We start from the raw sequence: 57619 nt of genomic DNA, 5'->3' as shown, positions 1-57619 counted from the left end.
ACCGACTACCCCGTCCAGCCGGGCGATACTATTTACGTCCTCCAACGCCTGTTCTGACGTCATCGGACATCCGCCGGCTCGACATTGGGTCCGTCGAGACTTTCGGCGCGGGGATCAACGATGCGGCGGCCGTTTACCGCGATGTAGAGCCCGGTTCTCGAAGGTCCACTGCACGCCGACGAAGACCAGCGCCGTCGACCAACCGAACATCAGGAGACCGTTGGCGGCTTCGAACGACGACAGCAGCCGCCATTCGTCGTCGAGCACGATGTCTCCGAAGCCAAGCGTGGTGAAGGTCACGGTCGAAAAGTAGACGGCCGTTTCGAGAGACTCCAATGCGCCGAGGACGACGTAGACCACTGCCCAGACCCAAACCTCGATGATCGTGGCGAGAAACAACCACAGAACGAAGGCTGCCAGCCGGAGCGTTGACCAGATGAGCGCGGGCTGGTTGTGCCGGTCGGCATAGTCTCGCATGTACTCCACGCCCACCATGGTGAAGACACCCTGGATCAGCGTCGTCACGACAATCATGGCGCTGCCGATAATGATCTCGAAGTGCATGTCTTACGTCTGCTGCGGCGTGGGATCTTGCTGTGGCGCAGGCCTCGGCGGCTTGGCCGCTGTATCGGTCTTTTTGCGCTTCACGGATTCGCGCAAGCGCTGGAACTCCACATAAAGGAACGGTATGAAGCTGACGCCGATCACCGTTGCGAACAGCATGCCGCCGAAAACCGTGACACCTACCGAGACACGCGACGCTGCGCCCGCGCCCGTCGCCAAGACCAGCGGCAAGACACCCAGGACGAAGGACAGCGCCGTCATGAGCACCGCACGGAAGCGCAGGGACGCAGCCTCCTCGGCCGCCTGGATGATGGGCTCGCCCGCCTCGCGCTTTTCCTTGGCGAACTCGACGATGAGAATGGCATTCTTCGCCGCAAGGCCCACAAGCAGGATGAGCCCCACCTGACCGTAGGTGTTGAGCGCGATGCCGGTGAGACGCAAGGCCAGAAGCGCGCCCAGAACGGCAAACACGACCGTGAGCATGACCGACATGGGGATCGTCCAGCTCTCGTACTGCGCGACCAGGAACAGATAGGCGAAGACGATCGAAAGCAGGAACACCGCGTTGCCCGCGGCACCCGCCTTGACCTCTTCGTAGGACATGCCCGTCCACTCATACGTGTAGCCCTCGGGCAGGCTCTCCGCCGCAAGCGAATCCATCGCGGCAAGCGCCTGACCCGAACTGAAGCCGGGAGCGGCATTGCCGTTGATGGTGGCGGAGTTGAACATGTTGTAACGCTGGATGGTGTCGGGACCGAGCGACGGCTCCAGAGTCACGAGAGTCCTTACCGGCACCATCGCGTCCGTGTTGGAGCGCGCATAGAGGTCGCCCACGTCCGACGGCTTCTCCCGCTTGTCCGCCTCGGCCTGGAGATAGACCTTGTAGACCCGGCCGAACTTGTTGAAGTCGTTGACGTAATACGTACCGATATTGGCGTTCAGCACGGTGAAGAGGTCGTCGACGCTCACGCCCTTCGTTTCGGTCAGGTTGCGGTTGAGATTGACGAAGTACTGGGGCGAATTGGCCGTGAACGTGCTGAAGACGCCGGTGAGAGTCGGATCGCCGTTGGCCGTGTAGATAAATCCGTTCAGCGCCGAAGCAAGTTCCCCGATCGGCCGGTTCTGCGTGTCCTGGAGGACGAACTCGAATCCGCCGGTGTTTCCAAGCCCGGGAATGGCCGGCGGCACGAACGGGATGATGGTGGCTTGCGGGATTGCGGCGAATTTCGGGGCGATGGATTCCATGATGCCACGCAGGCTGAGTTCCTTTGTCGTCCGTTCGTCCCACGGTTTCAGAACCGCGATGAGAAATGCCGAATTCGGCATCACGGTGCTTTGGAGAATCGAATAGCCGCCGACGGAGATGATGTTCTCCACGCCGGGGTTGTCTTCGAGAATCTTCTCGACCTGCTTCATGACCTCGGCCGTGCGCGGCAAGGCAGCGCCGTCCGGAAGGCTCACATTGACGTAAACCGTACCCTGATCTTCCTGTGGAATGAAACCGGTCGCCGTCGTCATGCCGAAAAAGGCGGTGGCGCCGATCATCGCGGCGATGAGCACGATCCCGACAACCGTTCGCCGTATCAGATGGCGCACGACGGAATTGTAGCCGTTGCGCGTCTTTTCGAGCCCCGTCTCGAACCACGCGAGCGGTCCCCACTTCGCCTTCTTCGGCTCCCTTAGGACCAAAGCGCAAAGCGCGGGACTGAGCGTGAGGGCGTTGATCGACGACAGCAGCACGGAGATCGAAATCGTCGCGGCGAACTGCACGAACAGCCGGCCCGTGATTCCTGGCGTAAAGGCCGACGGCACGAACACCGCCAGCAGGACGAGCGTGGTCGCGATGACGGGGGCCGTCACCTCCTTCATCGCGACTTTCGTGGCTTCCCGCGGCTCGAGGCCATCGGCGATGTGCCGCTGCACGTTCTCGACCACAACGATGGCGTCGTCGACCACAAGACCGATGGCGAGCACCAGGCCGAACAGGCTGATCGTGTTGATGGTGAATCCCATCGCCAGCAGCGCGGCGAGGGTCCCAATCAGCGAAACGGGAATGGCGATGGCGGGAATGAGCGTGGAGCGCCAATCCTGCAGGAAGATGAAGACCACAAAGATCACCCAAGCGAGGGCCTGGAACAGGGTGACAACGACTTCCTTGATCGAGGTCTTCACGAAGAGCGTGGTATCGTAGGTGACCTGATAGGCGACGTCGTCGGGGAAGCGCTGCGCCAGGACTTCCATCTGGGCGCGGATCTGGTCCGCGACGTCGAGCGCGTTGGCGTCGGAAAGCTGATAGACGGCCAGGAGCGCGGCGGGCTTTCCGTTCAACTCCCCGAACCAGCCATAGTTCGCGGCGCCGAGCTCCACCCGTGACACATCCTTGAGGGTCACCACCGTGCCGTCAGGCTTGGCCACAAGGATGATGTCCTCGAACTCCGACACCGTGTCGAGGCGGCCCTGGGCCGTGAGCGTGTACTGGAACTGCTGCGTCGGCGAGGTTGGCGCCGCGCCGATCGACCCGGGCGCCGCCTGAATGTTCTGCTTGCGAATGGCGGAGATGACGTCGGTCGCCGTCAATCCGAGGCTCGTCATCCGGTCCGGCTGCAGCCAAACCCGCATACTGTAATCGCGCGCCCCGAGATTGGTGACCTGCGCGACGCCGGGCGTCCGCGCCAGCGTATCGAGCACGTTGATGCTCGCATAGTTCGACAGGAAGATGCTGTCGTAGGTGCCTTTCGGAGAGTAGAGGGACACCACCATCAGCATCGTGGTGGACGTCTTCTGCGTCGTCACGCCCTGGCGCTGAACCTCCTCCGGGAGCTGCGGCATGGCTTGGGCGACGCGGTTCTGAACGTTGACCTGATTGATGTCACCGTCCGTGTCGATCCCGAACGTGACCGTGAGGGTGTAACTGCCGTCGTTCGTGCTTTGGGATGACATGTAGCTCATCCCCTCGACGCCGTTGACTTGCTCTTCGATGACCGCCGCCACGGATTCGGCGACCACGCCCGCATTGGCGCCGGGATAGTTGGCGGTCACCTGCACCTGGGGCGGCGAGATCTCGGGAAACTGCGCGACAGGCAGCACCATGAGAGCCAACAGACCCACAAGCGTCGTCACGATCGCGATGACGAACGCGAATTTCGGGCGGTCTATGAAGAAGGCGCTGAGCACGGTCTACTGCTTCGCCTCCGCGGCGTCGTTGGTCTTGCCATCTTTGCCGGCATCGGGCTTCGGTTCGGACTTGGCATCGGACTCGTCCGGCGGCGCGGCGTCCTTGTCGGCTGTAGTCGTGTCCCCGGCCGTGTCTTGATCCTTCGCGTCACCCTTGGTGTCACCGTCACCCTTGGCGTCGGGCTCGGCCTTCTTGGAGGGCGTCGAAGAGGCGCTCGCCGGCGTGCCGTCGACGTTCTGGGCCGTCCCGGATGGATCCTGATAGGTCACCTTGACCTTGGCGCCGGGCCGCACCTTCTGAATGCCCTCGACGACGATCGTCTGGCCGGGCACGAGACCTTCGGTAACCACAATCCCGGTGCCGACGCGCTGGCCCGTCTTGATCGCACGGGACTGCACTTGGTCGTTCGCGTCGACAACAAGCACGAACGGCCCGGACTGATTCTGCTGAACGGCGGCCTGTGGAACGACGACCTGCTTCTCAGGCTCGTCGCCGGTTAACAGCACCGTGACATACTGCCCAGGCAAGAGGAGCCGGTCCGGATTGGGAAACTTCAACCGCAGTGCGATCGTGCCCGTGGCTGGATCGACCTCGTTGTTGACGACGTAGAACTCCCCCTTGTGCGGATAGAGTTTGCCGTCGGCGAGTCGAATCTGCGGCGTGAAGGCCTTGGCGGTTCCCGCCTGCTTGGCTTCCATATAGTCGAGATACACGCGCTCGCCGACGGAGAAGTCCACTTCGATCGGATCCAGCGCAACCACCGTCACGAGCACGCCGCTCTCCGGCCCGATGATATTGCCGACATCGACCGCGGAAATCCCCGCGCGGCCTGTGAGGGGCGAGGTGATGGTCGCATAGCCGAGATTGAGTTTGGCGTTCGCGACGTCGGCCTTGCCGGAACTGACCTCGGCGTCGGCCTGCTTGGCCTGAGACAACGCAATATCGTATTGGGCCTCGCTGACGCCAGGGCTGTTCTTGTCGACCAAGGCTTGATAGCGCGCGAGCGTCAGGTTCTTCTCATCGGAGCTGGCTTGCGCCTTGGCGAGGGTCGCTTGGGCAGCAAGGAGATCGGCGTCGAACTGCGACGGATCGATCTTGTAGAGAACCGCGCCTTCCTTGACCTGATGTCCTTCCTGGAAGGGCCGCTCCAGGAGCGTGCCCTTGACCCGCGCTTGGATATCGACGCTCTGAGAGGAGCGGGTCTGGCCCACGAAGGTCGTCTCGTCGCTGACGGCCTTTTCGGTCACCACCTCGGCCACGATCCCGGGGAGCGGTTTGTCGGCGTCCGATCCCGCCTCTTTGCCGTCCGAACAGGCATTGAGGAAGAGCGGGAGCGCAAGCGCCAGACCGAACCTGCAAACGATCGCAATACTGCCCGACTGACCCATTCCACCCCTCTTGCGCCGCGTTCCCGAAATTTGTGACGCGATGCTACCTCACCGGGATCGGGAGGCAAATCATGACCTACCCCAATCCGCGCGCTGCCGCGAGCCTATGGTGGCGGGGAAACTTGCACATGACGCTCATACGGCGGACATTCGCTGCATCGCGGGCGGCAGACGGCCCCAAAAGACGCACCAGCCAAGCCAGTTGATCTTAGGCTCGAACGAGGGAGATACGCCTCATGATGTCCACCAGTTGGACCCGTTCCCGCATCACGCGCCGAAGCCGCACGCGCGCCGCCGTTCTTGTGGGCGCCGCCGTTCTTGCGGGCGCGGGCGCGTCCATCCTGCTGGGTGCGTCGGCGGCCCTCGCCCGGGACGGGGTCACGGGCTGCTTCATCGCCGAAGCGGAAACGGAGGCGGGTAAGGTCTGGCGTCACAAGGTCGACGTGCAAGTGCCGGAAGGCGGCTATTGCCGCATCTATATTGGCGAGGACAAGGACCGGAAGAGCTGGCGCTATTGCGCGCTCAAGCGTTCATCCGAGAACCCCGTCTCCATCGTCTGCGACGACCCGCGCGACGACAAGGACTTCGATGGCTGGAAGGCGAAGGCCGTGTGCGGCGGCAAGAACTTCACAGCCTATTGCCGCCGGGAGAAGCCCCTCCAGCCCGGTCAAACCTCCGGAGACTGAGGCGCCGCATCGCGGCCCGCCCGCTTCGCGCTGCCGGCACCGGTCCTCAACCGCGCCGGCCGCAAGACGATGGCTTGCCCCCGCACGCCTTGGCCTGTCCGCCCTTGCGCGGCTGGCCGGCCTGGCCGTGTTTGCGCAGTGGGGCCCGTGCCTGGACGTTCCGGCTGCCGCCCCGCCCGGCGCCCGGTTGCCGCTGCGGGGAGCGCGCGCGAACATTTTTCGGCGGACCGCTCGGCCGCGCGTGGGCCGCTCTGACCGGCGGCCGCTTGGCCTGGGGCTTGCGATTGAACTGGGGCGTACGATTGTAGGCCGCGCGCCCTTGCGGCTGCGGGCCATGAAGCCGGTTCGGCTGGGGCCCGCGCCACTGCGCCTGCCTGGCTTGCGGTTTTGGCCCTTGCGGCTTCTTGGCTTGAGGGTTCTTGGCTTGCGGGTTCTGGCTTGAGGGTTCCTGGCCCGTGGCGGCCTCGCTTGGGGGGGGCCTGGCTTGGGGGGGCGCTCGCCCGGGGCCCCGCGGCCTGACGTTGCCCGGCTTGCGGGGGCGGGGGCACGCCGCGCATTCGCAGGCGGCGTCCTCATCTGCGGCGTCCGTGCCTGCGGCTGCCTCGCTTGCGGCGGCCGGGCCTGGGGGCTTCCGTGCTTGTGGCGGCCGTCAGTTTGGGGATTGCGCGCCTGCGAGTTCCGCCCCTGTGGCGGACCGGCATAGGCCTGCCGCGGCGGCGTTTTTCGCCTGGGCCTTACGGGCCTGCGGGTTGCGCGCTTGAGGCTTGCGCACCTGGGGCGGCCGTGCTTGAGGGCCGCGCGGCTGGGGACGTGCGGCTTGAGGCGGCCTGTTGGGCAGGCCGCGTGCCTGGGCCCGCGGTGTCGGCCCGGGCACGGCGCGGGGCGCGCCGCGCGGTCCCGGATTGAGGCTGGCCGCCCGGGGACGGCCGCAGGCCGGCTCGCGGGGCGCACAGGGGAGGACACCGTGTCCCACGGCACCAGGCCGGACAGGACCGCGATTGACCTGCTGACGCGGCCCGGGCCGCACCGGCAGGGATGCAGCTCTGTTTGAATTGGCCCTTCCGCCCGTCCGCGGCCCGTTCGCCTGGACGGGACGCGTGGGTGCCGCCAGCCTGTTGGGCCGGGGCGCGGGACGCACCGCCGCACCGGCTTTCCCCGGGGTGTTCCGTGCAGCGGCAAGGCCCTGAGGGGTCCGCGCGAGAGAAGCCCGATTGAGGGCGGCACGATTGACGGCCGCACGATTGACGGCCGCACGATTGGCGGCGGCACGATTGGCGGCGGCACGATTGGCGGCGGCACGATTGGCGGCGGCACGCATTGCAGCCTGCGGCCGGCGCGGCGCCTGCGCAACCGCCCTCGGTGCACGGCGGGGCGCGACGCCCTTCCTCACGTGCGGCGCATAGACGTTGAGATCCCGCCCCACGCCGCGGCCACGGACTCTGGGCCCTCCAAGGTTGGGGCGCGGGTGGTGCGCCACCCGGCGGATATGATCGCGCCGTTGAGACGCCGTTTGGTCACGCGGGACCAGTGCGCACGCGGCATGCCGGCGTTGTACACGTACCCGTTCCGATAGCGCGGCCGGTAAACATTCTTCGTGGAATTGAACACGACCGCGATGCTCGTGCGCGGCACCGCATAGGAGCGGACCCTGGGCGCCACCAGATGGCGGGGCCGGACGAATGTCCACGCATCGTAGGCTCGCGCATAAGGCACGCGCGCATAGCGCCGCGGCGCATCGTAGCCGTAACGGCCAAAGGAAAACCCGAAGCCGACAGAAGACGATCCATAGCCGTCATAGCCATAGCCGTCGTAACCGTAGCCGTCATAGGCCCAGTCGTTCCCGTAATAGCCCCCATAGGGCGCGCCGTACCCGCCATAACCGATAGGCGTCACGGGAGCCTCGGGCGCCCAACCGACATAGTCGTCGCTGTAGCGCCACTGCACCCAGGCCGGCGACCACGTGTCGCCCGGAACCCAATACCAGCCGTAGTCGCGATCGTAGCCCCAGCGCCCGTAGTGATAGACGGCCCACGCGAACGGCTCGGGCGAATCCCAATACCAGCCATAGTCGTCCGTATAGACCCAATTGCCGACCGTGAACGGGCGCCAATCCGGATCCACGGCGTGCGGATACCAGACATAGCCGTAGCGCGGCTGCGCGACCCAGTCCCCATAAGGGGCGAGCGCGTCGTAGAACTGATCGATTTCGAAATCGGCCGCGGCATACGGGGCGACAGGCCCGCCCGCGATTGCCTTTCCGGGACCCAGCACGCCGGCCGCGATCGAAGCCATCGCCACCAAGCCAGCCAAGAACAAGCGCTTCATTGGAACCTCCAAGGGCCCGCCGCTCGGCACGGCCGACCCGCATGCCGCACAAGGTGGCGGTTGCGACCTGAACCCAATCTGAATGCTGTGCGAAGACCGGCCAGGCGGGCGCAGGCGCGATGCTGCGTCGTCTTGATGCGTCCCCTTGCCGTGGGGTCGCGACTGGCTAGGGAAAACGCGGCCCAGACGCTCGACGGCAAGAGCAGGGAACTGAAGCACGAGAAAAAAAGGAATTTCCATGTCGGGCGTCCCCTTTGTCGATTTGAAGACGCAATATGCGCGGCTCAAGCCGCAGATCGCGGAGGCGATCCAGGAGGTCCTCGACGATGGCCGCTATATCCTGGGTCCCGCCGTCACCAGACTTGAATCAGAATTGGCGGACTATTGCGGCGTCCGCCACGCGATCTCCTGCTCGAGCGGCACCGACGCGATCATCATGCCGCTGATCGCCTATGGCATCGGGCCGGGCGATGCGGTCTTCGTGCCGTCCTTCACTTTCACCGCGAGCGCCGAAGCGATCATCCTGGTGGGCGCCTCGCCCGTGTTCGTCGATGTCGAGCCGGACAGCTTCAATCTCGATCTCGCCGACCTGGACGCGAAGATCGCCACCACGCGTGCCGACGGGAAGCTGACGCCGAAAGCCATCCTCGCGGTGGATCTCTTCGGTCTGCCGGCCGACTGGGACGAGCTCAACGTCCTCGCCGAGCGGGAGGGCATGAACCTGATCGACGATGCGGCCCAGTCCTTCGGCGGGATCTACGACGGCAAGCGCGTCGGCGCCTTGGCGCCCGTGAGCTGCACCAGCTTCTTTCCCGCAAAGCCGCTCGGTTGCTACGGGGACGGCGGCGCAATCTTCACCGACGACGACGATCTCGCCGAACTTCTGAAGTCGATCCGTGTGCACGGCCAGGGCGCCGACCGCTACGAGATCGCACGCATCGGCATCAACGGGCGTCTCGACAGCATTCAGGCGGCGATCCTGTCCGTGAAACTTCCCATCCTCGACGAGGAACTGGCGGCCCGGGATCACTTGGCAAGCGTCTACGACGAAGAGCTGAAGGACGCGGTAACGGTTCCGAAGCGCATCCCCGGACGGCAATCGGCCTGGGCGCAGTACACCATCAAGACCGATCGTCGCGCCGAGATCCAAGCCGCACTGAACGACGCGGGCATCCCCTCGGCAATCTACTATCCCAAGCCGATGCACCTCCAGGCGCCGTACCTGCCCTATGGCGGCGGCGAGGGTTCGTTGCCGGTCAGCGAGACCATCTGCCATGAGGTCATGAGTCTGCCCATGCATCCTTATCTGCCTGACGACGACGCACGGCGCGTGGCCGCCGTCATTCGCGGCGCTGTCGCATAGTCGCGTGGCGGCCTGCCCTGCGAGAGGAGGGCTCAAAGGCCGCGTTCACGTGATATTCAGGCTCAAGCGTGTTAGGTGAGATTCGGTGCCCAAGGAGCAACACGACGGACAGCTTTGACCAGATCTTTCCGCCTCAGCGCCTTTCTCACACTCTGCCTGTTGGCCGTGCCCTTCGGTTCGGCCGAAGCCGCACAAAGAAACCGGTGCCTCGTTAAGCCGACATCGCCGCTCGTCGTGAACGTGAAGGACAGAGGCGCGAAAGGGAACGGGCGCACGGACGACACCAAAGCCATCCAGCGCGCCATCAACGAGGTCGCTGGCACCGGCGGCACCGTCTATGTCCCCAACGGCACCTATATGGTCCGGGCGGAATATCAGAGACATTTGGTCCTCAAGAGCAAGATGACATTCAAGATGGCTCCCAAGGCCGTCTTGAAGATGTTTCCCACAAGCACGCCGCGTTACGTCGTGCTGTTCATCCCGGACGCGACGGATGTGGTCGTCTCGGGCGGCACGCTCGTGGGCGATCGCAAGAGCCACAAGGGCCGCGGCGGCGAGAAGGGCATGGGGATCCGGATCGAGCGCGGCTCGAAACGCATCACCGTCGTCGGCGTCGAATCCAGGTATATGTGGGGCGACGGGTTCAACCTCCGGCAGGGGGACGACATCGCGCTTTGCTCCGTCCGCGCCGAATGGAACCGCCGCCAGGGTCTGTCCATCATCGAGGGCAACCGGATCTTGGTGACGCAATCGGTGTTTCGCAATACGCGCGGGACCCAACCCAGCGCCGGCATCGACATCGAGCCGTTCAAGCGGGGCCAACAGGTCTCGAATGTCCGTATCGAGCGCTCGAAATTCATCAACAATGACGGCGGCGGCATCATGCTTGCGGGGAAGTTCGGCCGGATATCGCGCGTGCAGATTCAGAACAACCAGTTCGAAGGCGTGCGTCCGCTCCTGATCGAGTACGCACCGAAGGTCGGTCTGAGCGGAATCTGCCAAAACCGGCACGCGCCCTTCAGGGGGCTCGAGGGCGGTTTCGACAGTTTCGCCCATGTCGACATCATGATTGCCATGCAGAAGAAGTGCAGCCGCCAGGCGAAAAGGCTGCTCTGGTAGGGGTGGCCCAACCGGGACCCGAACGCCGTAGGCCGATGCAAACCGCAAAGGGCCAGCACCGCTTGGACAGGGTCGAAACCGTCGTCATTGGCGCGGGCGTGATCGGACTGTCGATCGCCCGTGCCCTTGCGCTGCGCGGACGCGAGGTCCTCGTCCTGGAGGGCGAGAGCGCCATCGGCCAAGGGACCTCGTCACGCAACAGTGAAGTCATCCACGCCGGTCTCTACTACGCCCCTGGCAGCCTGCGCGCCCGGTTCTGCGTAGAGGGCCGCCGGGCGCTCTACCGCTATTGCACCGAGCGGGGCATTCCGCACCGGCGCTGCGGCAAGCTTGTGGTCGCAACCGCGCGCGAGGAGGAGCCCGCGCTGCAGGCCCTGTTCGAACGCGCCGAGGCCAATGGCGTGGAAGATATCGAAATGGTCGGCGCCGCACAGCTCGCGCAGTTGGAGCCGGACCTGAACGCAACGTCTGCCCTGCACTCCGGGACCACCGGCATCGTCGACGGACATGCTATGCTGAGCCTTCAGGGCGATGCGGAGAATGCGGGCGCGCTCGTGCAATGCCGCGCGCCGGTCCTCGGCGGCACGCTGACTGGCACCGGCGCCCGCCTGCGCATCGGCGGCGAAGCGCCCACGGAGATCGAGACGGCATTGCTCGTCAACGCGGCCGGGCTTGGCGCTTGGGACGTTTCGAACAGTCTCAACCGCCTGGACTCCTCGACCATCCCGCCACGCCACCTGGCGAAGGGCTGCTATTTCTCTCTGAGTGGCCGCGCGCCGTTTCGCCACCTGATCTACCCCGTGCCCCCCGCCGGCGGCCTCGGCACGCACCTGACGTTCGACCTTGGCGGGCAGGCGCGGTTCGGCCCCGATGTCGAATGGGTGGACCGGATCGACTATCGTGTGGAGTCGGCCCGGGCCGAAGCTTTCGAGAGGTCGATCCGCCGCTACTGGCCGGGCCTGCCGGAGAACGCCCTCGCGCCGGCCTATGCCGGAATCCGGCCGCGCACATGGGGGCCGGATGACGGACCGGGCGATTTCGTCATCCAGGGACCCGCCGAGACCGGGCACCCGGCCTATGTTGCGCTCTACGGCATCGACTCGCCGGGGCTGACGTCGTCCTTGGCCGTCGGCGCGCATGTGGCGGGCCTCATGCGATAGGCCCGTCAGCACAAATTTGGTTCGTTCTGAAAATATTGCCCTGGCGGATCGCAGTTACTCTCGGTTGCCCGCAATGGGCGTACCGAGAGGAGCCTAGTGAACGATCTTGCGAAGACGCTTTACCCTCTCAGTGGACGGGGTAGGCCGCATCGACTCTTGGGCCACGCCACATCGGGCCGGGCCTAGTCTGTTCCCTCTATTCCACGAAGTTCTCGGGGCCGACCAAATCGCGATTGTTGACCACTGGAACATCGGCAATCTCGCTGGCGGCGTACTTTATTTTGGTAAAGTCCCTGAACACGCGTGGCGTATGGCGCACAGAATAAAAGCTCTGGATTGGTCTTATGCCAGTGGCGTTGTTGGAAGTCTTTCGGACTGCACAGTAGGTCAGCGCCCTGGGAAACGTGGCACCCAGACGATCCTGATCCGAATGCATGGAAATGCCCTTGTAATCGAAGGCCAACTTGTCAAAGCGGCCCCAGTTCGAAGCCCTGACGTAGAGGAAGAGAATCTCGTAACCAAGATCGTAAAACAGATCAAAGTACAGCGTGGGACTGATTTGCCAGAATCCGTGGTCCAAATAACCGTTGGTTGGCGACATGAAAATAGCCACCCCGCCGACTTTCAAAAGAGACAGGGTATTCTCGATCGCCTTGAGTGGGTCCGCGCAGTGCTCGATGGTCCCGTTGTCCAAAACCAGGTCGGCGCAGCCCGCGTAAGCGGGGTCGAGCGGCGCGCTGAGATCCTGGATGATGTCGGCGCCCTCGAAGTCTGAAACGTCCAAAAACGATATTCGGTCAAAGCCTACACGGCGAAGCACCTCTTTGAACTCTGTCCGGTCCTCGGTGAACTGTGTGAATCCACACCCCTTCAAGATGCCTAAGTGCACGTAAGCATCGTCAACGGCGCCGAGCGTCACAATGCGACCCCGTAACTTTTCAAGCGCGATTGCTTTGAAGATTGGCCAGTATGCAGCTATGCCTAACGCCACGGTTGCGGCCCCCAGAAATAAAACGCCTTCAAGTGAGGCTGCAGAGTCTTTCCGCTGGTCGGACGACGATACTTGCTGTCCGCCAATGTCAGAGTGCTGCAAAGATTCAGACGAAATATCGTGGTCGCGACACCCAACGGTTATCCAATTAACAGCGACTCAACGAAAGCTCAACAGAGTCGTTGTGCTCTGTGATCGCAACGGCGAGTTGCGCTGTTTACCGGCACCGTTGCCGCTTCAACGCGGTCGGACTGGCGTGCACATCGACGTCCGGCATCAAGACGAAGACGACGCCGTGACCGGCAGCGGGGTCGGCGCCTACGGCTCCAATCGCGGTGCCATGGTTCAATCTTCCGCGGCCCGGTCGGCTGTTAGTGTCGTGCTTCAGCCAGCTCAAATTGGGTTTGGACGGGGTTCGGCCTTCGGCAATGCCACCGCACGCTGAATTGGCCTGAGACGGCGGCTGGAGAGATCTGGGAGTCGACGGACCACCAGAAGCACCGCGCCACGTCGCTCACCATGTCTGAATGTCCGTCGTGTGTGCAGCGGCCGGGTCGGCCAACCCACACCAACGCCATGGTCGCTGCTAAGCGCGCCTTTCCAGCGTAATGGCGGTATTTGCCTCACCAGCCTCGCTGGTTGAAACAATACGAAATCCCGAATTTTCCGCGAGTTTACAAATGAACTTCGAGCAATGGGGCGTCAGCAGATAACGTGAGTTTAGGCTCTGCTCGAACCTCTCAAAATGCCTGGAAAAATCAAATTGATTCGGATCAAGTCTATTGCTGTCAAGAAATGTGAATAAAAATCTACCGCCTTCGGGGATAAGGTCCGCAATTCTTTTCAGATAGTAGTATATATCATAGATGTTAAAGTGAATAAAGACTGCCGTACTATATGCACTACGGATATTGTATTTACTAATTTCTGAAAAATCTCCGTACTGCATAACAAAATATTTGGCGTTATCGACACCTCTTAATGCAGTTCGAAGTGCGAAAGCTTTCTGATTGGCACTAATGTCAACACAGACAACGCTCTCGCACAATTGAGCCATACGGGCTGCCACTAAGCCGGCGCCTGCCCCAATGTCGAGCACAGTATCGCTGGGCTGTACATCCAGCTCCTGCGCTATCCAATTGGCCGTCTTTGCTTTTTCATCAAGTATGTCATCAAGTCGATCAATGGGCCTTTCCCCGAAGCGTGCCCCTACAATCTTCCGCAAGAGTGCGTTGTCATCATCGGTGCCGACCCAAATTGTCTCTTCTTCGGCCGGCTTCGATAGATTTGGATTGGTATCGTTTGACATATTCTATGTATATATTGAACTCAGATTGTCATGCTAAACTGATTGCAGTTTCCGTGTTTTTCTCCCGCACTATCGGCGAGCTGTCAATCGTTCGTACAACTCCGATATCCAAGCCCCTCAGCCAAGTCGACCCGCTGGCCCGAGCGGGGCGCACAAGGCCTCCGAGCTAGGATTAGTTCGTGGCGTAGGGATGCTGCCGATGCGCAGCAATGTACCGTTGGCCTAAGAAGCGGCCGCCTTGCGCGTTGAGTGGTGCTGGATTTCCCAAAAGGTCTGAGGAGCTGGCCGCAATGGATATGCTGTGCGGTCCAAAGCGCCGTGTGGCGCTGTGGTCCTTCACTTCAGCAGGCCCTTGACGACAGTACCAGACGGACCGAAAGCACCTCCAACTCTTGTCGTGCAATGAGCCTGCAGTTGCTCTGAGGAGAGCTTGGTCTTGACGCCCGTCCCACATTCAGGACCTGAATGGCAACTGCCATGTGGGTCATGGCGGCCACCTGATCGGCCGTAAAATTCTCTCCGACGCGCGATTTCAGGAATGAGGACGCGACGTCCAGGTTGATCTCGCGGCCGCAGGCGAAACCCTCCGCATATCCTGTATACAATTGTCCAAGCGCTTTGCGCTGGTCCTCATTGAGCCAACTCAGCGGTGGCGGCCCATCTGCGACCAGGATCGTCTCGGAACGCGCCGGCGCAGTGGCCAGGAGCATCGGACAGAGCATGACCACCAGCGCACAGAGCAGACGCGCGAGCGCCGGTAAACGTTGTTCGCGTTTCAATTTCTCACCCCCTCCTGGCCGAATTGGCAAATCTGATCTTTCGTCCAACGCCGCGCCGCACCATACAGCCGTCAGAACAACTTCTCGCCAAATGGCCGGCGGTAAGACCGAATACTCGACCCTAGAGTCGAGCTGACAGACAGGCCGTCACGCACTGTCGTAATAGGCGAATGTTGTGGCAATGGCGAGTCATCCAACCATATGGCCAAGGCCGCGCCCGTGTACTGTTCTTCGAATTCGTGCGAGGCGTAGCCAACTTTCCCGACGATCGAGTCGGCCAGGTAATACGTCCCATCCTTCGTCATCCGCAAGACGCTGAAGTGTTGGAACTGCCCCTTGTTGAGATGCACGATGATAGGGCCGTCGAGCTTCTCGAGTTCATCCACCGAGATCTCGACACTTTGCGCATTGAACCCCAGTGCGGCCGCTGCAAACTCAAGGTCGTCGAGCGAGAAGCCCGTCTTGAGCTTCATGGCCCAAGCCTTCTTGTCTGGGTAGCGGGCCTCGAGAATCTTAAGCACGTAGACTTCGCTAACGTTCCGGCCCCAGTAATACGTGGAGAGCGTCGCCAACGACGCGGCGCCGCAGCTGAAGTCTGCATTCTGGGAGACCACGCCGTCATACTTGCGCTGAGAATAGGTCTGAAAATACTTCATTTGGAGCGGATCACTCACGCCGCAAGCGCTCATCGGAAACACTGCTATCAGCACCAGCAGCGCAGCAGGGGCGATACGCACCGCAATATCCTCGTGGGTTGCCCTAAAATCTCTTTCGCACCGTCGTGGAAAAGGTCGAGTTTGCCGACTGGGCATTCAAACCAAAACTCACAGCGGGCTCTAGATAGACCCCCGGCCACAGGCCTTGAATGATTGAGACGCGGGCGCTGTGTTGCTCGGCAGCGGGCGCAGATGGCGCTAACCCGTTGACCCATAGCCCCTCGGCATATCCGCCAAAGACCTGAAAACCAAATGATGTGTGCTCACTCAGGCCCATACTGATTCCGGCATTGTAGTTGAACGTAAGGCCTGGCCTAATCTCGACGCCTGAAAACTCTTGGGCAAAAGTATACTGAAGCCCCAAGCCCAGATAAATGATCACCGGATCATAGGTCTTGAAAAATTGGAGGTTGCCGAACGTCGCCCAATGCTGTTGCGCCTGATAGGGATAAATGATGTTTCTCGGATCCGTCCCTGGCCTAAGGGCCTTCACGTCGTCGAGATAGGGTGAATACGTTGATGTGGGGAGGATGGCACCAAGGGTCAAAGCAGCGCCCGGTCGCCAAGCATTCTGCTCCCAAAGGTCGCCGGAGCCCTGGAGCGTGATATCGCCGATATCGGCAACGTCATACGACTGCCACTCATTCAATCCCACTTGGGTTTCTCGGATACCCCAATATGCGGGAATAATGGCGCCGAGTTCCAAGCCGTTCATAATACCGTATCGAACGGCAGTCGTGGACATGAACACCCGATCGCTTTGCAGGTTGCCTTGGTTCCTCGTATAGGCGAGCTCTTCGGAAATCTCGAGCTGACGGCGCGTCAGCGTCGGAACCGTGTCACGGAAAAGCAGGGCGGCAGCGGCAACGTCACCGTCCTCACGCGCCACGGCTTGGGCCGATGGGTCTTCGCGGGGGATCCCGCTTTCATCGGCCGCTCTCGCGGCTTGCTCCGGCGTCACAATCACATAGCCGCCGGACGTCGTGGGGACCTGTGGCTGCGGCGGGACGGCCGCTGATCCATAACCGCCGCCCGCAGGACCCGGTTGGTCATAGGCCGGTATGAGGTCCTCGTAGGCTTCAGCCCCGTCTGAAGACGGACCCTGCGCGGCCTCCTGGTCTTTGAGTTGGCCCTCGAGTTCCAGTATCCGCTTTTCCAGCGCCTCGAGCCGGGTAAGAAGCACAGCCGTCGCCTGCGAGTCGGCAGATTTCGCTACAGATTGACCAGCAGCGCCATCGCCTGGCTCAGCGCGAACCGGCACGATAGGAGCTATCAAGGCGAGAAACGAAGCCGCAGCAAGCGTTTTCAACAGGCTAGTTATTCTGCTCGACCGCATGGAGGTACCCGACCCCGGTCCAAACGAAAAACTGGGGCGAAAAGTCCGAAAGCCTTCCCGCCCCAGAAAACCGCTCAAAGGGTGTCTAGTAGCAACTAGCTGTAATAGCGGTAGTAGTAGGCGCTGTAGAAGTTCGATGCAGCCGTGTTTGCATAGCTTCTCGCGCTAAGCCAATATTGCCCCGCACTGTAATCATAGTTCTTAACGTTCAGGTAATTGGCATAGGCGGCATAGTTCTGTGCCTTTGCCAGATAGTACATGCCGTAATAAGCGTAGTACGCTGACCTCAGACCTTTACCCGTAACCTGTGCCGCTTGTGCGTGCGAAAGTGTCTTGGCAGTTGCATTACCCAAAATTGGGCTGCCTGCGCTAGCCGAAGTAGCCATAGCAAAGAGTGCCACCGCGACGGCCGCTATCGATAGACCAAGTTTACCCATGATTCCCTCCATCAGTACGCGAGCATTGGATACCCAAGTACCCGCTCGCCTGGTCAGCATCGCACGAATCCTGAGGTTGTCAAACGCGGGATCACACGCCGGTTGACCAGCGACGAGTCGAGCCGTATTGCGACGGCAACTGTCACTTTAGGCTTTCGAATTTCGTCCGTCTTTTTCTGTGGTTGGCACGCCCCATGGCCACTGTTGCAGTTGGGTCACGGCCTCCGGACAAAATGGGATCTTGAAGGGAACTCGATTGAATCGCGTTCCGTGACCTGACAACCGCAGACCACGATTTAAGCTACCATGCAGCCTAGAGACGTAGACTGACCGTTCAAAGTCTAAATATCTTCAGGGATGACGCTTCAGAGCTAGTCGGGATTTTGAGCGGCCGGACTCACCATTGAGCGCGGACGGAGCGGCAACGTTAGCGTCACCGTTGGCGGCGTGCCTATGATTGGTAGATGCGAATGTATCGCACGCCGCGTCGGGACGCTGTTGCCACTTCGGCCGCGTCTTCTGCGCCGTCCGACCGCCGCATCCGTGCCGAGCTGCACTATAGGAAGCCAGTCGAGCGAAACTCGGGCACGCGCCACGTCATTTTGTTGCGACAATTATGTTCGCAGCCTCGAGGATTGATCTTCCTTCGGGTCGTTTGGAGCTGATGCCAATGTCCAGAACCACTGCTCTCGCAATAGCGTTTTGCTTGTATTCTTCGACAGGCTGGGATGTGGCCGCTCAAGCCCCTCTCGGGGGCCCTGGGGCGCCCCCCGGTATCGACGGGCCCCACTTGCCGCCGGAGGAGCCTTTTGGACCTCCTGGGGTGCCGCCTCGCGCGATCGGGCCTCTCGCGTTGCCCATGAGACCCTAAGAGCGGCCGTACCCCGAAACATTCATCGGCGGCGGTACGGGGCACAAATGCTTACAGGCCGCTCCCTCAGCGCCAGAGGGAGATTGTGCTGGTCCTGGACCGATCGGTCGTACATGAACGGACCGTGGGATTGTTGCTGGTGAGTGAGCATGCCCCACACTCGATCTGAATCCGACTTCTAGCGTCGCGTGTCACTGGACCGAACCTAACCCTGCTGGAAGAGCGCCTCGGACGTCACCGCGCCACAGAGCCGGCAAGACCGTCTTGGCGTGCGGACGGGGCTACTCCAACCCTTCACCCGGAGCGTTGCCCCCGAGCGATGACGCTCATTCTGACCATCTTTGCGCACGCGACCCGCCATCGAACGTGTGAGACAAGCCGAAGGGGCGGAGCGGAAGCTTCATTTCCCCTCATCCAGGCAATGTAGGCTCGGTCGGATTGGCCTGGAGCGCGGCACATTGCCATCGGCGTCCCGTCGTTGCCGGTGCGTAGCTTTGCCTTAGACCGTCAGTTTGAAAAAACCGCTGACCGTTAGACTTCCACATATCGCTAACGTAGCATGCGTTGCAATCCGGCAGCACGGAACTCAATAATGGTAAAACCCATTCGCGAAATATTTAAGGCTCAGACCCTCATGGGGCGTGCGTTGCGAGCTCCTAGAGACATTGTTCTGCGAGGCCCGCTTACGGGAATACGTCAAGGGCAGCAGCGTTTCCGCAAGGAGATGCTTGACGAGCAGAAGCGCCTCCGCGAGGAGATGAGTGGGATATACGAAGAGCTTTCCCGCCTGCGTGACGAAGTCGGAAATTTGAGCCAAGCTGGAACCGGCCTAAGGATCCCGGAGAAGTTCAAGAAGCACGCCGCTCATATTGATGCACTGGGAACTCCGGCCGAAACTGGCGCAATGCTCATCGAGTACATGTGCCAACGTCTCGGCATTGCCGATCTTGGAAAGACCGACGTTCTTGATTTCGGCTGCGGCTGTCGATTTGCCGATGCCATCGTCAACAAGGAACTGCCGATCGGCCGGTATACGGGCATCGACATCGACAAAGAGATGATCGAATTCCTCTCCCGGAACGTTTCCGACACGCGGCTCGCGTTCTACTACTGGGACGTGCAGAACCCCCTGTACAATCCCAACGGTGAAGCTTTGACGTCGAACAGTTCGCTGCCGGTAGGCGAACGGGACTTTGACTTGATTTGCATGTTTTCGGTGATCACCCACCAGTTGCCCGACGACGCTGAAAATCTATTGCGGATTCTGCGGCGGTACGTAAGGCCAGAGGGTCGGCTTTTCTTTTCCGCGAACATTCAAGACATGGATGGCGATTACCGCGAGATGGCACATCGCCCAACCCTCCACAGCGCCTATTCAGCGGCGTTTCTTCAAGGCCTCTTAGCTCGGACCGGCTGGAAATGTTTGTCGCTGGAGGGCAAGACCCCACAAGGCGTCCCGATCCAGGATTCGTTTCTCTGCGCCCCGGTCTAGTGGATCGAGTCTCAGGCTCGACGTTCGACAACGTGCGCCCCACAAACTCCTCCCGATGAAGTGAGGGTCCGTCGATAGCAGGAGACGGGCACGGCGAGCGCCGATGTTTGCCGCAAGCAGTGGATCAGGAGCGACGTTTTACGAGCGGAAGGCCAAAAAATGCGGGGCGGAGACTTTAGGCGCTAGCAAGCTCCGGGCGCTGGAAGACGAAAGCGCCAACCTGAAGAAGCTGGTGGACGAAGCAACATTCGGCGACGCTGTCCTAAAGGACGTCGCTGCAGAAAATTGCAGCGCCCGACGTGCAGCGGGAGCCTGTGGCGCACGCCTACAAGGGAGCACTGCGATAGCCCACGCCGGAGTGCATCTTGTTTTTCATCTGGTCACCGTCGATTACGTTGTAGGAACCGATCTATGCTGGATCGCTTGCGCTCGCAGTAACTCAAGCGTTTCCCTCGGAGACTGTCCGGGCGCGCTGAATATGACCAACTAACGCTAGCGGGCGCAAGGCATGCGCAAGCCCCGTTTGTCGCCGGCATCGCCTATAGGATGTCAGCACTGGCGCTTAGGTGGCGGCGCAGTCACACCTGTATGGGAGCGATTGCGAGACTGGCGGCCAAGCCTGGAGCATTGCTGCCATTTGGCTTCGTGCGCTACCGAGCCAACGACGGCGAAGCATTTTGAGCGTCAAAGATCGTCGACGAGTTCAGCCAGGAATGCCTCGCGATCAAGCGGGTTCTAGCGCTCAAGGCGACCAAGCTAATCAATGGCTCGATTGACCTGCATGTCTGGCGCGAGCCCGAAGGAGGAACGGCTCGCGATCGAGCGGTGGAGGAGACGTGGATACGAAGTGAGTACACGCTACTCTGGGCCACGCTCCCCCGACTCCAGAAGCCTTCCCCGCAATCGACCACAGGCCGGTCATATACCACCGATCAAACTCGACAATTCGGCAAGATTGCTCTTCTGTGCCTTGAACTCTCAAACAGAACTGTCGAAGATGCCGCAGACGCCCCGCCGGACGAGTTCGGCCAGGCTCCACCCCGTATCCAGGTCAGTCTTTTCAAGATGGCCTTCCCCACTATAGTATAATAGACATGTCGAAACGCAAAAAATCCGAACGTATACTTTACTTACATGCTGGCGCCGTCAAAACTGGAACAACGGCAATACAAAATGTGCTCGAAAATTGCCGCGAGCAACTGAAATCGCAACACTTGATCTATCCTTTGTCGTATGGGGCTACGTCCAGCCAATCTGGTCTGATTAGCGGGAACGGAACCACTCTCTTCAACGACGAAGAAACAACAATAGAAGTACTCCAATCTGCAGTAAAGCCTACGGGCCGTAGAGACTCTATATTATTTTCAAATGAAAATATGCTATATAGAGCTGTCAAGAATAACTGCTTTGCATCCGCGGCACACTTTGCACAAAAATTCGGATTTGATAGTGTAAAGGTTTTGTTTATTCTCAGAGATCCAATAGTTCACGCAGCCTCGGTTTGGAACCAAAACGTTGCTAATGGCATTCAAACTAAATCAATAGATGATTGGATTCAGAGTGCTGATTATATACGGATTTTTAGTCGTGGACTTTGTCTTATGCGTTCGCTGTCCAACGTGCAGTTGGAAGTTAGAAACTACTCACATATCAGAGATGACCTGTTTAGCACATTTTTCTCGTGGCTAGGTATCGAGCCATGTGAGCCTAGCTCACATTATACTTTCCCCGGCAATAGGTCGTTGACGCGATCTGAACTGCTGCTTCAACAACAATTGAATAACATCGATCCGTCCTACGCGATAGTTGCGCGTGAGCTCTGCGAAACACTGCCGGATGTCCGTCCAGAAAGAGTTGGCCCCTCAGTAGAGGCGCAGAAGATTTTTTTGGAGAAGAACGAGGAATATCTTGATCTCCTGAATTCATTCCTTCCTGAAGGGGAGAGCCTCGATCTCTCACTTCAGCAGTTTATTACCTTGGATGATGACGCAGGCGCCCAATTGGACCAGCAGCAGTTACGCTCGGTTGCAAACAGCTTGAGGTCAAGGGAGGTCAATGTTCAACGAAGCTCACAAATTTGGCTTAGAAAGTCTGTCAATGAGAAAACTGAACATGTTGCGCAGCTTGAAAAGCAAATTGGGTTGTTAGAGGCCGAGGTCGTGAAACTTAGAGCCGCAGAAAATAAGCTCAAAACGGATGTTGATAATATTAGAGCAAATGCTGATAAAGTCAGAATAGATGCTGATAAAATCAGAACTGATGCGGATAAATTTAGAACTGAATCTTCCAACACAATACAAACGCTCACGTCAGATTTGAACGTTGCAAGGAAAGAGCTGAAAACGATTAAGGAGGACAGTGTTTACTTTTCGGGCATGGTTGGAAGATCTACGATCTTTCGCAAGCCACTTTCGTTTGTCGGATTGTACGTCGTATATATCGGATTTATTGCGGTATCAAAAATTGCAATTCCGGTATTTGGGCTCAAGAGCAAGTTGCAGCGCATTGCGCAGAAGGTAAAGGAAAGAATACTTTGCGCGGTAGAGATTTGACATATTGACAGCGGGCGACCTCTAACTTGGGCACGTGGTACTAACGACGCATAGGCCTAGGCGTCGTTCTAAGCTTGAGCAATGTGAGTTTGAGAGTGGCCGTTGTGGCGCCATCGCTCGCGTTTTGGGAAGTTTGGCTGGATGGTCAGATTAAAGCGGCTGGCCAAAGTCGCTACTATACGGCGTCGGGTCTACCTGAACTTTTTTAGTATGTTTGCGGGGCTCTCAATTGTTACCGCAATATCAGGGTGTTCAAATGCAATGGCCTCACGCTTGGTGGCTCTTGAGTTCTTCGACAAACCGAACGACCCCCGGAAACTGAGTGGAATAGTCATCGAAGACCATGCAGTGACCGGCATTTGCGTAGCGCATGACACTAAGCGCGTCGCGCTTCACCGCTTCATAGGTGTGATCTCCATCGATATACGAAAAGTCGAACGTGTCGCGCCCAGAGTTCCAGTCGGACGCCGAGTCACATTGAATCTTCGTAACGTTCTCCAACATATGGGGGAACCGCTCTGTTGTTAAGTCGAAACAGTCTCCGATGGTCGAGATCCGCGTTAAATCGCAGTATTGGCCTTTCGATGACTCGGCGTATTTCATGATTTCTCGAATAAGGGGAAGTTGGACAAAATTTTGATCCACCTTTGTGTCGAACAGGTCGACGCAAATTAACCGCCTACCGCCGCCCAATGCTGCCAAGGCCAATGAAATAACAGATGCGGACCTTCCCATAAAAGAACCGATCTCAACGCACGTCTTTGGCTGAAACTGAACCACAACACTGTACAAGAGTCCCAAAACCTTTGGGTTCGTGAAGCCCGGGACGGTTGGGCTCATTTCCTGCATGACGCGGTTCACTGACATGTTCGCTCCAACTCAGACGATGACTAACTTGTGGTCGGCTTGTTCGCCCCTATGAATATCAGGGCATCGCACAGAAACAACAAGGAAGTGAGTCGCGATCAGCTCATGGGCCCGATCTATTATTTCGTGATGCCCTGATTGACACGCTCCGGCCAAGGAAGTCTTGACACGGTAACGGCTGAGTCCAAGCGTCCGCGGCCAAAGCGGGGTGCACCACGCCAAAAAGACACGTCACTTGTCTTGATTGTTTCTGAAAAATTTGCAACCTGCCTGCAAGGCTGCCTGTCTCAACACCAACAATATCAAACCCCGACCAATGGAGTCGCAATATTCGGTGCGCATCCAAACATGCGTGTAATGCAAGCCGCCCGCCCTTGGACACCGGACGGCGCCGTTGTTGACCGTCAATCAATTGTTGTCCCGAAGCCTTATTTGCCGTTGCGCAAATGGCCGCACAATTGCCGCCATCGACGTATGTTAGGGCAGGTAACGCTGTCAGCCGAACCACTATAGGTTGGCGTCCGCGGGGCCACTAAGTTGCTGTAAGATGAGTTTTTCGGACTATGCGCACAGATACGCGTCGGAACACGGTAGCTAAAGCATCATGCGACCGCCACTAGTCAGCGTCGTTGTGCCAGCCTTCAACCTGGAGAATTATCTCCAGGAAACGTTGGCGTCCTTGTCAGCACAGTCCGAGAAGCGCTTCGAGGTGCTCGTTGTCGACGATGCCTCATCGGACGCTACGCCAGATCTTGTCGAACACTGGGCCGCAACGGACCCAAGGATCCGCCTGATTAGGCACGGCGAACGCAAAGGCGTCTCCGCCGCTAGAAATCGGGCACTCAGCGAAGCGGTCGGTGACTATGTCCTGTTTGTCGACGGAGACGACGTGGTTCGAGCGGACGCACTCGAGACCCTTACACAATCGGCCCTTGCGGACGACGCAGACATTACCCGGGCGATCCACTGGCTTTGGTATCCGGGCGACCCGGTTTCCCTTCGCCCCAATATGCTGGAAGAACTAAATCATCCGGACATCCGGACATCCTGCTATCGCAGCTGTCCCAGCATGGTGTTTGCCTTTTCAACGTGGAATACGCTTTTCAGACGCGCTTTTCTCCAAGACCTAGGAGCCCGGTTCAACAACGATCTGGAAATCGGCGAGGATCGACTGTTCAACCTGCAAGTCTATCCCCATGCCAGTTCCATCACGTATCTGAAGGACTACACGTATTACTGGCGCATGAACCGGGCCGAGAGCCAGACGTCCAAGATCCGCTCTTCACTGCGTCAAAATTGCGGACAGATGACAGCTAAGCTCATAAAGACCGCACTCACCACATTGGAATACATCGACGCCTCAATGCGAGACCTGCCGACTCATTCGAATTGGCTTAAAGCATCCATCTTCTGCGACGTCATGAACAGGATGCCCACATCCCGCGACGAGTGGTATGAGATAGATGAAGAGCTACGCCGAGATGTTTTGAGAATATTTGATTCTGCAAAATTCCCAATAGAGCTGATCGATTCTCCATTTATTAAGGCCCGTCATCTCGACATGAAAGACGCCTACAAAGAATTTTACTACAGATACAACACTCTAAACGATATAATCGGGGGCATGGCCGAAATACATCGTCGATAGCGAACAGTACTCCTCCTAGAAGCCATGGTATTCCGTACGTCTATTCACCGCCATCGCTACTTATGAGAAGTTTCCTTAAGCCCCTTAGGGGCTTTGTTATTTTCCAGCTTATCGAATTATTCATTCTCTCGCAACGTAACTTATAGCGCGCCGCCTCCGATCTATAATGCGCTGCACCCCGCTTGTACTTATAGAGTTCTCTGCTTGGCTCAACGACAGCGGCCGTCAAGGCCTCCACCAACTTGCTGTCAAACTGGGCTTCGTTTTCAGTCAGGCAACGGCGAAGGTCCTCCGCGGAAACAGGGGTCTCTCCGGACAGTGCCTTTAGGCGTTCATGCATGGAAAAGACAAAGTCGAGACCTCCAATCTCTTCGTCTCGACCGTCGACGCCACGAGACGCTCGCCGAAGACGAGAATCAATAAACTCGTCGCGATACCATTCGATCAACTCAGAGTTGGGCGTTTCGGATGTCAGCGTCGCAATGCGCTCAATTTCCTTTAAAGGCTGCGAGATAAGATCTGTATAGTTCACAACGATTGCGCTTTTCCCGGTCATCGTCGATATTGCGGTCTTGTAATACGTATACCAGAGCAACATTGTATAACGTATATCGCTCCCCAAGACGTGAAATCCGGGATTCACTGCACACCGCTTCTTCTGAGAATTGGCAACCTCTAGTGGGTTTCTAAGGGCTACGACATAATAGACCTTCCCGGTGCCAAGTTCTTGCATGATGGGTTCCCAGAACCACAGCAGCATACACATACGTGGATCCTTCAGGACCCACCGATCGGAGTTGCCGTAGAATTTCTCAAGAAGACGTGCGGCCTCGTCCTTGTAACGCGCTGCTATTTCGTCCCGATTTACGTCCGCAGAGAACCCTGGGATATCCCAAGAGGAACCCAGGTTGCGCAGAAGCGTGTCGTTAAAGCGAACGATGTCGAAATTTTCAAAGTAACCTTTCGGGTTGTCTTGGTCTTTCGTGTCACCGATCGAGCCCAATTCAAAACCACAGGCGTGCGCCGCGGCCGTCAGAGCGGATGTTCCGGAGCGGTGCATGCCAACTACTATGACGCATTTTTTGGCCATTGTTGCTCTTCTACTATCTAATACTCAGCAGGGTGAGGTAACATGCGATATTCGGCGCTTCAATATCGGCGCCAAAATTTCTTGAAAACTTGCATAGCCCAGTTTAGTTGTCGCTGGAAAACGGGTTACCGTACCGATCGTTCTTCGTTGTGCAGTCTGGGATCCGCCTCATGATCTATTTCTACAGCTGTTGCGCGCTCAATTTTGTCCCCGCAGCGCGGGTGCTTTTCGAATCCCTCAAGCAGCAATTTCCTGATTGTCGTACTGTTTTGGGACTGGCCGATCAATTTCCCGACGGTCTTGAGTCAGAGACCCTCGGGATTGACGAGATTTGGTCCCTCGACGAGATGGTATCCGAAATGGAGCAGCCGCGGGGATGGGTTTTCCGTCACAACGTGATGGAACTGGCGACGGCCCTGAAGCCGTTTATGCTCGACAGACTTCTCAAGCGCGATGACTGTGAGGCCGCCATCTTCTTGGACTCCGATTGTGTTGTTTTCACCCCTCTTTCCCCGGTCTTTGACGCCCTGGAAAGGGCCTCCATTATCCTGACCCCGCACATTTGTCGCCCGCACGAGCGCGACGAGTGGATATTTTTCGAGCTCAACCCACACAAAGTTGGCATCTTCAATCTTGGCTTCATAGCCGTAAAGAACACCGAAACGGGCAAGCGCTTCGCGTCGTGGTGGAAGCACCGGCTGCGACGACACTGCCTGATCGAGCACGAGCGTGGGTTGTTCACAGATCAGAAATGGATCGACTATGTCCCGGCGTATTTTGACGACCATGAAATCTTGCGCCAGCCGACATTGAACTTCGCGCGTTGGAACTCCTATCAGCGCGATATCAGTCGGAGCGATTCCGGCGTCATCCTCATCGACGGCAACCCGGCAGAGTTTATCCACTTCTCCGGCTTCTATAAGGTGGGCGGCTACGTCAAGGGCCTTTACGATCAGGCCACGAAGCCGTTCTGCAATGATGTCGCACTACTGGACGAGCTCACGGATTGGTATGCTGGGAAGCTGAAACGAGACGCGGAACGACCCGTCTTCAGCGGCCCGTGGCATTTCGGCTATTACGACGACGGAACGGAAGTCTCCCAACAAGAGCGCAAATTTTTCCGTAGTAATGATGCCCTAATGCAGAGGTTTCCAGACCCCTTCGCAACCGCAGGGAACAATAGTTTCAAGACCTACTATGACAGCTGTCAATCGCACGGAACGGGGGCCGGTCAAAATCACGCGGCCCAGCAAGGCGGCACCGAAAATACCGCAGAACCCCCTCGCCCCGGACGGCCGCAAGGCACCTCGTCCGACGGGGTTCGCAGGATTTGGAACAGGGTCAAACACAAGACCTTAGGCCTAGCAAGACGCTGTGTGTCGAGTTAGCTTCCTCTAGAAATCTCAGCGGAGGGGAGGGGAGTTATTCAGGCATCCAAGGTTGGGCCACAAACGTGGGGCCACGGGGCTCGACACGCCAAAGATGAGGCTCGCGGGTGACCCCTCGGCCGTGACCGACTGCAGTTGCCTCGCGCCGGCGGCTCAGGGCCAAAGAACAAGAGGCTCACAGCCAAAGAAAGAGAGTAGTCGGGACCGTCGCACAGTTCCGAGAAGTACTACACGTAACCCACGAGTTATAATGTCGAACAACAAAACATTATATTCTATCTTTGTCGATAGTGGCCCGAAATTTCAGCATCAGCCCTAATATTTGCCCAGACGCTGCATAATATCGGCGGCGTGAGCTACGATCGTATCTACGCCCATATCCCGGATCCGAAGAGCCCAGTGATTGCCCCCCTTAAGGACAAGGGCGTCAATGTCTTGGAGGGCAAGCGCTTCGGCGACGAAAAATACTGTAACAAGATCTCACAGGTGGACAGCGTCGATCGATTCATTGCCGATGGTGGGGATTTCGTTTTTCTGTGCGACTGCGATCTCGCCTTCGCCAGTCCTGTCGGCGATATGGCGCCAAAATCGGATGTGATCTGCGGCAAGACCGTCGATTTCCCCAATCCACGGTTGGACAAGATCATCGAGCTGCTAAACGCGGCAGGCTTTGACGATCTGCCGCCACCTACGAGGGACACCCTCACGCACGAGCCGACCCTTCGCGGGAACCTGAACGGGGGAATCTACGGAATCCCTGTGAAGTGGTTGCGTGAGTTCGGGGATGTGTGGAAACAAATTGCGCTTGATCTCCTGAATTGCCCGCAACGCCTCGAGATCCTCGGACCACACGCGATCCATGTCGATCAGATGAGCTTCTGCATGGCGCTCCATTCCACGGGCTATCCGCTGGAAATCTTGCCGCTCACCTACAATTGCCCTACCCACGTGCCACTACCAATGTCCGGGCGTGAACTGACCGAAAGGCCTCTAATCCTTCATTATCACGACAATCTCGATGACGATGGGAGGCTAGGCCCTTGCGGAACTTTGGCAATTGATGCAGTCATCCAAACGATCAATGAAAACATCGAGCCCCTTTCCACTTCAATGTTGTTAAAAAGTAGCGACGCGCCAGAAAGCAGCGCGCGGAAGAGAAGCGAGACTGTGGTCAAAAGCAACCAAGAGGCCTTGCGGCATCTGCTCGTCACGTACGGTATTTGCCGCTCGAAGAGCACGCTCGATTTCCGGTGCGGAACCGCGTCACACATCCTCGGCCTCGACATCAGTAACTACAAGGCACTCGAGCCCCGCGAACGCGAGGCCCATGCGGCGGCACGGCGCTATCCCAACCTGGAAATCCTCAACCAAGGCTTGGCCGAACTCGAAAACGACGACGGGCAATATGAAATCGTCTTGTGCACCGATCTATTCGCTGCAGAGGCCGAAGGTGAGGATATCAACGCACTCATTGCGGCCCTCGCCGCACGCACTCAGAAGCGGTTGATCGTCGTTGGGCCGGATGTCTCGTGGACCAAAGACAGCACGATTCCGGGAGACTTTCGCTCGCTGACCCTCATGATGGAAGAGACCGGTCGCTTTGCTCATGTCTACAAAGCCGGAAACGTCGGCGGCGGCGACGTGCTTATAGGTGAGTGCGACTTCGTCCCCCAAATCGGCAAGCAAGGCGCTAAGAACGATATGGATGATGCGCTGCTCGCTTCGGCGATTGCGAGCTCGGAATTCGGTGATGCCTTGGTCGAATGCGTGTCGATATCCCGTGCCGTTTTTGGTTGGTATACGGAACACACACCGAGGTTGTTTGAATATCCCTGGTTGCTCTCGTGCTTTGGCTCAGACCTGCGCCAGCAGCGCATCGGCGATCTTGGCGCCGGACTATCGGCCCTGCCATTCGCACTTGCCAATCGAGGGGCGGACGTTCGCACGGTCGATAGCCATACGCGCATTGTTTCTAACGAGGGCGCATCGCAGTTCAATGAGTGGGGCTTCTACGACTATGGCAAGGTTCATTCGCGGATCTCGAGTCTCAATGCCGAGATGCGCGCTGAAACGTATGAGCCGAGATCTTTTGACGCCTGGTATTCCATCAGCGTGATCGAGCACATGCCCGCAGACATTCGGCGAAATCTGATCAAGGTCATCGCCACGACGCTCAAGCCGGGCGGCAAATTGTACCTCACACTCGATCTGGAAAAGCGCTCGCAGGACCTTTGGATCTTGAATGAAGGCAAGGCGGTGGAGGCGCGCGACCAACACGGCACACTAAGCTCGATCGTCCAGGAGTTGCGTGCTGCGGGATTCGCCGTTGGGACCGAGCGCATCATGCCGCTGCCGCTCAGCCTTCGTGTCGATCTCGGCTTTTTGGAAGCAACGCTCTACAGCGCTCCGCTCTGCAAAGAGGCGGTGGCTGACGACCTCGCCGCCTCGCCTCCACGGGCATCCTCCGACGCTCGTTGGAAGGAGCGCGTCAAGGCCGTACTTCCCCGCCCAGTTATCGACGTTGCAAGACCAATCGCACGTCGTCTGTTGCGATAAGTAGGGCGCCTGATGACCGACACGATTGAACAGGTGGGGATGCCGCTCAGTCCTGTGCGCATCATTTTCCACTCTGTCTGCCGCCAACGCGCTCTGATTGATCTCTATTATCAGATCATTACGATCCGAGCCTTTATCGAGAACCCAATTCTCGATCTCGTCGTTTTCATGGAGCCCTGCCCTGACGGCGACGAGGTGGATTGGAGCATTCTCGCAAATGAGCTTCGTGATGACAGAGTACATTTCTACTTGGAAGGCGACACCCTTGAAGCCCCTCCAAAGGATACGCTCGTCCTTAAAATGAAGGTCGGGCTCATCGCGATTCGCAAGTTCAGCGTCACCGCGCCTGGAACCCTCACGGACGACGGTCATATCTGTCTTGTTGTCGACGACGGCAACTGCGACGGGGACGGACTACCTCCACAAGATGCGTTGGACCTGAGTGAGACGCTGGGAGACGGATTGGTGAGGCTGGACGACTTTGTCGACGGCCTTGGCGCCCGGAGGATCGGAGCTCTCGAGGAACGCAGCGGGCAACGCCTACACGAATTTCGCCTACTGCTGCGGAACTCGCATTCGAACCGACTGTTCTGGAACAACCGGTACGAGATGAATCCGGCTCTCGGCAGCGGGATTGGCTCGCGCGGTATCTACAAGTACCTCAAACAGCTCCTCTTGCTGCGAAACATTCCAATCGGCGAAGTGAGCGTCCTGGACTTCGGCTGCGGCGATCTCGAGGTGCTCCGTGAGCTGGAAATAGAGAATTATACGGGAGTCGATGTCTCAGAAGAGGCTATTCAAAGAGCAAGTCGTTCGCGTCCGGATTGGACTTTCGTCCATGGCTCGATCCTGGAGGCCGAAGTCGACCCCGCCGATGTCGTTCTTTGCTTCGAGGTTGTCATTCATTGCCCAAGCCCAACCGAGTTTGAGGCCCTAATCCATCGGATTTGCAGTAAGGCAAAGAAACGCGTCATCATTTCAGGCTACGATTTCCCGATTAGGCTCGGTGAAATGACGTTCTTTCATCGGTCGCTGGTCGATACCCTAGCCGAGATGCCGGGGTTCACCCCACCAACGAAGCTTGCGTCCTACCACGACTTGTCCGTCTATTGCATGGACCGCTTGGATAGTGGCTTGTTGCCTCCTTGCCCCTTAACAACCCAAGATATGCTCACCAGCGTATTGGTCCAAAACGACTGGGTCGCAGACATGCAAAGAGGCCATACCGTTATGGCCAAGCGCATCCGGGATCTAGTCGATGGGAGGACCAGCCAACTTCAGAAACCAATTGCGAAGCTAGTGGAAACTCAGCGTCAGTTAGACGAAAGAATTTCTACCAAGATGGGCATGGAATTGGCGGAATCGCGTAACGTCGTCGACCGGTTGCGCAACGAATTGACAGAATCACATAAGGACATGGACCGGTTGCGCAACGAATTGACAGAGTCACATAAGGACCTGGACCGGTTGCATAACGAATTGACGATATCGGGCGACAAAGTCAGGACGTTGCGCGACGAGCTACGCGCCGCAAACAACAAACTAGCCCGACTGACGCAAACCGTTAGTTGGAAGGTTACGCAACCGCTACGATCTCTTCGCAAATTGACGAGGACCAAAAAGTAGCAGACAGGCAAGTCGGATCAAATTTCGCGTCCGTGCGAACTGTCGAAGCGTGCGCACAGAGCCCGCACGCAATGCTACCAAAGGCTCCACTGGCAGCAGCCACATTCGCCGCTTGCCGGCAAGCTAACCCCCGGCCAATCAGCGCGCAGGGCTAGACCCGGCTAAGCGTCAATCCCCGACCATCCCGCTAGGTTGCGATTGTCTCGGCTACGCCACGGTCGTGAGCATTTTTGCCCATCTCCGGCCCCACATGGCCCCGCCCGACGCCCGTGTAGACGAAGCCGGCTTCCGCGGCGAGCTTCGGTGCGTACACGTTCCGCAGGTCGACGAGAACGTCTCCATTCATCGTAGCCCGCAGCGCCTTCAGGTCGAGCGCCCGGAACTCGTTCCACTCGGTCAGCACCAAGAGCACGTCCGCATCTCGTGCCGCCTCAAGCGGATCGGCGAACCACGATACGCCGGGCAGCAACTCCTCGGCGTTGGAACGGCCTTGCGGATCGCAAGCGCGAATTTCCGCGCCCCGCGCTTGTAGCATCGGCAGGATCACGAGGCTCGGCGCCTCGCGCATATCGTCCGTATTCGGCTTAAAGGTCACGCCGAGCACGGCGACGGTCTTGCCCCGGACCGTACCCCCGGCCGCGGCTTCGACGCGCGCCGCCATGGCGATCTTGCGCTCCAGATTGGCTTTCTCGACCTGCTCCACCAAAGAACAAGGGGCTCTTGGCTTCCCGCGCGTCCGGCACAATGGCACTGACGTCCTTCGGGAAGCACGACCCGCCATAGCCCGGCCCCGCGTGCAGGAACTTGTCCCCGATGCGCCCGTCGGCGCGACCGCGTTGGCCACCTCGCTGACATCCGCCCCAACCATTTCACAGAGATCGGCGACCTCATTGATGAAGGTGATCTTCATGGCGAGGAATGCATTGGCGGCATATTTCGCAAGCTCCGCCGATTCGCGGCTGACGAACATGACCGGCGCGTCCCGCAGCGCGATCGGCTCGTAGAGGCGTGCCATGACCTCGCGGCCGCGGCCATCCGCGGCAGCGACAAGCACGCGGTCGGGATGGGTGAAGTCGCGGATCGCCGAGCCCTCGCGCAGGAACTCGGGATTCGAACACACTGCGAAATCGGCATCGGGGCGGAGCTGTCTGAGGCGGCGCTCAATCTCACGGCCGGTCCCCACCGGCACGGTCGACTTCGTCGTGATGACCACGTTGCTACGCGCATGCGGCGCAAGTTCCTCCACCGCCTCGAAGACATAGGTGAGATCGGCATATCCGTCGCCGCGCCGGACAGGCGTACCAACCGCGAGGAACACGACGTCCGCGTCGCTGACGGCCTCGGGCAAGGACCCGGAAAAGGACATGCGGCCCTTCGCGACATTGCGCGCAACCAGATCGTCCAGTCCGGGCTCGTAGATCGGAATCTCGCCGCGCTCGAGCTGCGCGAGCCGGTCCTCATCGTTATCGACGCAGGTGACGTTCCAGCCGAAGTCCGAAAAGCAGGCTGCGGAGACCAGGCCCACATAGCCCGCCCCGATCATGCAGATTTTCACGCGGCAGCTCCTCATCTGAACCAAGGTCGTTCTTAGATCGATCACTGGAACGAGGCAATAGCGGGGGAGCCGGATTCTGGGGTCATGCCTAATCGCGCTCATCGCGGGCCCGAGCGGGCCCCGGGCCAGCTAGACTTGGCAGATCGCATTCGCTATCAACACCTCGCCACCGCGACGGCAATCATGGGTCGCGCAACGATCCCAGCGAGCAACGAAGCATGAGAGTATTGGTCACCGGCGCCGCCGGATTTATCGGCTTCCACGCGGCCCGTGCCCTGCTCGACCGCGGCGATGACGTCATCGGCTTTGACAATCTCAACGACTACTACGATGTCGGCCTGAAAGAGGCGCGCCTTGCGGAGCTGGCGCCCTATGAAAGCTTCACCTTCGCCAAGGGTGATCTCGCCGACAAGGACGCCGTCGAGAGCGTCTTCGCGGAGCATCGCCCCGAGCGGGTGATCCATCTCGGCGCGCAAGCCGGCGTGCGCTATTCGCTGACCCACCCGGATGCCTACGTCGCCTCGAACCTCGTCGGCTTCGTCAATATTCTCGAGGCTGCCGCCACGGGCAACGTGGATCATCTGGTCTATGCCTCTTCCAGCTCCGTCTACGGCGCCAACACGGAAACGCCGTTCAGCGTTCACCACAATGTCGACCACCCATTAAGTCTTTACGCCGCGACCAAGAAGTCGAACGAGCTGTCCGCCCATGTCTATGCGCACCTCTTCGGCCTGCCGGTGACGGGCCTGCGCTTCTTCACGGTCTACGGTCCGTGGGGCAGGCCGGACATGGCGCTGTTCAAGTTCGTGAAGCGGATCTTGGCCGACGAGCCGATCGACGTTTACAACCAGGGACACCACGCACGCGACTTCACCTATATCGACGACATCGTCGAGGCGGTCGTCCGTGTGAGCGACCGGGTGCCCACGCCCAATCCCGAATGGTCGGGCGATCATCCCGATCCCGGAACCTCGTCGGCCCCCTACCGGCTCTACAACATCGGAAACCACAGCCCCGTGCAGTTGATGGACTTCATCGGGGCGATCGAAGCGGCGCTCGGCCGTGAGGCGAAGAAGAACTTTCTGCCGCTCCAGCCCGGCGACGTTCCCGAGACCTTTGCGGACGTGACCGACCTTACCGCCGATGTCGGCTTCTCGCCGGATACGTCGATCGAGGACGGCATTGCCCGCTTTGTCGCGTGGTACCGCGACTATTACAAAGTTTGACGACCCGGCTTTACGGCCCCTCGAAGCACGCTCGGGACGCCGGCACGCGGGAGGTCCCTCACACGCCTGTCTTCAGCCTCGGACCCGACAGTGCTATGTGTCGCCATCCCGGCCGGACACGGTCGGCCCCACCGGGATTTCCGCGCCGTTCCCTCCCAGGAGCGGCACCTCACGGACAACACGCAGGGACCGAGCGACGGACAGATTGAGGAGTTGAAGGTGGCCATTTATCCCACCATCTTGTCGGGCGGATCGGGCACGCGCCTTTGGCCTCTTTCGCGGCGCGACCTGCCGAAGCAATTCTTGAAGCTGTTCGGCGACGAAAGCCTGCTGCAATCGACCTGCCGGCGGCTGGCAAACCCGCTCTTCGAAAGCCCGACGGTGATCGGCAATCACGACCATCGCTTCTTGATCCAGGAGCAACTGGCCGAGATCGGCATCACGCCGCGCCACGTCGTACTGGAACCTGTGGGGCGCAATACGGCGGCGGCGGCGGCAACCGCGGCGCTCGTCGTGGCCGCGGAAGACGAGAACGGCCTGGTCCTCTTGCTGCCGTCCGATCACATCGTTCCCGACGCGGACGCTTTTGCCGCATGCGTCCTCAAGGGCGTCCCCGCAGCGGAGCAAGGGGCGCTCGTGACCTTCGGCGTCGAGCCGGACCACCCCCATACCGGATACGGCTATCTCGAAATCGGTGACCAGACAGGCGAGGCCTGGACCGTCGCGCGGTTCGTGGAGAAGCCGTCCCAAGAGGCCGCACAAGACTATCTCGAGTCCGGCCGCTTCCTCTGGGACGCCGGCGTGTTCCTGTTCGGCGCGAAGCAGATGATCGCGGCGTTCGAGGCCCTTGCGCCCGGGATCCTGAGAGCCGCGGCGGATGCGCTGGCCAAGGCACATCGCGAAACCGGCGCTATGACGCTCGACCAGGAGGCCTATGAGAGCGCCGAGAATATCTCGCTCGACTACGCCATCATGGAGAAGGCCGACAACGTGCGCACCGTACTGCTGCGGACCGCTTGGAGCGATGTCGGCTCGTGGTCGGCGATTTGGGATGTGCTGAACAAGGACGAGGCCGGCAACGTGGCCCATGGTCCCGCCGCGATCAACGTGCACGGCACCACGAACTCCTATGCCTATAGCGACCGGGCCAGCGTCTCGATTGTCGGGCTCGACAATGTTGTCGTGGTGGCGACCAAGGACGCCATCCTCGTCGCTTCCAAGGACAGCGCCGAATCCGTGAAGGATCTCGTCGCCGCCCTGAAGGGCGGGGAGGAGACGCTGCGCCACACGCGCGTCTACCGGCCCTGGGGCTGGTATGAGGGGCTCGCCTCCGGCGAGCGCTATCAGGTCAAATGCCTGATGGTGAAACCGGGCGGGAAACTGTCCCTGCAAAGCCACCGGCACCGCGCCGAGCATTGGGTCGTCGTCCAGGGAACAGCGAGCGTCACGCTCGGCGGCGAGACGCGGCTCTTCGGCGAAAACGAATCGACGTACATCCCCATCGGCGCGAAGCATCGCCTCGCCAATCCGGGCAGCGTTCCCGCGCTATTGATCGAGGTCCAGTCCGGGTCCTATCTGGGCGAAGACGATATCGTGCGCTACGAGGACATCTACGGCCGGCTGAAGGACCCCAAGGACCTCTAGGGCGGGGTTCACGCACTGTGCGCCGGGGCGCGGCCTAGGGTTCGGCGCCGTGACGGCGCGCGATTGCGGCCACTTCCTCGGCCGTCGCGCGATGGATTTCCGGCCGGTCCTTCAACGGGGCGAGCTCGGGGTGCGCCAGGAAGCGTTCGAGATCGGCCTGCCACGTCTCGTAATTCGGCAGCGGCTGGCCGCCTTCGAAGGATCGATACGGAATCTCTCCGACAAGTCCCGCGACCGTCTTGTTGTAGCTCGCAAACCGCTGACGAATCCGGGCCGCATCCGTGTCCGTGAGCCGGAAGCGCCCGCGATAGGCCGGATCGCTCAAGGCCAAGTCCTTGAGGATCCAATAGATCCGGGCCCCATGCAGGCCATGCCGGTTGAGCAGGAGTTTGAAGCCCAGCAAATTGCCGGAGATGGAGGGATTGGCATCGCTCCGTTCGACGGTTCCCGGCACGGCAAGACCGATCCGTTGAAAGAAGTCCTCGACGATGTCCTGCTTGAAAAGCCGGCTGCGGTCGAAATGGCCAAACGTCGCTTCGTCCGAGAACCAACGCCAGAAGTTCGAGATGAGCCAAAGCGGGCGTCTGTAGCGGCGTGCGCAGTAGTCCTCGAAGCTCAGATCGAGCCCCGAGCTCTGCACCTGTTGTGCATAGTCGCTGCTGGCGGTCTCCAGGAACTCGCGGACATAGCAAATCGTCCTGATGCGACACGCGCCACGCCTCGAGCCGCCAGGCGCGCCGAAAAAGGCGATCACGCCAGGGTAGCCCCGGACGCTCTGAAAACCTTCGCTGCTGACGATGACACGATCGAACGGCGCTATCTCCGCGTCGAACTCATTTCGTAGCGCGCGCAAGCCCCCCCAAAGCGGCTTGAAGCGCTTGCAAGCGTCGGCAATGTCGTGATGGGCGATACGCCGGCCGCATCCGGCCACAGGGTAGCAGATGCCCTGAGCGGCCAGTGTGCTCCGGTTGGCGAGCAGATGCCGTTGCACGCTGGTGGTGCCGGTCTTGGGAAGACCGATATGCAGCGTGATGTCTTTCATTCAAACGTCGTTCCACGTCGTTGCCGGGGGATTTTGAGCCGCACAACCTACCCCGGCCAAAACGGTCTGTCCCGCCTCTTCCCTGTCCGGAGACGCCGCGCTTGGGCCTGCCGCTGGGAGCCCCGTACCGACGATAGGCCCCTGACGATTGTCAGGGCGCGGCGCGCATGCGAAGACCTGCACCGGATAGCCCGTTGCGGGGCGGCAGAGATATATCAACGGCAGGTCAAGGTGCGGCGATGCGAGGTCCCTGGTGAAGCCCCTGGTATCTTTCATCTATCTTGGCCGCCAAGGGGCCCTCGGCCGGTTTGCGCTGGAGCTCGCCCAAAGCGCGGCGCGGGCCGCCGGACAACGGTTCGGCTTCATCATTTCATCCGATAGCGAGGTCGCCGACGATTTCGCCGCATCCGGTCTGGACGTCTTCCAGGTTCCCACGTTTCGCCAGGCGACGCCGATCAACCTCCTCAAGCGCTTCCCGGCGACACGCCGGCGGCTGCTGGAGCACCTGAAAGAGACGGATCCGGCGGCCGTGGTCATGCTGATGCCGCATGTCTGGTCGCCGCTGTTGGCACCGGCCATCCGCAAGCTCGGAATCAAATACGTGACGATCATCCACGACGTCGTCCCGCATCCAGGCGACCGCACGGCTATCGTGACGCCCTGGCTGCGCCGCGACGCCAAGGAGGCCGATCTCGTCATCACGCTGTGCCGCGCCGTCGCCGAGCGCATCGTCACGTCCAAGCTCGCCCCGCCCGAACGGGTGCTTCCGCTCTTTCATCCCGATCTCACCTACGGCGCGATGCCAAAGATCCGGGAACGCCACGATCCGCTGCGCCTGCTCTTCTTCGGGCGGATCATGGCCTATAAGGGCCTTCCCCTCCTGATCGACGCCGTCGAGGCCCTACGGCAATCGGGGCTCGAGGTGGACCTCGGCGTGGCCGGTTCGGGAGCCTTGGGCGAGGATCGCGTGCGGCTCGAGGCGATGGGCGCCGACATGACCAACCGATGGATCGCCGATTCGGAGGTGCGCGACATCTTTTCGCGCTTCGACGCAATGGCGTGTTCCCACGTGGAGGCAAGCCAATCGGGCGTCGTGAGCGCCGCCTTCGGCAACGGCCTGCCCGTCGTCGCCATGCCCATCGGCGGCATCGCCGAACAGGTCGTCGACGGCCGGACCGGCCTGCTTGCCCGCCAGATCACGGCGCCAGCGTTTGCCGACGCCATCCGCCGGCTCGCGACCGAGCCAGGGCTGTACGAGAGCATCGCCAGGACGCTGATCGAGGAGGCGCCACACCGTTCGATGGACCGCTTCCTGAGCCAGATCGCAAGCGAAGTGAGGCGATTGGCTCCCGGACGGACGGCTTAGCCCCTCAGCCCCGATAGAGCGCCAGCGCACGGTCGAGGGCATCCTGGTTGCCGAAGCTGAACCCGTAGCTCTCATCCCGGAACGTCACCGTCGCCTCGGCGCACGGCCCGGTCCGGCCGATCGTCACAACCGCCTGATCGGCGTCCGCTGCGGCACCCTCTCCAATCGCGACGGGCGCCCCGGACCGTGACTCGGCGAGCCGGAGCATCGCCGCGAAACACACGGCGCGCGCGAGCCCCGTGGCGAGATAGTCCTCGACGCTTTTCACGTATTCGGGGTAGCGATCGAGAATCTGGAGCGTGGCGCGCCGGCTCCGCGCCTGCCAGCCGCCGCCGAAACTCTGGCCGCCGACATGGAAGACATAGGCATTGGTGGCCACGACATTGCGCAGGCCAAGCCTCGCCGCCTGCAGGGAGAACCCGCTGTCTTCGCCATAGCCGCGGCCGAACGCCGTGCTGAAGCCGCCGATGCGCTCGATCGCGTGGCGGGACATGCCCATGCAGAACCCGACCCCGCGCGGCAAGCCGATCTCGGTACTCAAACGCAACCCCGCGAAAGCGGCATCGATTTCCGCGGTCGTGGCCCCGAACGGGCGCGGATTTGGATAGTTCAGCTCAGGGAAGCCGACGCCATAGGCCGCGTTCGAAAACGGAGTCGCGGTCGCGATGTCCGGTGCGGCCTGAAGGGCCCGGGCGATGCGCCAGAGCGCACCGGCAGGGACTTCGGTGTCCGTGTTCAGCACGATCACATCCCGCCGGCTCGCGGCAAAACCCCGGTTGCAGGTCTCGACGAAACCCATATTCTGTTCGTTTTCAATGAGTTGCCAATCAGCACGGTCGGCGCATGCAGCCTGCAACATGGGCCCGACGCGCGGGTCGGGGCTCGCATCGTCGATCACGACGACGCGTCCGGGTAGCTCGGGATCGTTTCCGAGCGCCTCGAGTAGCGCTCGTGTCTGCTCGAAATTGCCATAGACGGGCACGACGATGTCCGTGATGCCCTGCACCGTCGCGCTCACGGCCACGTCCTCCGCCGCATGGATTTCGGGCACATGCCGGATGACCCGCCGGCGCGACGTGCGGTTCAGCATCGTCAGCATGAGGTAGCGCAGGAGCAGGAGCGGCGCCTTGAGATGGCCGACGCGCCAAGCGGACGCCAGAAACTCAACCAGCTCACGTATCGACATGACGATCCTTCAAGCTCCGTGCCGGATCGGAGTCCGGCAGAGGCGACGCCGTTGCATAGTTCGCCTGTGGAGGCGCCGCAAGGGTCCAGCTCTGGCCCGGGGCGCCGGCGGCAGACGCCCGCCAAAGCCCTGAGATGAGACTTCGCCTTCGCGGCAATCCTTGCTAGTGGAGGGAGCCAAACCTTTCCAGACGAGCGAGCCGAGTAATGAAGGCAACAAATCTGAAGCTTCCGGGGCTCATTCTGATCGAGCCGAATATTTTCAGGGATTCGCGGGGGTTCTTCTCCGAAACCTACAACGCCCAGCAGTTCGCGGAAGCCGGCATCACCGAGGCATTCGTCCAGGACAATCACTCGCACTCGGCCGACCGCGGCGTCATTCGCGGCCTCCACTTCCAGGCCCCGCCCCACGCCCAAGACAAGCTTGTGCGCGTCAGCCGCGGGGCCATTCTCGACGTTGCCGTCGATATCCGGGTCGGTTCGCCCACTTTCGGGCAGCACGAGGCCGTGGTGCTGTCGGCCGAGAATTGGCATCAGCTCTGGGTGCCGAAGGGGTTTGCACACGGCTTCTGCACCCTGGAACCTGATACCGAGGTCCAGTATAAGGTCACCGAGTTCTACGCACCGGAGGTTGATTTCGGGCTCGCTTGGGACGATCCGGCGTTGGGCATCGACTGGCCCGTGCGGGGGGAGGAAGCCGTTCTGTCGCCGAAGGATCGGAAACATCCGAGACTCGCCGAGCTGCCAGAGCATTTCAGCTACTGAAATTGATACGGGTTTAGGCGTGCGGCAAGCATTCGTGCCGTTCTCGGAGAAAGGTCGTTAGGAGTATCCATGAGAATTATCGTGACCGGGGGGGCCGGCTTCATTGGTTCCGCAGTGTGCCGGCTCCTAGTCGGCGAGTTGGCTGCCGACGTCCTGAACATCGATAAGCTGACCTACGCCGCCAATCTGGCATCGCTCGATCCGATTGCGGACCGGTCCGGTTACAGCTTCTTGCAGGCCGACATCTGCGATCGCGAGGCCATGGATCGGGCTTTCGGCGAATTCAAACCGGACGCTGTGATCCATCTTGCGGCCGAGAGCCACGTCGACCGGTCGATCACCGGGTCGGGCGCGTTCATCGAGACCAACATCGTGGGCACGTACACACTGCTCGAAGCCGCGCGCGCCTATTGGTCGTCCCTCTCCAAGGATGCGGCGGAGACGTTCAGGTTTCTGCACGTCTCGACCGACGAGGTCTACGGATCGCTGGGGGCGGAGGGTCTGTTCCGAGAGGACACGCCCTACGATCCGAGTTCGCCCTACTCATCGAGCAAGGCTGCCTCCGACCATCTCGCCATTGCCTGGTACCGGACCTACGGCCTGCCTGTGGTGATCTCCAACTGCTCCAACAATTACGGTCCCTATCAGTTCCCCGAAAAGCTCATTCCATTGATGATTCTGAATGCCCATGACGGCAAACCTCTCCCGGTTTACGGCAACGGCCAGAATGTGCGCGATTGGCTCTATGTCGAAGACCACGCGAGAGCGCTTCACCTGATCCTGACGCGCGGACGACTGGGGGCGAAATACAATGTCGGCGGGCGCAACGAACAATCCAACATGTCGGTGGTCGAGCGAATTTGCGCGCTGATGGACTCCTACGACCCGATGGGCGCCCCGCACGATCGGCTCGTGACGTTCGTCGCCGACCGGCCCGGACACGACCTGCGATACGCCATCGACGCAACGCTCCTCGAAACGGAACTCGGCTGGCGCGCGCAAGAGAACTTCGCAAGCGGCATGGAGAAGACGGTCCGTTGGTATCTCGACAATCCGGACTGGTGGCGGCCGCTCCGCGACGGCGTCTACGAAGGCGAACGGCTTGGATTGCTGGCGGGCGGATCGGCCGACGCCACGCCATCGCCCGCACCCAAGCGCGGCCATGAAGCGGCGACGGAGGCGGCGAAGCTCACGTGACGGCGAACGTACTCGTCATCGGACGGAAGGGTCAGGTTGCCACATCGCTGGCCGAGGCGGCGCGGGCGGCCGGTCTCACCCTCACGACACTCGGCCGGCCGGAGATCGATCTTGCCGATGCCTCCTCGATCCACACAGCCATTGCCGGTAGCACGGCGGACGTTGTCGTCAACGCGGCGGCCTACACGGCAGTGGACAAAGCCGAAAGCGAGCGGGAGCTGGCCTTTGCTATCAACGCGGACGGGGTCAAGCATCTTGCGGAGGCATGCGCGCAGACGGGCCGTCCGCTGATTCACATCTCGACGGATTACGTTTTCGACGGAACCGCGCCGGGCCCCTATGCCGAGGACGATCCCGTCGCGCCGCTCGGCGTCTACGGGGCCAGCAAGCTCGCCGGCGAGAACTTCGTGCGCGCGGCCTGTCCAGCCCATGTGATCTTGCGCACCGCGTGGGTCGTCAGTCCGTTTGGCCACAACTTCGTCAAGACGATGCTGCGCCTCGCCGAGACGCGCGATGAGCTCGGCGTCGTCGACGATCAGCGGGGAAGCCCGACCTATGCGCCCCATCTGGCGGACGCGATCCTCGGCATCGTGGAGCAGATCGCGGACGGACGCGACAGCGGCAAATGGGGCACCTACAACGCGGCGGGGACGGGCGAGGCGACCTGGTGCGACGTGGCGCGCGAGGTTTTCGAGCAATCGGCGCGGCGGGGCGGTCCGACCGCAAAGGTGCGGCCGATCACAACCGCCGAGTACCCCACACCGGCACAGCGTCCGGCCAACTCTCGGCTCGACTGCAGCCGGATGGCGGCGACGTTCGGAATCAGCCTGCCGGATTGGCGGCAAGGCATAGCGGAATGCGTGCAGCGCCTGCACGCCAAGGACCAGGCCGGAACGGGCGACGCTGCGGTCGCCGGCGGTGAGGCATAGTCGGGGAGATATCATGAAGGGTATTATTCTGGCCGGCGGCAAGGGCACACGGCTCTATCCGATGACGCTGGTGACGTCGAAGCAACTGCTTCCCCGTCTACGACAAACCGATGATCTATTTTCCGCTGAGCACGCTGATGCTCGCGGGCATCCGCGAAATTCTGATCATCTCCACTCCGGAGGATCTGCCCAACTTCCAGCGCCTGCTCGGCGACGGCAGCGCCTGGGGGCTGGAGCTCAGCTACGCCGAGCAACCCAATCCCGGCGGCCTCGCGCAGGCCTATATCATCGGCGCCGACTTTGTCGGAGACAGCCGTTCGGCCCTGATCCTGGGCGACAACATCTACTACGGGCACGGGCTTGCCGAATTGCTCAGAAGCGCCAGCGCGCGACCGCGCGGCGCCACGGTCTTCGCCTATCACGTGACCGACCCGGAACGTTACGGCGTTGTGGGCCTGGATGAGCAGGACAAGCCGGTCTCGCTGGTTGAGAAGCCCGCCAAGCCCGAGTCGAATTGGGCGGTCACGGGACTGTATTTCTACGATGAGCGCGTTACGGACATCGCCGCGAACTTGACCCCGTCACCCCGCGGCGAACTCGAGATTACCGACGTCAACCGGAAATATCTGGAAATGGGCGAACTCGACGTCGAACTGATGGGCCGCGGCTTTGCGTGGCTGGACACCGGTACGATCGACAGCCTCAACGAAGCCTCGGACTTCGTCCGTGCACTGGAGAAACGCCAGGGCTTCCGTATTTCATGTCCGGAGGAAGTCGCGTTCCGGATGGGATTCATCAGCCAGGAGCAGCTGGCACGGCTCGGTAGCGAACTCGGATCGTCCGACTACGCACGGTACCTGGTCATGACCGCCGAGAACCCGCGGCTCTAGTTCGAGCCTCTCGGGCTAGACCTTGGGGCTCCGGCGTGCCCGCAGCGCGCCGCTCCGAAAGGTCAGCTGCGAGTCTTTGGCCGCCGATTTCGTGATCACCGCCATGGTGCGGTCGATCGCGATCTTCTCGATGGCATGGTTGGACGCAAGGTCGCCCACAAGCTCGAGCAGAAGGGTCGCCAAGCCCGTCTTCCAAAATTGGCCGCGCCACGGCTTCTGGGCTGCGGCCTGGTAGCTCCAAGCCCAATCCTCGATCACATAGATCCCACCGGGCGCCAGCTTGGGGAACAGGATCTGAAAGCTCTTCTTGGTCAGGTCATAGGCGTGGGACGCGTCGTCGATGACCGCATCGACCTCGCCGCCGAACTCCTCGCGGCATATTGCCGTCAACGCCGCTTCGTCGTCTTGCGACGTGTTGTAGTAGGTCTTCACGGCGCCATCGCGCGTCGCAACGTAGGCTTCGAGGGCAGGGATCGGTTCGGCACGGAGATCCAGTCCGACGAGCTTCTTGGGCCGGAAGCGCTTGTCGAAATAGACGAGGCTGCCGCCCTGGAAGATCCCAAGCTCCAGGATTGCCTTTCCCTCCAGCCTGCTTGCCAGTGCGTCATAAGTCGCCAGGAATCGGCGCGTCTTGACCAGCGTAAAATTGTCCGACGTCGACGGGCGGCGCTCGTGGCTTGCACTGATATCGATGGTGAACCTGCAGCCATCGATCTCGAAGTTGTTAGCGTCCAGCCAATTGAGCCCGTTCGACGCTTCCTGGTTTCCGCTAGTGGCGGTCATGGTCTTGTGCCCCGTTTGACGATCCGGATGCCCATCGAATGCGATTGCGCCAAGGCGGTCACCAGCCAAGACGGCATCATGCGTTGATCGCGGAACCGGCGGCGCTTGTTGCCACGCATTGGCACCTCACTATTCCCACGGCCTAGACAGAAGGGCTTGCGCGATTTCTGAGACGGCCCCGGCCATAAGTCAGCTCGGTAGCCGTTGCCTGCGACTTTGTGATCACCGCCATGGTCTTGTCGATGGTGATCGAGTCGATGGCACGATTGGTCGCAAGATCGCCAATCAGCTCGAAGAGCAACGTTGCCATGCCCGTCTTCTTGAACCAGGGGTGGCTCGCTTCCTGATAGGGCTTTTGATAGCTCCATGCCCAATCTTCAATGATGTAGACCCCTCCCGGCGCGAGCCGTCTGAACAGTACGTCAAAACTCTTCTTGGTCTGTTCGTAGAGGTGGGAGGCATCGTCAACGACGACATCGATCTCGCCCCCGAAGCCTCGCGGCAAATCTTCGCAAGGGCCGCCTCATCGTCCTGAGAGGTCGCGTAGTGCGTCTCCACCACACCACCACGCCCCGCAACATAGCGCTCGAGCGGCGCAATCGGCTCTTTGCGGATGTCGATGCCAACGATCTTCTCGGGCTGAAAGCGCTGGTCGAAAAAAACCAAACTGCCGCCCTCGAACAGACCGAGTTCGAGAATCTTCTTGCCCGTCAGGCGTGGCTCCAACGAGTCGTACATTGCCAGGAAGTGCGGTGTCTTGACGAGCGTGAAGTCGTTGTCCGTCGAGAGACGGCGCCTGGCGCCCGGCGTAACGTCGATCGTGAACCGATACGCGCCGATTTCAAATCTGTGGTCGTCGATCCAATTGACTTGCATGCCACCTTCGCGCTCTGCCAGAACCTGCCGATCAGAGTTTGCGACCAAAGCTCGCGGCAAGCGTTTGAGCGTATCGATAGGCCTCAAATCGATTGGTCTCAAGTGTCTTCTCGATGCACTGCATTAGCGATTTCCTGTAGCCCTTGGCGCTGAAATATGTGCTGATCCTCGCAAGATCATCCGATGTGACAACCGGCGGCAACCACCCTGGATCCTGCTCCGGCCTTGGCTCGATAAACAGCACACCGTCAGCTCGCCCCATCAGCTTGCTCGCGACCCAGCGGTTGCCGTCGTCGACGCGTTCGAGAATCATGTTGCGTTCGGTGGGCGAAATCAGGTTCGACTCATGGTAGATCGCGGTTGAATTCTGGTCTTCGGCGGCCGAGTACGCAAGAAGCGGGTCGATAAATGCGTTCGATTCAGCGGGAACCGGCACCACGTTGTTGATCATCCGCTTGTACTCGAGTGCACAGAGCGCAAGGCGGGGGTTTTCGTTTGCATTGGTCCATTTGAAGTTCGCATCGTCGTCGATTGCAAGAACCTGACTAAGAAAATCACTGCGAATGTCGCCGCCAACCAGTTGTCCCCTTTCGTAAGGACGCACAATGACGTTGTCCGCTCCGAACGCCTCGATCCACACGCTCATGCGTCCGACCAAATTTGCCCCTCGGAACATATGCCCAAGGCTCGATGGGAAATCGAGCCGCTGCGTTCCAGCTTTGACTTGTTGGCTGTAGGCCGCCACCATCCAATGGTCCTGCCGCCTCACATAGATGACGATCTTCGTATTGAAATGCTGATTGACGTGTTCGGCGAATGGTCGAATTACGTCCGGGGCTGCGTTGGATGCCAGCTCGCTGGATATGAGAGCACGCTGTTTGGTCTTTGCGTAGAGGTCTGGGGCCCAATCCTTGGCACTAATGAACTTCCAATCGAGAAACGGGGGATGGTGCGGCGATAGGAGATGATGTGCGCCAGACACAACCCCCAGGTCTGGGTAGAGGATACCATGGCGCTGTAGTGCTCGCCTGTTCGCCCAAAGGAAATGCTGCAGGGATGTGGTCCCTGTCTTGCCGGCCCCGATATGGATGAGCAGTTCTTTCTTATTCTTCGTGAACATCTAAGTTTCCGTTGATGAATCAATTTGGCGAGAGGACGGCCGGTTCGCAGTCGACTGCGACCACTCCAACACCCGACGAAGTCCCTCGTTGAGGTCGATCCTCGGCTTCCATCCCAGCGTACGGGCCGCAAGGCCGACATCGAGACAAATGTGTCGTACGTCGAAGGCTCGCCCTTGGAGATATCGTCTGGGCACCTCGCGCCCGGTGATCGTCGCGATCGTGTCCAGAACCGTGTTGATGCTGACGCTTGTGCCCGATCCGATATTGACGACCAGGCTATCCCCGTCGTGATCGAGCGCGGCCACGAAAGCATCCACCACATCGCTGACGTGAATGAAATCGCGGGAGACGGTTCCGTCTCCCCAGATGTCAACCGTCTCACCCGCAACGGCTTTATGGCAGAACGAAGCGATCACGCCAAATCCCGTATCGTGTCGCTGCCCTTCTCCGTAAAGGTTCGAGATGCGCAGAGACACGCTTGTGATGTCGTGCTCCCGGCCATAGAGGGCGATGTACTTTTCTAGCGCGAGCTTGACGATACCGTATGAGCTGATCGGCTCTGTCCGGTGGCTCTCGTCGACAATGGGGACCGTCGGTTCCCCGTAGACCGTACCGCCTGACGATGCAAACACGATCCGTGTCACACCGGCACCGACACTCGCTTCGAGCAAGTTCAGTGTGCCGATGAGATTGGAACTGACATCGCATGCCGGATCGTCGTTGGACGTCTTCGGGACGACCGAGGAGGCAAGATGGATGACGGCGTCGGCGCCTGCGACGGCGGCCTTGGCGGCGTCCTTGTCGGCCACACTACCGGCGATGAATTTGACGGCAGGATCGCGTCCATCGAAATCCCGGACATCCAGGACGCACACCTCATGTCCCAGATGGCGGAGCGTGGCACGAGATGCTGACCCATGAGCCCTGAGCCGCCTGTCACAAGAATCTTCATACCGACGTCAATATCCGTCCCACGTCACGCAAGAAACTATTCGGCTGCGGCCGCCATCGAAGGCGCACGCGGATCTTCGCCACGCATGATCCGGTCGTAGACATCCATGTAGCGGCCGACCATCGCATCGGGGTCGAACTTGCCATAGGCCCGCGCCGTTGCGGCTTTCATCTTCGCATAGTCAGGGCCGCGCGTGGCCAGCGAGGCGATGATGTCGGCCATTTCCTCCACGGGCAGCCGCCAATCGTCCAGATCGAATGTTTCGCCCGCCAGTTCACCGCCCGCGCCAACATCGAGCGAGTCTCGCCGACATTGGACACCAGGAACGGTGTGCCGGCCGCGAGGCAATCGATCAGGGTCAGCGGAAAGCTCTCACCTTTGAAGCGCGATGGGAGGAAGCCAAGATCGGAAGCGGCGAAGTAGTCGCGGAGATTCTTGCGGAACCCGAGCAGTCGGACGAAGTCGCCGATGGCACCGGGCTGGCTCAGCCGGTCGAACTCCGGCCCCTCGCCGATCAGGAGGAGCCGGATGTCCCTCTGGCTCTTGGCACGGGCACGTTCAACGGCTTCGATCGCCTCGGCCCATCCTTTCTCGGGGAGTGCCCGGCTGACCAGGCACATCACGAACGCATCGGCAGGGGCCCCCAGCTCGCCTCGGTCTACCGGCGTGATCGGCACTTCGGGAAGTGCATTCGGAATGCCCAAGATCTTCGGGCTGTCCGCGAGACCGAGCCGTTCGAACGGCCCAAGATTCTTTCGCGACGTGAAAACCAGGGCACTGCTGCGTGAGAACAGACGCGGCACCAAGGCATCCTGGTCGATCGGTTCCATCAGTTCGTACATGCCATGCATCGAAACAACGATGCGGGCGGGCCCCCGGGGCGACAGGCTCCTGATCACCGCACTATCGACCCAACCGTGATGGGAGTGGATGATGTCAATGCCGAACTGCTTCACAACATCCCCGATGTTGTGGATTCCGGTCAGAATCGGAATGTCGGGCGACAGGAGCGTCCGAACGCCGTCCTCGCGGGGCAGGCATTCACACGACAAGAAGGTCACGGCGTAGCCTTGTCCTTGAGGAGGTTCGCCAGAAAGATGGGGAACGTCTCGCCGCCGCCGGCTGCAAACGCGAATCCGGCCATCAAGATGTTCGGCTTCCGCTCCGTCCCCGCCGCCGTCAGCTTGGCTGGGTCGTAACAGTCCTTCAGATTCGAAACCGGTTGATCGCTCCGGTACCTCTTCCAATGGGCGCGCAGATTGGATGCCTGTTTGTCTACGAAATCAGAAGACACGTTGTAGTTCTTGAGCACGTACTCGGCGACTTGTTCGTGCTCTTTGTAGTAGACGTCCCGCGCGTAGGTGCCTTGCGCCGTGCTCGCCTCGTGTACGCGGTAGAAGTTCAGCATTTCGGGCCTATAGGCCACGGCTCCGCCGCGAATTCGCTCCAGGTAAAAAAGCCAATCTCCGCAGATTGTCGCGCGGCTCCAATCGCCGCTCAACATGGCGTTTTCCCCTCCCGGATTCCGGAACACCGCGCCACTGACATTCGGCACGAGATTCTTTGTCGCCCAGCCTTTGCGAACCAGGTCGTGCGCCGCCCGCCGAAACGGCTTGGTCCAGAGTCGCTTGTCGACATCGTTCAGATACTCCGGTGTCGACCAAATCACTTGGTTTCCTTCGGCGTCCATGAAGGCGGAGTTGGTGTAGGCGAGCATGACGCTCTCGTCCTCGAAGGCCGGAATGAGGCTCTCGAGAAACTCCGGTCTCGACCAATCGTCACTCTCCGCAATCCAGATGAGGTCCCCACGGGCAAGGGACATTCCCTTCGCCCACTGACGATAGCCGCCACCGGAGTTTTCGTCGTTGACGACGAGCCGGATTCTATCAGGGTCGGACTGCTCGTATCGGCGCAGGATTTCGAGGCTGCCGTCACTCGAACAGTCATCGAGCAGGATCAGCTCGAAATGCTGGTAGGACTGCGCAAGGATCGTTTCGAGCCGCTGTTCGAGGTACGCCGCGTGATTGTAATTGGGGACGATGATCGAGACGAATGGCTCTTCGTTGCGTTTGAACTCGGCGACGTTGAAGTTCAGCGGCGGCTTGGCGAGCGCCCGCAGACGATGGCCCACACCGCTGACCCCTTCCCGGAGCAGGACGTCGACGGCCTTGCGAATCGTGGGCACCACACCGCCACGCAGTTCGATCAGCTCTATGATCCGGGAGGGATCCATGCTCCAAGCCTCGTCACGCCGGTTGGGACGCAAGCTGACGGCCGAAATCGGGCCATCTGCCTGTGAATATTGAGAAATTTTCTCCCAATTTTCGGATAGTCATGCCGAGTTGTGCTGTCATGTCAATCATTCTCCGGGCGCTGCCTGACGCACAGGCCCGCGAATTTCCCGGCCACGACAAAGGGACCACCCACCCCTCAGCTTTCTTGATAGCCATCCGATCCGTAAAACTCGAGGGCCTCGTCAATCGGCCCATCGTAGATCACTTTGCCGCGCTTGAGGACGAGACCCCGCGTACACACCTCGCCAAGAACGCTTGCGTTGTGGCTTGCGAAGACCAGCATCCGGCTCGCATCGATGTGACCCATCAGACGCTCCCGCGAGCGCTCGATGAAGAACCGGTCCCCAGCGCTGATCCACTCGTCCAGGAGAAGAATTTCCGGCTTTACGGACGTCGCGACCGCAAACGCAAGCCGGAGTTGCATACCGGCGGAATAGGTTCGCACCGGGTCGTGGACGGCATTGTGAAGATCGGCGAATTCGAGGATTCCGGGAATGCTCTCGTCGATTTGCTCTGTCGTCAGCCCCGCGCAGTATCCAAGCAGGTAAACGTTCTCAAGGCCGGTTGCGCGTTGTTCGAGACCCATGGACATGTTGAGGAGCGCCTGCGTCGTCCCGTCGATCTCAAGATGCCCCGACGACGGCTGGAGCACGCCCGCGAGCAGGCGCAGCAGGGTCGTTTTTCCCGAGCCGTTCTCGCCGATAAGCCCGATCCGTTCGCCTTCGTGAAAGTCAAAGGACATGCCCCGAATCAAGGACCGCAATTCCCTCTGCCTGCTTCCAAGGTAAAGATCCTTGAGCACGGACACGCTGCGAATGGAGGAGCGATTCCCCACTTGGAGGGGCACACTCAGATGGATGTCATCGGCGCGGATAAAGTGTTCTGAACTCAACGATCCCTCCTCATATCCAAAGAGGAATATAAGGCTTGGCACGCGCGTAGAGCTTACTGGCCACCGCCCACACGAACAGCGCCATCACGGCCGTGGCACCAATTTCCAGCCACGGGACATGACCATAGATGAGCGGGCCGCGAACGATCTCGATGAGATAGTAGAACGGGTTCAGATAGAGGAAGGCTCCGATGAGCGCACCCTTCCCAGCGCCCGCCGACCAAATGATCGGCGTTACGAAGAACCCGAGGCGTAGGACCGATTGGAGCAACTCTCCGAAATCCGAATAGCGCGCACCGATGATACTAACGAGAAAACTGCTGCCTAAGATGGTCACGAAAAACAGGGGGACGGTGAACAGAAGCGCGAGAGCTGCCCAGGTCAGCGGTATTGGCGTAAACACCATCGCCAGCACGACGACAATGAAGTTGTGCGCCAGGATAATGGCGAGCTCGGCGAACATGCGCAGCACATAGTCCGTATAGCTCACATAGCCGTTTTGGATCATGTTGCGGTTCATGGAATAGATCCGCGAGCTGGTCTGCAGCGCGCGCAGAATCAGGATCCAAAATACGTAGCCGCAGGCAATGTGCCCAAAATAGTAATCGGCGCCTTCGGACAGGACACGCGAATAAAGCGAGCCAAGAACGCCGACGAAGATGAGCGTACCCGCGATCATCCAGAACGCGCCGAGGACATGGGACCGGTAGCGCAGGCTGATGTCGAGCCAGGCACCGTACGTCCAGTAACCGGGCGCACGGAACGAAGCGATCAAGTCCTGGATGAGCTCCCAGCTGGAGATGGGCCGAGGCCGAACGCTCCGATGCGGCGGCGCCCCTTCGCCCGTTCCAGCCAAAGTACCAACGTGCATTTGCGTAGAGCTATCCACAGAGTCTTGATTGGTGTAATAGGCCCGCGCTGAGCGGCGCCTCCCTGATCCGGCTCGGTCTATCCCAGGTCTTGTTCCTAAGCAAGGAGGCCGGCCCCCCTCCCGCCTTCGTGGCGCCTAGATGCAAGGATCGACTTTGACGAGGCTGGTCTATGTTGGCGGGTATGGACGCAGTGGCAGTACGCTACTTGAATATCTCCTGGCCGCCAGCGCTGATGTCGTCGCCTGCGGCGAAGTCGTCCTGGCGGCGAAGCGCAAGGACATCCCGCGCTGTTCCTGCGGCCAGACCCGGGAAACGTGTAGTTTTTGGAGCCGGCTGCTGACGCCGGAGCGCCCGCCGGGATCCTGGACGCACGAGGGCCTGATGCTGGCGCTCCTAGACGATTGCCGCGACCGGTTTGCGGTCCTCGTGGATTCGTCGAAGACGGCCAGAGGTTCCTTCCTCACGCCCTTCGCATTTCGCCGACGGCTCGGGGACGACTTCAAGCTCATCCATCTCGTGCGGGAGCCTCATGGTGTATGTTGGTCGCGCCGCAGTGGGAAGCGGGTGTCCGACGTCGAAAACTCTCCGAGACGATTCGCGCGTTACGTGCGGACCGTCGCCGGCTGGCTCGCAGCCAATATGGCCTGCGAGGCGTTCGGACAGCGTTACCCGAACCAATACATGAGAGTCCGCTACGAAGATCTCGCCAGTGCACCCGAGGAGACGCTGAGGACGATTTTCGAGAGGCTCCATCTCGGTCCCGCGCCCAGGTTGGACAACCTCAAAGCAAGCGGCAACAGGCACCAACTGTTCGGAAACCGGGTGCGCCTGCACGCGCCGGGGCCGTCCGAGATCCGCCATGACGCGCGCTGGCGAAACGAGATGGCCGCGCCGGACCGTATGTTGATTTCGGCTCTGAGCTGGCCTTTGAGACGGCGCTATGGCTACTGAGCACGCCGCGGCCGGGGACGGCGCTTAAGATGCGTCCTGGCCGGCCTGGTCCTGCTGCATCATCAGACCCTCGACGATTTCGCCGAGATCCGCCGTCCGGCGAGCGGGGTCCGCAGCCGTCATGCCGCGCACGAGATCGCCGATGGCGCGCGGCATCTGGTTCTCGGCGTCCCGTTTCCACAAACGGCCCAGATTCGCACGGGCCGGCACCCGTCCGCCCCAGATCTCCGCGATCATCTGCCCAAGCGCATAAATGTCGGCACGCGCATCGGCCTCCTCGCCGGCCACCTGTTCCGGAGCCACATAGGGCGGCGTACCCGGATGTCCGGGAATGCCGGATGATGCGGTGACGGGCGCCAGGCCCAGCTCGATCAGTATAGGCCGCTCCCGGCCCTGCTCGTCGTGCCCGATCACCACGTGGTCCGGCGTGAGGTCGCGGTGGACGAGATCGCGTCCGTGCAGCGCGCTGAGAGCCCCCGCCGTTCCGGCCAGAAGAACGAGCATCCGCGCAGGGTCCGTTCCCGCCGCGTAAACCTCTCGAAGGGTCGGCCCTTCGGGACGAAGCTGCAGCGTATAGAGCACCCCGTCGGGCGCAAGCCGCATGTCACGGATCTTGGCAACGCGCGGATCGTGCAAGGTCGCCACCGTGGCATAGGCCCGCCGTTCTTTGGAGAGCACCGCTTCCCGGTGCTTCTCGTCCAGGGCGCCAAGGTCGAGCGTTCTCAGAGACACCCGCGCGCCGTCGCCCACATCCACCGCGAGCACGCTCTCACCGGCGCTTCCCAGGCCAAGCGGCCCGAGAATCACAAACCGCCGGTCGCGCTCGTCGTTCAAACCGATCAGACTCTTCGTTCCGGCAAGATCCACGAGCCGGTCCGCGCCGCGCGCCGCAGAAGTTCGGTGCGCAACGTGCCGGCAACTTTCAGCTTGGCGCGAAGCGCGGTCCGAAGTGCCTGGCCAAGCGCATCGAGCGCGCCCGGAACGTCCCCGCGCTTCAGCAGCGCATTGGCCAGCGCACGGCATGCCACGACGACACGCGCCGCCTGATCTTGCTCCGTATACTGTGCAACAAGCTGCTTGAGACTCTCGATCGCGGATTCCCCGGCCCGCACCTCTTGCAGCTCGGTCACAGCCTCGACGAATTCGGAATGGTCGAGCGCCGTGGCGCTTTCGGGGAGGAAGTTCTCCGCCATGAGAAGGGCTCCCTCCGCCTCGTCGTGACACCCGAGCCCTGCGCTCGCGCGTGCCGCCTCGAGCTGCGTCAGAAACCGCAAACGCCTGTTCTCCTCGCCCAAGGTCGCGTGGGATTCTTTGACATGCGGGTGGACCTCGTCATGCCGGCCCAGCCCGTTCAGCGCCTGGACGAGATTGATGCGCGCGCTCTGGACCACCTGTTCAGGAATCTTGAGCGTGTCGTTGCCCTTCAGGAGGAAATCGAACAAGAGGGCGGCGTTCTCGAAGCGCTGCGCCTCGAGTTCGCCGCGGGCGACGTCGGCAATGAGCTTCACGACGTTGTCGGCGCCGCCGCCGATCAAGGCGAAGGTCAGTGCCGCGATCAACTCGTCCCGGGCAAGATGGTCTTCGCCGCGCGCGGCATGCAAGGCCGACAAAGCCCGCGCGATATTGCTGAGCTCGCCAAAATTGGGTGGTGACAAGGACGCGGCCAGCGCCCTGGCTTCGCGCAGTTCCTTGAACGCATCGGCCTCGCGGTCGAGCCGGGCGAACACGACGCCGAGCATGCGATGGGCACGGGGGCGCTGCTCGGAATTGCGCGGGAAGCCGAGAAGGAGCGTCGCAAGTTCCGACAGCAGCGAATCGGGCGAGGCCTTGGGACTCTCGATCGCCGCTTCCATCGCGTCCAGGGAAGCACTCAGGTCCCGCGGCTTCTCGTCCTTCGGCTTCTCGTCTGTTGTCTTCTCATCCTTTGGCGTCTCAGTCATTCGGAAATCACCCTCGGCCGAGGTCGTGGACGGAATGTCACCCGCACTCTTTCCAGAGTATGTGTCCACCAGACCGCGCGGCCGCTCAAGTCCGTTTTTTCAAGTTCGTTGATCGGAACGCGGCTCTTGCGCTAGGGTCGCGGCGCGAGAGGCTCTCGTGCGGCGCAACGCGGCGCTACAAAACCTGAAGCGAGTTTCGTTCATGCCCCTATCCTTCGGTCCTCTTGGCAAAGCCGTCGCGATCCTGATCATCGCCGCTTTCGTCCTTTGGCTGATCTTCACCTATATGTTCGCCACCGAAGAAGCGGCTGAGGATGCAGAGCAGGTTGGCGCACTGTCGGCCGCGGCGCAGCCGCTCTCTTAGCGGGGCCGCGCGCTTTCCATAGGCGCGCGAAAAGCGAGGTGCAGCACGTCGGTCCTGAGGCCGCTCACGCGTGCGAGGACAACGGCACAAGCGCCGAGCCAGACAATCATGGCCAACACCACGGCCAGCGCCGCGCCAATCACCCCGGCCGCGGGCACAAGAGCCACATTCGCTAAGGCCAGCACCACCAGCGCCCCCACCGCCAGCATGGCGTTCTCGCGCTGGGCGCCGACCACCGAAAGCAGTGCCACGCTCGGCCCGAACAGGACCCGCGCCAGTTGAGACCCCAGCAAAATCAGGAGCGGCAGTTTCGCGCCGGAGAACTCCGGTCCAAACAGCGACAGGATGGTCTCGCCCCAAAGCGCGACCACGACGATGGCGCCGAGCATCACCGCAAGCGGAAACCCGAAGGCCTTCAGGACGACACCGTGTATTGCAGCGTGCTCTTTGCGCGCATGGGCGTCGGCGAGATCCGGCACGACCACCTGATGGGCCACCTGGACCGCGAAGCCCACGAGTAATGCCAGCTTGAGGCACAGGCCCACGATGGCCGTTTCCGCGCTGGGCAGCAGCAGCGTCACCAAGAGGATGTCAACGTCGGCGAAGAAGAACGTGAAGAGCGCGACGAGGACCAAGGGGGGCGCCTCGCGCCGCCAAACCCGCAAGTAGCGCGACGGGGGGGACGCCGCGGACCCGTCCGCGCCCGGCGCGGTCCTGGTCAGCTGACGGTACTGCACAACCGCGAGGCCCGTGAACGTCACGGTGAGGACACACGTGGCCAGGGCGGCCGTCATTGCCACCCCCGCCGCGATCAGGAGCATGAGGCCGGCCAGCAACACGAATGGCCGGATGCAGGTATCGGGCAGATAGGCCAGCGCGAATTGGCGAAACGATGCGGCCAAGGCGCCGTTCAACCGCAGGGCCGCATTCGCGGGGATGGCGAGCGCGGCGGCGGCTGTCGCGAGCCTGATCTCCAGCGCGAGGCCAGGCCAGAATACGGCGAATGCGAGCACGCCGATCGTGGCGGCGGCCGCGTAGCGGGTCACGGTCTTTCGGGCATGGACGATAAAGGCAGCGAGAAGGTCCTCACGGCCCTTTTCCCGGAAACGCGACACGAATCGCGAGGCGATACCCGGATAGCCGAGCGCGGCAATGACCCCCATGACGGCGGCAAGGCTGGTGACGGAGTAGAAGATGCCGAGCCCCGAGGCGGTCAGGGTTCGGGCCAACAGGATTTGAGTCGCAAGACCGGCCGCGGCGCCGGCGATGCGCGCCAAGGACAGCAGCGAGGAGGTCGATACGAGGCGCCCTAGGCTTCGCTGAAGCGACGACGTCCAACCATCGCCGGTCATGACGTCCTCGGAGACGCTTGTCGGATCCACGGAGCGAGGCATCGGGGCGATGCGTTCCTCACGCCGCATGACGCGGCGGACCGGCCGGACCTCGCCGGACCACAGCCGCGCCGTCGCCTGTCTCCTTGGACCAATCGGCAGGGTCGAGACCCGGATCGAGGCGCCACCGCCGGGGTTGGTCCGACTCCGCCGCGTACCAGGGCAGCAGGGACAAATAGTCGTCGCGCGGCATGTCGATGAATCCCATATCGGCCAAATGAGGCGTCATCCATTTCGCGTCGTAGAGCTTGTAGCCCCAGGCCGCGAGATGCCGCTGCAGATAGGCGACCGCGACCTTCGATGCATCGCGCGTCCGGCAGAATTTGGATTCCCCGAAATAGACTTGGCCGATCGCAAGCCCGAACAGCCCGCCAACGAGCTTTCCGTCCTTGTCCCACACCTCGACGGAATGGGCGTACCCGGCCCTGTGGGCGGCATAGAAGGCGCGCATGACCTTCGGCGTGATCCAGGTGAGCGGGGTCTTGCCGGGTCGCGGCTGCCTGCACGCCTCCATGACCCCGGCAAAGTCCGCGTCCATGGTGACGGTAAACGCGTTCCGGCGGATGAGGCGCCGCACCGTTCGGCCGACACGGGCCAAAGCGGGGTCCTGCACCGCCCGGACCGAGGGACACCACCATTTCATCGGGCCGATATGACAGACGGGGAACAGGCCGTGCGTATAGTTCCGCAAGAGCGCCGGAACGCTGAGATCGTCGCTGATGTCGGCAAGGCCCCAATCCGTGTAGTAGACGGGGCGCTCGGGAAGCTGATCGCGCACCGCTCTCGGTCTGAAATAGTAGGCGAGGGTCATCCGCCAGATCCGCGGCAACAGGGCCAGCCGCGACGGCTTCAAGGCGTAGGCGGTTCCGAGGATCAGGCGGCGGAGATACTGACTCCAGGACTCGCGGAACTGCGGCAGTGCGCCGGCCGAATCGGTGGCCGCGGCGGCGCCCGAATTATTCGCTAGCCCCTCTTGTCCGGTCGCATCCATGCAGACATCCCATCCCAATTGGCCCCTGGGACGCGGACGACGCGGACCGGGCCGATTTGACCTACCCTTCTAAGCCAAAAGTCCTTAACAACAGGGTTAGGATGGGCGGTGCTAACGATTTGTTATCCTTTATAAAACGTGTGGAACGACGCAGAAAAATCGGAGAATCCATGGAGTATCGGGACCTCGGACGCACAGGGCTAAAGGTGAGCGCCCTCACCCTCGGGACCATGACCTTCGGCGAACAGAACACGGAAGCCGAGGGCCACGCGCAGATGGACTACGCCCTGGAGCAGGGCATCAACATGTTCGACGCAGCCGAGATCTACCCGATCCCGCCGAAAGCGGCCACGCAAGGCGCCACGGAAACGATCGTCGGAACGTGGCTCGCGTCCCGGAAGAAGCGGGACCAGGTTCTGATCGCCACGAAGGTCGCCGGACGCAGCGCCGTCATCGACTGGCTGCGCGACAAGCCGGCCTTGTCGCGGCAGACGCCCGAGCAGATGCGCGAAGCGATCGACAAGAGCCTCAAGCGTCTCCAGACGGACTATGTGGACCTCTATCAGCTTCACTGGCCCGACCGGCCCATCCGGGTGTTCGAGGGGCTCGAATACCGGCGCTTCGCCGACGACGCCCACAACATCCACGAAATCCTCGACGTGCTCGGGGCGTTCGTCGCCAGCGGCAAGGTGCGCTTCATCGGCCTGTCCAACGAAACGCCCTGGGGCGTGATGAAGTTCTTGAAGCTCGCGGAACAGCATAACCTGCCGCGTGTGGTCTCCGTTCAGAACGCCTACAGCCTCGTCAACCGCGTCTACGAGGTCGGCCTGTCCGAGGTCGGCTACGAGGAGCAGGTGAGCCTGCTTGGCTATTCGCCGCTCGGCCAGGGCTACCTGACCGGCAAGTACGAGGACGGCGCGTTGCCGCCCGGCGCCCGCAAGACCCTGTTCGACCG

At 60.6% G+C, this 57619-nt stretch carries 46 protein-coding genes and 3 pseudogenes (1 of these 49 running past the window's edge); 20 read left to right on the top strand and 29 right to left on the bottom strand.

The annotated features are described in order from the left end of the window. Window positions 1-114 precede the first annotated feature (114 nt). The 3 genes from AUC68_RS01905 to AUC68_RS01895 are packed head-to-tail and all read right to left on the bottom strand — an operon-like array spanning window position 115 to window position 5127. Window positions 115-564 carry a potassium channel family protein gene (locus AUC68_RS01905; protein WP_069436089.1) on the bottom strand — a complete coding sequence of 150 codons (450 nt, stop codon included), beginning with the start codon at window positions 562-564 and terminating at the stop codon, window positions 115-117. Between the two features lie 3 nt (window positions 565-567). Then, complete coding sequence (locus tag AUC68_RS01900) at window positions 568-3738, bottom strand: efflux RND transporter permease subunit (RefSeq protein WP_069436088.1); 3171 nt, start codon at window positions 3736-3738, stop codon at window positions 568-570. Between the two features lie 3 nt (window positions 3739-3741). Beyond that, window positions 3742-5127, bottom strand: a complete 1386-nt coding sequence (locus tag AUC68_RS01895; protein ID WP_069436087.1) for an efflux RND transporter periplasmic adaptor subunit — start codon at window positions 5125-5127, stop codon at window positions 3742-3744. 236 nt (window positions 5128-5363) lie between these two features. Between AUC68_RS01895 and AUC68_RS01890 the strand changes: the two genes are divergently transcribed. Next, complete coding sequence (locus AUC68_RS01890) at window positions 5364-5813, top strand: hypothetical protein (protein WP_069436086.1); 450 nt, start codon at window positions 5364-5366, stop codon at window positions 5811-5813. 1386 nt (window positions 5814-7199) lie between these two features. On the opposite strand, the gene AUC68_RS01885 is transcribed toward AUC68_RS01890, so the two are convergent. Next, complete coding sequence (locus AUC68_RS01885; RefSeq protein WP_069436085.1) at window positions 7200-8138, bottom strand: DUF6600 domain-containing protein; 939 nt, start codon at window positions 8136-8138, stop codon at window positions 7200-7202. A gap of 238 nt (window positions 8139-8376) precedes the next feature. On the opposite strand from AUC68_RS01885, the gene AUC68_RS01880 reads away from it, so the two are divergent. The 3 genes from AUC68_RS01880 (at window position 8377) to AUC68_RS01870 (ending at window position 11780) form a co-directional block, all read left to right on the top strand. After that, window positions 8377-9501 (top strand): DegT/DnrJ/EryC1/StrS family aminotransferase, encoded by a 1125-nt coding sequence (locus tag AUC68_RS01880; protein ID WP_069436084.1) that lies wholly within the window; start codon window positions 8377-8379, stop codon window positions 9499-9501. A gap of 114 nt (window positions 9502-9615) precedes the next feature. Then, on the top strand, window positions 9616-10620 hold the full coding sequence (locus AUC68_RS01875; RefSeq protein ID WP_069436083.1) for a glycosyl hydrolase family 28-related protein: 1005 nt from the start codon (window positions 9616-9618) through the stop codon (window positions 10618-10620). Between the two features lie 62 nt (window positions 10621-10682). Beyond that, window positions 10683-11780, top strand: coding sequence for an NAD(P)/FAD-dependent oxidoreductase (locus AUC68_RS01870; RefSeq protein WP_069436112.1), 1098 nt, complete (start codon window positions 10683-10685; stop codon window positions 11778-11780). Between the two features lie 196 nt (window positions 11781-11976). On the opposite strand, the gene AUC68_RS01865 is transcribed toward AUC68_RS01870, so the two are convergent. From AUC68_RS01865 to AUC68_RS16245, 6 genes are all read right to left on the bottom strand, one after another. Next, complete coding sequence (locus AUC68_RS01865) at window positions 11977-12699, bottom strand: class I SAM-dependent methyltransferase (RefSeq protein ID WP_158008202.1); 723 nt, start codon at window positions 12697-12699, stop codon at window positions 11977-11979. A 658-nt stretch (window positions 12700-13357) separates the two neighbouring features. Beyond that, entirely contained in the window at window positions 13358-14080 is a 723-nt protein-coding gene (locus tag AUC68_RS15475) for an SAM-dependent methyltransferase (RefSeq protein ID WP_083240305.1), read from the bottom strand. A 341-nt stretch (window positions 14081-14421) separates the two neighbouring features. Further along, complete coding sequence (locus AUC68_RS01860; protein WP_069436081.1) at window positions 14422-14859, bottom strand: hypothetical protein; 438 nt, start codon at window positions 14857-14859, stop codon at window positions 14422-14424. 71 nt (window positions 14860-14930) lie between these two features. Then, the gene (locus AUC68_RS01855; RefSeq protein WP_069436080.1) at window positions 14931-15596 is read right to left on the bottom strand and encodes a C39 family peptidase; all 666 of its coding nucleotides are present in this window, start codon (window positions 15594-15596) and stop codon (window positions 14931-14933) included. Between the two features lie 22 nt (window positions 15597-15618). Next, window positions 15619-16884, bottom strand: a complete 1266-nt coding sequence (locus AUC68_RS01850) for a hypothetical protein (protein ID WP_141701038.1) — start codon at window positions 16882-16884, stop codon at window positions 15619-15621. 122 nt (window positions 16885-17006) lie between these two features. Further along, a complete protein-coding gene (locus AUC68_RS16245) occupies window positions 17007-17348 on the bottom strand; it encodes a hypothetical protein (RefSeq protein WP_141701037.1) in 342 nt (113 codons plus the stop codon). 1463 nt (window positions 17349-18811) lie between these two features. On the opposite strand from AUC68_RS16245, the gene AUC68_RS15470 reads away from it, so the two are divergent. Both AUC68_RS15470 and AUC68_RS16240 read left to right on the top strand, forming a co-directional pair. Continuing rightward, on the top strand, window positions 18812-19711 hold the full coding sequence (locus tag AUC68_RS15470) for a class I SAM-dependent methyltransferase (RefSeq protein WP_158008201.1): 900 nt from the start codon (window positions 18812-18814) through the stop codon (window positions 19709-19711). 1094 nt (window positions 19712-20805) lie between these two features. Then, window positions 20806-22263 carry a hypothetical protein gene (locus AUC68_RS16240; RefSeq protein ID WP_141701036.1) on the top strand — a complete coding sequence of 486 codons (1458 nt, stop codon included), beginning with the start codon at window positions 20806-20808 and terminating at the stop codon, window positions 22261-22263. A gap of 267 nt (window positions 22264-22530) precedes the next feature. On the opposite strand, the gene AUC68_RS01830 is transcribed toward AUC68_RS16240, so the two are convergent. Next, window positions 22531-23124: a class I SAM-dependent methyltransferase gene (locus tag AUC68_RS01830; protein ID WP_158008200.1), complete on the bottom strand. Its 594-nt coding sequence runs from the start codon at window positions 23122-23124 to the stop codon at window positions 22531-22533. A 610-nt stretch (window positions 23125-23734) separates the two neighbouring features. On the opposite strand from AUC68_RS01830, the gene AUC68_RS01825 reads away from it, so the two are divergent. Then, entirely contained in the window at window positions 23735-24778 is a 1044-nt protein-coding gene (locus AUC68_RS01825; protein ID WP_083240301.1) for a glycosyltransferase family 2 protein, read from the top strand. Window positions 24779-24818: 40 nt separating this feature from the next. Here the strand turns inward: AUC68_RS01825 and AUC68_RS01820 are convergent, their stop codons facing one another. Beyond that, the gene (locus tag AUC68_RS01820; protein WP_141701035.1) at window positions 24819-25868 is read right to left on the bottom strand and encodes a sulfotransferase family protein; all 1050 of its coding nucleotides are present in this window, start codon (window positions 25866-25868) and stop codon (window positions 24819-24821) included. Between the two features lie 170 nt (window positions 25869-26038). On the opposite strand from AUC68_RS01820, the gene AUC68_RS01815 reads away from it, so the two are divergent. The 3 genes from AUC68_RS01815 to AUC68_RS01805 all read left to right on the top strand — a co-directional run bounded on the left by AUC68_RS01815 (window position 26039) and on the right by AUC68_RS01805 (window position 31438). Next, on the top strand, window positions 26039-27256 hold the full coding sequence (locus tag AUC68_RS01815; protein ID WP_141701034.1) for a hypothetical protein: 1218 nt from the start codon (window positions 26039-26041) through the stop codon (window positions 27254-27256). Window positions 27257-27607: 351 nt separating this feature from the next. Then, window positions 27608-29812, top strand: a complete 2205-nt coding sequence (locus AUC68_RS01810; protein WP_069436071.1) for a class I SAM-dependent methyltransferase — start codon at window positions 27608-27610, stop codon at window positions 29810-29812. 12 nt (window positions 29813-29824) lie between these two features. Next, entirely contained in the window at window positions 29825-31438 is a 1614-nt protein-coding gene (locus AUC68_RS01805; protein WP_069436070.1) for a class I SAM-dependent methyltransferase, read from the top strand. A 187-nt stretch (window positions 31439-31625) separates the two neighbouring features. Here the strand turns inward: AUC68_RS01805 and AUC68_RS01800 are convergent, their stop codons facing one another. Further along, on the bottom strand, window positions 31626-32993 hold the full coding sequence (locus AUC68_RS01800) for a UDP-glucose dehydrogenase family protein (protein WP_244500340.1): 1368 nt from the start codon (window positions 32991-32993) through the stop codon (window positions 31626-31628). 218 nt (window positions 32994-33211) lie between these two features. Between AUC68_RS01800 and AUC68_RS01795 the strand changes: the two genes are divergently transcribed. Both AUC68_RS01795 and AUC68_RS01790 read left to right on the top strand, forming a co-directional pair. Continuing rightward, a complete protein-coding gene (locus AUC68_RS01795; RefSeq protein ID WP_069436069.1) occupies window positions 33212-34219 on the top strand; it encodes an NAD-dependent epimerase in 1008 nt (335 codons plus the stop codon). A 90-nt stretch (window positions 34220-34309) separates the two neighbouring features. Then, entirely contained in the window at window positions 34310-35863 is a 1554-nt protein-coding gene (locus tag AUC68_RS01790; protein WP_244500339.1) for a mannose-1-phosphate guanylyltransferase/mannose-6-phosphate isomerase, read from the top strand. Window positions 35864-35897: 34 nt separating this feature from the next. Here the strand turns inward: AUC68_RS01790 and AUC68_RS01785 are convergent, their stop codons facing one another. Further along, on the bottom strand, window positions 35898-36905 hold the full coding sequence (locus AUC68_RS01785; protein ID WP_069436067.1) for a hypothetical protein: 1008 nt from the start codon (window positions 36903-36905) through the stop codon (window positions 35898-35900). A 253-nt stretch (window positions 36906-37158) separates the two neighbouring features. On the opposite strand from AUC68_RS01785, the gene AUC68_RS01780 reads away from it, so the two are divergent. Then, window positions 37159-38271, top strand: a complete 1113-nt coding sequence (locus AUC68_RS01780; protein ID WP_069436066.1) for a glycosyltransferase family 4 protein — start codon at window positions 37159-37161, stop codon at window positions 38269-38271. Between the two features lie 4 nt (window positions 38272-38275). On the opposite strand, the gene AUC68_RS01775 is transcribed toward AUC68_RS01780, so the two are convergent. Continuing rightward, on the bottom strand, window positions 38276-39457 hold the full coding sequence (locus tag AUC68_RS01775) for a glycosyltransferase family 2 protein (RefSeq protein WP_069436065.1): 1182 nt from the start codon (window positions 39455-39457) through the stop codon (window positions 38276-38278). A 206-nt stretch (window positions 39458-39663) separates the two neighbouring features. On the opposite strand from AUC68_RS01775, the gene rfbC reads away from it, so the two are divergent. From rfbC to rfbA, 4 genes and pseudogenes are all read left to right on the top strand, one after another. Further along, window positions 39664-40221 carry a dTDP-4-dehydrorhamnose 3,5-epimerase gene (rfbC, locus tag AUC68_RS01770; protein WP_069436064.1) on the top strand — a complete coding sequence of 186 codons (558 nt, stop codon included), beginning with the start codon at window positions 39664-39666 and terminating at the stop codon, window positions 40219-40221. Between the two features lie 69 nt (window positions 40222-40290). Further along, window positions 40291-41340 (top strand): annotated as a pseudogene (rfbB, locus tag AUC68_RS01765) (dTDP-glucose 4,6-dehydratase); the annotation flags it as partial. A 74-nt stretch (window positions 41341-41414) separates the two neighbouring features. Beyond that, entirely contained in the window at window positions 41415-42347 is a 933-nt protein-coding gene (rfbD, locus tag AUC68_RS01760; RefSeq protein WP_069436063.1) for a dTDP-4-dehydrorhamnose reductase, read from the top strand. Window positions 42348-42360: 13 nt separating this feature from the next. Further along, window positions 42361-43237: pseudogene (rfbA, locus tag AUC68_RS01755) on the top strand (glucose-1-phosphate thymidylyltransferase RfbA). A 15-nt stretch (window positions 43238-43252) separates the two neighbouring features. On the opposite strand, the gene AUC68_RS01750 reads toward rfbA, so the two are convergent. The 10 genes and pseudogenes from AUC68_RS01750 to AUC68_RS01710 all read right to left on the bottom strand — a co-directional run bounded on the left by AUC68_RS01750 (window position 43253) and on the right by AUC68_RS01710 (window position 50930). Further along, entirely contained in the window at window positions 43253-44020 is a 768-nt protein-coding gene (locus tag AUC68_RS01750) for a class I SAM-dependent methyltransferase (RefSeq protein WP_069436062.1), read from the bottom strand. 142 nt (window positions 44021-44162) lie between these two features. Beyond that, window positions 44163-44330 (bottom strand): hypothetical protein, encoded by a 168-nt coding sequence (locus AUC68_RS17345; protein ID WP_244500338.1) that lies wholly within the window; start codon window positions 44328-44330, stop codon window positions 44163-44165. Continuing rightward, window positions 44306-44896, bottom strand: a complete 591-nt coding sequence (locus AUC68_RS17340; RefSeq protein WP_244500337.1) for a hypothetical protein — start codon at window positions 44894-44896, stop codon at window positions 44306-44308. Before AUC68_RS17340 ends, AUC68_RS17345 begins: the two co-directional genes overlap by 25 nt. Window positions 44897-44927: 31 nt before the next feature. Further along, on the bottom strand, window positions 44928-46016 hold the full coding sequence (locus tag AUC68_RS01740; RefSeq protein ID WP_069436061.1) for a hypothetical protein: 1089 nt from the start codon (window positions 46014-46016) through the stop codon (window positions 44928-44930). After that, window positions 46017-46922: pseudogene (locus tag AUC68_RS01735) on the bottom strand (NAD-dependent epimerase/dehydratase family protein); the annotation flags it as partial. An 83-nt stretch (window positions 46923-47005) separates the two neighbouring features. Then, window positions 47006-47140: a hypothetical protein gene (locus AUC68_RS18045; RefSeq protein WP_280138495.1), complete on the bottom strand. Its 135-nt coding sequence runs from the start codon at window positions 47138-47140 to the stop codon at window positions 47006-47008. Next, a complete protein-coding gene (locus tag AUC68_RS01725; RefSeq protein WP_069436059.1) occupies window positions 47137-48030 on the bottom strand; it encodes a glycosyltransferase family 4 protein in 894 nt (297 codons plus the stop codon). Before AUC68_RS01725 ends, AUC68_RS18045 begins: the two co-directional genes overlap by 4 nt. After that, window positions 48027-49202, bottom strand: coding sequence for a glycosyltransferase family 2 protein (locus tag AUC68_RS01720; RefSeq protein ID WP_069436058.1), 1176 nt, complete (start codon window positions 49200-49202; stop codon window positions 48027-48029). Before AUC68_RS01720 ends, AUC68_RS01725 begins: the two co-directional genes overlap by 4 nt. A 197-nt stretch (window positions 49203-49399) precedes the next feature. Next, window positions 49400-50005: an ABC transporter ATP-binding protein gene (locus AUC68_RS01715; protein ID WP_083240297.1), complete on the bottom strand. Its 606-nt coding sequence runs from the start codon at window positions 50003-50005 to the stop codon at window positions 49400-49402. Window positions 50006-50165: 160 nt separating this feature from the next. Beyond that, a complete protein-coding gene (locus tag AUC68_RS01710; RefSeq protein WP_158008198.1) occupies window positions 50166-50930 on the bottom strand; it encodes an ABC transporter permease in 765 nt (254 codons plus the stop codon). A gap of 250 nt (window positions 50931-51180) precedes the next feature. Here AUC68_RS01710 and AUC68_RS01705 point away from each other — a divergent pair, with 250 nt between their 5' ends. Then, window positions 51181-51978 carry a sulfotransferase family protein gene (locus tag AUC68_RS01705; protein ID WP_069436055.1) on the top strand — a complete coding sequence of 266 codons (798 nt, stop codon included), beginning with the start codon at window positions 51181-51183 and terminating at the stop codon, window positions 51976-51978. A gap of 24 nt (window positions 51979-52002) precedes the next feature. On the opposite strand, the gene AUC68_RS01700 is transcribed toward AUC68_RS01705, so the two are convergent. Continuing rightward, entirely contained in the window at window positions 52003-52845 is an 843-nt protein-coding gene (locus AUC68_RS01700; protein ID WP_069436054.1) for a protein kinase domain-containing protein, read from the bottom strand. Continuing rightward, window positions 52818-53918, bottom strand: coding sequence for a tetratricopeptide repeat protein (locus tag AUC68_RS16645; protein WP_069436053.1), 1101 nt, complete (start codon window positions 53916-53918; stop codon window positions 52818-52820). The genes AUC68_RS01700 and AUC68_RS16645 overlap by 28 nt, the downstream gene beginning before the upstream one ends. Before the next feature lie 157 nt (window positions 53919-54075). Between AUC68_RS16645 and AUC68_RS01690 the strand changes: the two genes are divergently transcribed. After that, on the top strand, window positions 54076-54282 hold the full coding sequence (locus tag AUC68_RS01690; protein ID WP_069436052.1) for a hypothetical protein: 207 nt from the start codon (window positions 54076-54078) through the stop codon (window positions 54280-54282). Here the strand turns inward: AUC68_RS01690 and AUC68_RS01685 are convergent. Both AUC68_RS01685 and aat read right to left on the bottom strand, forming a co-directional pair. Further along, on the bottom strand, window positions 54279-55676 hold the full coding sequence (locus tag AUC68_RS01685; protein WP_141701033.1) for a lipopolysaccharide biosynthesis protein: 1398 nt from the start codon (window positions 55674-55676) through the stop codon (window positions 54279-54281). The two genes, AUC68_RS01690 and AUC68_RS01685, sit on opposite strands and share 4 nt — an antisense overlap. 16 nt (window positions 55677-55692) lie before the next feature. After that, window positions 55693-56664, bottom strand: a complete 972-nt coding sequence (gene aat, locus AUC68_RS01680; RefSeq protein WP_069436050.1) for a leucyl/phenylalanyl-tRNA--protein transferase — start codon at window positions 56662-56664, stop codon at window positions 55693-55695. 170 nt (window positions 56665-56834) lie between these two features. Here aat and AUC68_RS01675 point away from each other — a divergent pair, with 170 nt between their 5' ends. After that, a protein-coding gene (locus tag AUC68_RS01675) for an NADP(H)-dependent aldo-keto reductase (RefSeq protein ID WP_069436049.1) crosses the window boundary here: on the top strand, window positions 56835-57619 show its 5' portion. 259 nt of this gene lie beyond the right edge of the window; the window shows 785 of its 1044 coding nt (coding positions 1-785); its start codon is at window positions 56835-56837; its stop codon lies off the right edge, out of view.

The sequence above is a fragment of the Methyloceanibacter methanicus genome, assembly GCF_001723285.1.
GTDB classification, from domain to species: Bacteria; Pseudomonadota; Alphaproteobacteria; order Rhizobiales; family Methyloligellaceae; genus Methyloceanibacter; species Methyloceanibacter methanicus.
This window is presented reverse-complemented; position numbering and strand designations above follow the sequence as displayed.

Coding starts and splice junctions, on each gene's coding strand:
- AUC68_RS01905 (WP_069436089.1), bottom strand. CDS start 564: ATGCACTTCGAGATCATTATCGGCAGCGCCATGATTGTCGTGACGACG.
- AUC68_RS01895 (WP_069436087.1), bottom strand. CDS start 5,127: ATGGGTCAGTCGGGCAGTATTGCGATCGTTTGCAGGTTCGGTCTGGCG.
- AUC68_RS01890 (WP_069436086.1), top strand. CDS start 5,364: ATGATGTCCACCAGTTGGACCCGTTCCCGCATCACGCGCCGAAGCCGC.
- AUC68_RS01885 (WP_069436085.1), bottom strand. CDS start 8,138: ATGAAGCGCTTGTTCTTGGCTGGCTTGGTGGCGATGGCTTCGATCGCG.
- AUC68_RS01880 (WP_069436084.1), top strand. CDS start 8,377: ATGTCGGGCGTCCCCTTTGTCGATTTGAAGACGCAATATGCGCGGCTC.
- AUC68_RS15475 (WP_083240305.1), bottom strand. CDS start 14,080: ATGTCAAACGATACCAATCCAAATCTATCGAAGCCGGCCGAAGAAGAG.
- AUC68_RS16245 (WP_141701037.1), bottom strand. CDS start 17,348: ATGGGTAAACTTGGTCTATCGATAGCGGCCGTCGCGGTGGCACTCTTT.
- AUC68_RS15470 (WP_158008201.1), top strand. CDS start 18,812: ATGGTAAAACCCATTCGCGAAATATTTAAGGCTCAGACCCTCATGGGG.
- AUC68_RS16240 (WP_141701036.1), top strand. CDS start 20,806: ATGTCGAAACGCAAAAAATCCGAACGTATACTTTACTTACATGCTGGC.
- AUC68_RS01825 (WP_083240301.1), top strand. CDS start 23,735: ATGCGACCGCCACTAGTCAGCGTCGTTGTGCCAGCCTTCAACCTGGAG.
- AUC68_RS01820 (WP_141701035.1), bottom strand. CDS start 25,868: ATGGCCAAAAAATGCGTCATAGTAGTTGGCATGCACCGCTCCGGAACA.
- AUC68_RS01815 (WP_141701034.1), top strand. CDS start 26,039: ATGATCTATTTCTACAGCTGTTGCGCGCTCAATTTTGTCCCCGCAGCG.
- AUC68_RS01805 (WP_069436070.1), top strand. CDS start 29,825: ATGACCGACACGATTGAACAGGTGGGGATGCCGCTCAGTCCTGTGCGC.
- AUC68_RS01795 (WP_069436069.1), top strand. CDS start 33,212: ATGAGAGTATTGGTCACCGGCGCCGCCGGATTTATCGGCTTCCACGCG.
- AUC68_RS01785 (WP_069436067.1), bottom strand. CDS start 36,905: ATGAAAGACATCACGCTGCATATCGGTCTTCCCAAGACCGGCACCACC.
- AUC68_RS01775 (WP_069436065.1), bottom strand. CDS start 39,457: ATGTCGATACGTGAGCTGGTTGAGTTTCTGGCGTCCGCTTGGCGCGTC.
- rfbC (WP_069436064.1), top strand. CDS start 39,664: ATGAAGGCAACAAATCTGAAGCTTCCGGGGCTCATTCTGATCGAGCCG.
- AUC68_RS01750 (WP_069436062.1), bottom strand. CDS start 44,020: ATGACCGCCACTAGCGGAAACCAGGAAGCGTCGAACGGGCTCAATTGG.
- AUC68_RS17345 (WP_244500338.1), bottom strand. CDS start 44,330: ATGGCAACGTTGCTCTTCGAGCTGATTGGCGATCTTGCGACCAATCGT.
- AUC68_RS17340 (WP_244500337.1), bottom strand. CDS start 44,896: ATGCAAGTCAATTGGATCGACGACCACAGATTTGAAATCGGCGCGTAT.
- AUC68_RS01740 (WP_069436061.1), bottom strand. CDS start 46,016: ATGTTCACGAAGAATAAGAAAGAACTGCTCATCCATATCGGGGCCGGC.
- AUC68_RS18045 (WP_280138495.1), bottom strand. CDS start 47,140: ATGAAAGCCGCAACGGCGCGGGCCTATGGCAAGTTCGACCCCGATGCG.
- AUC68_RS01720 (WP_069436058.1), bottom strand. CDS start 49,202: ATGGATCCCTCCCGGATCATAGAGCTGATCGAACTGCGTGGCGGTGTG.
- AUC68_RS01715 (WP_083240297.1), bottom strand. CDS start 50,005: ATGTCCTTTGACTTTCACGAAGGCGAACGGATCGGGCTTATCGGCGAG.
- AUC68_RS16645 (WP_069436053.1), bottom strand. CDS start 53,918: ATGACTGAGACGCCAAAGGATGAGAAGACAACAGACGAGAAGCCGAAG.
- AUC68_RS01685 (WP_141701033.1), bottom strand. CDS start 55,676: ATGCCTCGCTCCGTGGATCCGACAAGCGTCTCCGAGGACGTCATGACC.
- aat (WP_069436050.1), bottom strand. CDS start 56,664: ATGGATGCGACCGGACAAGAGGGGCTAGCGAATAATTCGGGCGCCGCC.